We start from the raw sequence: 55,843 nt of genomic DNA on the forward strand, positions 1-55,843 counted from the left end.
CACCTGCTACGAGATCGGCCAGAACCTCGTACCAGACGAACAGCAGATAGAACAACAGTGAATACAGCTCCTCGCTGTCGAGCAGCTCGTTCTGTGTCAGCCGACCGAGCATCGACTCGCCACCTGATCGGCGACCGTACTCAACAGCCGAAGTGACGAGATCGAGCATCGTCGCTAGAGTGTCACGCGCGCGAAGCCCAGCATCGGGACGCAACGCGGATTCCGCCCACAACCGAAGGCCACCAGCGACCGCGGACGGCAGGCCCAGAAGATCTCCGAGTACCGTCGCTGGCAGCGGAACAGCCACCCCCCGAACGAAATCGAACTCGGACACCCCGTCCAACTGTTGGAGCAGACGTGCCGTCAGCCCGTCAGCACGATCCACCCACGCACCCAACCGACCCGGATGCAACTCCGCGGTCACAGCACTCCGCAGTCGCGCCAACCTATCGAAATCACTGCGCGCGAACGCATCCATCGATGACGGAACGGTGAAACCCCGGTAATCGTCGCCTTGTGCATGCCGAACATTCGTTGCCAACCGATCATCCCGCAAGCTCGCATGGATATCGCGATATCGCGTAACGAGCCAGGCCGGCTGACCATCCGGGCTAGCCACACGGTGCACTCCCCCAGCCTCGCTGCGCAAGTCACCAAGAACGGACCACGGACTCGTCGCGAAAGCCTCATCAAATATCTCCAGCACTGTTCCATCATCGCGGTGCGGCGGCCTGAGCGTCGGTGCCGCAGCACGCCTGTACCGCTTCGGCGTCTCCGGTGGCGAATTCCGGTGCGACACCGAAGTTCTCGGTGTCGGCGAGCACGGTGTACACCTCCCACCGCTCGGCATTCGGACCGGTGACCCAGACCTTGTCCTGGGTGGCGAAGCAACACGTGGTCGCGATCTGCTCCTCGGTGAACAATCCCGCCTGCGACAGGCGGGCGATCTCACCGTGAACCTGCTCGGAGGTCTCGACCTCGACCCCGAGATGGTTGATCGAGCCACCCCGACCGGCGTTCTCCAGCAGCACCAGCTTCAACGGCGGCTCGGCGATCGCGAAGTTGGCGTAGCCGGGCTTGCGCTTGGCTGGGGCGGTGTTGAACAGGGTGGAGTAAAAGGTGATCGCCTGCTCGAGGTCGTCGACATTGAGGGCGAGTTGGACGCGGGACATCAGAACCTCCATAGTGAGACATATGTCGAAGAAGTGGGCGAAACCGAGTCTGCCACCTTTTCGACATATGTCAATAATGCGGGTAGTGTGGGTGGCGTGCCGAAGACCTTGCCCGTGATCGATATGTCCGCGCCGGTGTGCTGCGCGCCGGTAGCCGCGGGCCCGGTCGACGACACCGCCGCCCTGGAAGTCGCGCTGCGCCTCAAAGCCCTCGCCGACCCCGTTCGGGTGAAGCTGATGTCCCTGCTGCTTGCCAGCCCTGAGACCGGCGAGAACGGCGGCGACCTGGCTGCTGCGGTCGGGCTGTCCGAATCCACGGTCAGTCACCACCTGAGCCAGCTGCGCAAAGCCGGGCTAGTGGACTCCGAACGCATCGGCATGAACGTGGTCCACCACGCCAAACGCGACGCGCTGTCCGCGCTTTGCATCGTGCTGGACCCCAACTGCTGTCGCTGACTTTCCAGGACCCGCTCAGCAGGGACCGAAGGTTTTCGCGTGCGTGCGGCGCCGCCGCCCGGCTTCGAGATCAGCGACCGGAGGCTTGGTCTCTGCCTCATTCTTCTCCAGCGTGAGTAGCTGGATCACCGAAGCGTAGAGCTGTAGCTAGACGGCTGAGGCGAGCACCGAGACCCGTCAAGCATCCGCTGCGCAGCCGTCGTCATCTCGGCGGTATCGCGAACCGGGCGATCGCCTTGAGACCTGGACAGTAGCCATCGGTGGTATCGACGGTGAGTGACGGCACATCGAGATCGACCGATTCAAAATGCTCAACCGAGTGACGGTCGTCGGCGATCTCCGCGAGGAGGTCTCCGTCGTTGTGGGCGCGGCGATGGGGGTTGGTCTCGGCGCGGCGGATTATCCGGTCGCGGATCACCGATGCTGACGCCGTGCAGTGGATGATCCGGATATCGGTCACTGGAGCAAGCGGTTCCAGATTCGGCACCCACAATCGCCGTTGGAAAGCAGCTTCGGCGACCACCGTGACCCCGGCCCGCACCAAGACACCGAGGACGTTGAAAAATGCGGTGAGCGTGGGCATGTTCAGCTCATCCCAGCCCTGCTCTGGTGTCTGACCAGCGGCCAGCACCATGCCCTGTTTGATCTCGTCGCGTATCACCGCAGGAACACCGAGCTGCTGGGATATTGCGTGCGCGAGAGTGGTCTTGCCGCTGCCCGGTGGGCCGCTCACCACTATGAGCGCTGGCGGGCAAGGGCTTCCGCTGCCCGGCCACGAGGCGCCTTCTGCCACAATATCGCCCTTCCCCGACGTCATCGGTGTCCGCGTCCGACATCCGATCGAAAGACCGGCCGCTGCCATGATTTCCTATGCAAGCTGGTTTCCCGAACCGTGCACGGACGCCCTGACCGGACATCCCACCTCTCTCAACTTCGGCGTATCTGCGCAGGTCACGTCATTGAACCACAACAGGAATCCGGCTATAGAACCAGAGTTTGTCCTGGAACGCGGCTTCGGCGACCGCGCTGACACCGCTGCGGGCGAGCAGGCTCAGCACGTCGAAAAGGTGTGCAGGACGGGGATGTTGAGGTCTTCGTACCCGGTGTTGCTGGTTGGTGCGGTGCCCGCGACCATGCCCTGCTTGATCTCGTCGCGAATGATCGCGGGGACGCCGATGTCGGTGGCAAGCGCGTGAGCCAGGGTCGACTTCCCTGAGCCTGGAGGGCCGGAAACGATGCCGATCACGGGATGCCGACGAGTGTTGACCATGTCGAATTCTGGCACGTCAGGCATCATCATCGTTCGCGCTCGACGGCGGCCAAGGCACTGGACCCCGACCCACAGGTCTACGGCGCGCAGTAGCGTTGAATCTGCGGCCGATGCGCGGTCGGCCCGAGATCGGGGCTGAGCCTGATCCACAGGGCCGTCATCGCCGCCGAAACCGCCGGATGAAACGCCACCTCGGCGGGGTCGCGGTAGGCGAGTTCGGTTGCCTTGTCAGGTTCTTGCAGCGCAGGCTGACCGGCGACGCACTGCGCCCGGTAGAAGTAACCGGTCCAAGAAACGCCGTCGAACTCGTATTCATCGTGATGGACTTCCTCGATCTCCACAATCGTCAGGCCCGTCTCCTCCCGTATCTCTCGGACAGCGGCTGCTGCGGGCATCTCACCTGGCTCGACTTTGCCGCCGGGTAGATTCCAGTACCCGAAGTGGTCACGGACCAGCAAAACCTGACCCACGGGGTTCACGACAAATACTCGGGCGAACGCGATCTGATGCGCACTCACAGCAGAACTCCTTCGTTGATCAGTCGCACGCGCTGCGCGGGTTCAGACGCCGTGGCCAGGGCGGCGGCCAACAGGTCCAGTACTGGCAGGGTGGCTTTCACTCGGCGGTGATCCAGTGGACCTCATGGATTACGCCGTTCTCGATCAGGTAGCGGTCCATCTCAAGGTCGAAGATCGTCTGCGGATCGTTGCGATCTACTCGGTACTCGCGTGCCTGCACGCGCCCGTCCTCGAGGGTCCGCACGTTCGTGTAGCGGCGGATCCCCAGCGGTGTTTCGAACTCCTGGTACATCTTCCACCCGGCCTCGGCGGTTTCGCCTCGCATCTCGGCTGCTCCGAGCTCGAACAGACGCTGTTTCTCACCCGGCTCGAGGTCGTCGAACGGGTCTGTCTCGTCCATGGTCGGATCCCTTCGATCTAATTTCTACTCAGCAGTTCCGGGGGGAGCGCTGGGACACAGGGGTTGTTTTGGGTTTCAGTGCGATCAGATGGGCGAAGCGGGCCGTTTCGAGGTAGGGGTGCCGGTCGGCGAGCAGGTTTTCCAACCGCAGCAGTTCGCCGAAAAACTGTGGGTCGTGTTCGGCCTCGTCGTCGCTGATCAGATCGCATACCGCGCGCACCCCGTAGCGGACCGGTCGGCCCAGGCCTGCGGTGATCATGTCGGCGGCCAGCTCGGTCGCGGTGATCGCGTCGACCTCGACGTTATAGGTGAGTGCGGGCCAGGTTGGGGCGTCCAGCAGCCGTATCGCCTCGGCGAGCTCCCCGCGCCGCACGGCGGCGATCAACGGGTCGCTGGCGGGGTTGGGCACGAGCACCGACAGCAAGCCCCCGGGCGCCAGGACCGACACCATCGCCGCGAGCACTTCGGCCCGGCCGGGCACGTATTGGAGCACGTTGTGGGCCAGGACCACATCGAACGATCCTTCTGCCGCGACGCCGGCCAGGGCTTCGATGTCGGCGAGGCGTGTCTCGAGCAGTTCCGCGCAACCGTTGCTTCCGGCCAGCGTTATGGCCTCGTCGAGCGATGCCTGGGAGGTGTCGACGATCGTGACGTGGTGGCCCAGGGCTGCCAGGTGCAGCGCGTCCAGGCCGTTGCCGCCGCCGACGTCGAGGACCCTCAGCGGCCGGTGCGGTAAGTGGCGAGCGAGGTTGGTCGCGACCTGCTCGTAACGCAATCGGCCCCACGGGGTCTCCTGGTAGCGACGGAAAGCATCCAAGTGCCGATCGAATTCCGAGACCATAAGGCCCTTTCTACGCGAAAGTCGCTGGTGGTGAACACGAATCGGCGGACCCGTCAACGGAGATCGGCAGCGCCGAGCACGTCGATCGTTTCCGACCAGGGCCGGGTGGGGGTGCGGGGATCGTCTCGGTGCAGGGTGGCTATCCAGCCATCGGAGAAGCCGCCGTCAGGGCGCAGGCATAGCCCGCGCACGCGGCCCTCGAATCGGAATCCGTTGCGCCACGCTGTTTTTGTCGAGGCCCAGTTGCCGACAGCGGCCTGCCAAGCCATCAGGTGCTGTCCGTCATGCTCGAAGGCATGGTCGAGGACTAGGCCCAGCGCGATCGACATGAGGCCGGCACCGCGAAAGGCGGGGTGTAACCCGTATCCGACTTCGGCGGTGCCGTGGCCGGTGGGCCGGTAGTCGATTGTCCCGGCGAACGCGTACTCGCCTTCCTCGCAGCGGGTGGTGATCGCCCAGAATCGCGGCGAAACGGCGCAGGGCTGGGCCCAGCTGCTGCGGGCGAGGTCGAGTAGCTGATGGGCGTGCTCGAGGTTGTAGGGGCGGGGGATACGAGTGTATTCGAGCATTGCCCGGTCGTGGCACTGCTCGACGATCGCCGGAATGTCCTCGGCTCGGTGACCACGCAGCACGACCATGCGATGCGCGTCGGTAAGGATCGGGGCCGCCGCGGGTGTACTGGCAGTCCAGGATGCGAGCGCGTCGGCGAGTTGGCCGGCGGCCTGCGGTGCGCTGATCGAGGTGGTGTCGATCACGAGATCGGCGGCGTAGGCGAGCCATTCGCGGCGGGCGTCGACGAAGGCGGGGATGTGCTGTCGACGCCACTCGGCCGCGGCGGGCAGGTCGCGGTCTGCGGTGATGCGCTCGTCCAACGCGTCGGGGTGGACGTCGAGCAGCACGTGGTGCAGCGAATACCCTTGTCCGCGAATGCTGTCGGCGATCTCGAGCCAGTACCGCTGGTTCAGTACGGTCTGGACGATCAGCAGAGGCTGGCCGGTCTCCTCGGCGAGCTCGTGGGCGACGATCGGCACAAGGCGCCGCCATGAGCGAAGATCCTGGAAGTCGGTGATCTCGCACTCGGGGAACTGCGGGGCGAGCATGAATCCGACGTACTCGGGATCGAAGATCCGCCATCGCTGATCTGTGGCGACCAGCGCTTTGGCCAGAGTCGACTTTCCGGAGCCGAAACTGCCGTTCAACCAGACAGCTACGCGCGAGCGTTCGGACAATGCGATACCCCAATAATGTTGGTGAACGGGAGAAACGGGTGTCTATGAGGCACCGTCAGGGCCGAAGGTGGAGGTAGAGACGGTGTCCGGTGGCGATCTGCTGCACGACCAGAGGCAGCAGCGTGTGCTCGGCGGCCAGCACACGGGCAGCGAGTGTGTCGACGGTGTCGTCGGCGAGGACCGGGACCTCGAGTTGGGCGATGACCTCGCCAGTGTCGTATTCGTCTTCGACCAGATGGACAGACGGGCCGCTGACCTTGGCGCCGGCATCGAGAACAGCCTGGTGAACGCGGGCGCCGAACATCTGAGTGCCGCCGAAAAGCGGTAAAGGTGCGGGGTGCACGTTGACGATTCGGGGTGCGAACTCCTCGAGGGTCCGCGGGCCGAGCTTCTTCATATAGCCGGCCGTGACGACCAAGTCGACCGAGTGCTCGACGAACATGGCGCGGACGGCGTCGTCGAGTTGGTCGGGATCGGATGGGGCTTGCCCGACAGATGGCGGGTCGGAATCTCGTTCTCGCGCGCATACGCCAGCCCGAGCGAGCCACTGTTGTTGCTGATCACAGCCACTATTTCGAACTGCGCGTCGATTTGCAGTGATACCAGGTGCAGCGCGCGCAGGTTGGAGCCGTTGTGCGAGACCAGGACACCGACGCGGAGCTTGGGCATGGACCGTTAGTCTTCCACAGCCGATTGTCGCCCGGGGTGGGTAACTTGGCCGGGCATGAACCAGCGAATCGTGATCATCGGATGTGGCGGCAGCGGCAAAACTCACCTCGCCAACCAGCTCGCCGCCCTCCACGGGCTCCCGCTGACCCACCTCGACGCCGTCTACTACGACCCCGACTGGAACCCGCTCCCGGCCGAAGAATTCCAGGCCATCCAGCAACGCCTCGTCGACGCACCCCGCTGGCTGATCGAGGGCAACTACGCCGGCACCATGGCGATCCGGCTCGCCGCTGCCGACACCGTCATCTTCCTCGACTTGCCCGCCCGCACCTGCATCACGGGAGTGCTGCAACGACGCTGGCGCTACCGCGGCGGCCAACACCACGACGGCGTTTACGACCGCATCACCTGGGGATTCCTGCGCTACATCTGGTGCTACCGCGCCCAGATACGCCCCCGCGTGCGCGACCTGATCGCCGAACGCGGCAAGCCTGGCGAGCTGGTCACGCTGACCAGCCGCCGCCAAGCCACGCGCTACCTCGCACGCCTGCGCGCGCAAGCCCGCACCACCAGCTGACACCGAAATTCCTACGAACAGCTTGGCGGCGAAGGCACGATCAGTCTTGGGCACCGACGATCGGAAGCCACGGGACAGCGTCGTGGCGAAAACTTTGCCGCCTGGGGATCAAATCCGTGCTGTCATCGAGGCTCATCATCGTCACGCCCACCAGTTCTGCGTCACCGTCGTCCTGGGCCGCGACAGAACTCCCGCAGATACCGCAGAAACCACGCTGAGAATCGGGAAAGGTGTTGTACCAGAACGGCTCTCCGTCTGGTCCGGTCCACTTGAACCCTTCGCGCGGGAAGTCGACCCACGACATTATTGGGCTACCGGACAATCTCTGACAGTGGGGGCAACTACAAAGTTCCCTGTCAAGGGTTTCTGTTCAAGTGGTCTTGTCGACCGAAATTATTGAGGGTAGGCCGATCAGCAGGGGCGATCCCCACACGGACAACGGGTCTGCACACCAGCCGCCGGGCCAGCGTCCTCGCGTGCGACCCGCACCTGGATGGCTCGTCTTCTATCAACTGCGCGGCGAGATGGCTTGACGGTTCGCCGGTTACCTGTGTCGAGTTGCTGCGAGGATGTGTTGTAGGGGCAGGGGCGGCCTGTCGGTACGAGGGAGTGGAATGAGTGCGTCTGTTGCGGTCCGTCGGGCTAGTCGCTGGCAGGATTCGGTGCGGTTGCTCCTGCTGATCGATGCGGCGGCGGTGTCACCGGCTGAGGGGGAAACGGTGCCGGCCTCGACGGTCGGAGTGGTTCACACCCAGGTGCGGCTACAGAAGCTCGACTTCTGGGTTCGTAATCCGGACTACCTGGCCTACGAACTCATGAACGAATACGAGGCCGCTCCAGATGTTCCGCGGTTGCTCGCGCTGGCTGCCGAGATTCTGGAGTCCGAGGAGCCGGACCTACGACGCTTCCCTATGCTGCGATATAAGTACGGGGCCTTCGAGGAGCTCGATGACGCGCTGGCCCCGTTGGTTGAGAGGGGTGTGTTACGGAAGACGCAGATCCTGGGCCAGGAGCGAATCGTGGAGCACATCTACTTCTTGCTTGAGCGAGGCCGAGAGGTAGCCCGCTCGATACTCGCCGAGGCGCCAGTATTGGCGTGGTATGTCGAGCGTACCCGCATGGTCGTGGAGTTGGTCGACGGTCTTGGCGGTACACAGCTGAAGGACCGACAGTATCTGCTCCGGGACTATGCCGATACCCCGTGGGGAAAGCACATCGTCCCCGTGACCGACCAGGCCCGGGCACGGCTGCTCGAACTGCAGGCAGCATCCGTTCTGGCAGTTGCGGATATCGATGACACGGAGGTTTCATGACTGTGCCAGGCTCGGACCTTTTCCCTGCTGAGCAGCCGAACGAAGTGCCCACCGCGAGCGAGATTCTGAAAGGGGTTGCGGCGAAACTGGAGCTGACGCCCGAGCAGGTCGAGCGAACTCTCGCCGAAGCGAACATCACCCTGAAGAGTCCGACTGCTGCCGACCGTCGACTGCGTGTCCTGCGGTTGCGGGCTAGGGGAGTGAAGTACTCAGGTGAGAGCTTCACCGTCGAGCAGGCGTTCACCTCCGGCGTATGGGCGATCGTGCACCCAGACAACAGCGCCGGAAAGACGAGTCTGCTGGAGTTCCTGGTCTGGCCGTTACGCGGAGAGCCGCGGGATCTGCCGCCAGATGTCCGATCCTGGCTGCGACACCTCAGCCTCGACATTGCGTTGGCTGGCCGCCCGATCCGCCTCGTTTTGGACAGCGAGGACTCTCAGCACACCTCGTTGCGGCTGCGGGTCCTGACCGCAAGCTCCACAGACGACCTTCTGGTCGCTGAGGATGCCGCATTGCGTCTGCTCGCGCGGGCATCCGGCAACGATGAGATCACCCGATGCGTCGGCGCCTTCTTCTTGGACGCGTTGCGCATGCAACACACGAACTTGTGGCAAGCCGGCGGCGGCGCCGCCGGCGAAGGCGTCCCTCAAATCCATGGTTGGGCCTCCTACTTCGGGGCCTGCTATCTCAACCCTGGCGGCGATGAGATCCTCATCGGGGATGTCAGCGCGGTAGGACTGTCAGCGCGGTTGATGGAATTGTTCGTCGACATCCCCTACAGCACAGCGCTGACCCAGCTCTCGGTCGCCAGGAAGCGCGAGAAGAAAACTACTACGCAGGAGCAGCGACGAGCAGAAAGCGACGCCGAAGCCCGTCTGCACGACCGCGAGACCTGGCAGAACGAACTCACCTCCGCGTCCGGGCAGATCGCGGCACTACGGACGGCGTCGACACAGGAGATCTCCCCGGCTATGCGCGCCGCCGATCAAGCGGCGACAGATCTCCGTGCGAAGCGTGCGCTTCAGGAGGAAGCCGAGCAGACTCTCACTCAGGTGTCCGCAGCACGAGTGCGCGCCGGTCAGACCCTCCTGGACGCGCGCGAGACCTGGCAGGCCCGGCGAGTCCTGGGACGTCTGGACCCGGTCTGTTGCCCGCGCTGTGAAGAACCACTGGATGGCCCACGCCGCAGCCGGGAACGTGAGCACGCGAACTGCGCGGTCTGCACGCGACCGCTACCCAAGGTCGACGAGGAGACTGCTGAAGTCCGGCTTGCAGAGCTGGAGCACGCTCTCTCAGCCGCGCAGCAGGCAGAGCAGGAGGCGGACCAACAGCACGCGACCGCGGTCGAGGCGGTCGAGCTCGCGCTGATCACTCATCACGACACAGCCGCGGATCTGGAGCAACTGCTCGCGACCTCACAGGTGCACAATCGGTTGCGAGCATTGGAGATTCGGGCAGCAGAGCTGCGTGGACGACTTGAGGCGACCGGATCCCCGTCGGCCGTCCCGCCTATGTCGTTATCCGCGCAGGTTCTGGCTGCCACCGAGGAAGCGGTCCGCGCGGCCGTCGATCGTTCGGCCGCGCAACTGTTCCCGGCGATGAACGATCAGATTGTCGAGCTCGCGACACGGTTCGGTGTACAGAATCTCGATAGTGTCAAGCTCGACCGCTCCGGCAAGGTCAACGCTGTCAAGGCCGGGGTGAGGACGCCGTTCAAGAAACTCAGTCGCGGCGATCGGCTCCGGATGAGAATCGCGACCGTCATCGCGCTCCTGCGTGTCGCTGCCAACCGGGGAGTCACCACGCATCCCGGACTACTTCTCATCGATTCCGTGGCCGCCGAGGAGGTTACCGAAGTCCCGGCTCGTACTTTGATCGCCGAGCTGCAAGCGGTCGCCGCTGAACTGCCCGATCTGCAGGTTATTCTCACCACCGCTCAGCCCGAGCTCGTTGCCGCGCTCCCGGAGGACTATCTCATCACCTCGGGCGGTGAGCACCTGTTCTGAACTGCATGCTTTCGAATCGTCCAGTGCTCAGGAGAGGTCCGTGACCTCGAATGTGGATCAGGCGCTGCAGATCTGGGCCAGCAGCGCCACCGACAGCGAACTGGAGGCTGGGCCCTGTCTGGCGGACCTCGGCGGGCTCGAGGCGGTCCTGGCGGAGGCCGATCATCTCGCAACGGGCCCCCTCTTCCCGTACCTGCTCATGGCTGTGGGCGCAGATCTCGACAGTGTGGATAGCGAACAGTCACGGCAACTGCTCGATGCTGCGGCCAAGGGTCTGCGGGAGCCTCAGGCGGCCTGGATTCTAGCCGACGCGGTCGATGCTCTCTGCGCCCGACCGGCTCTGGCGACTCGTCTCGGTAGCCGGGTGGTGCGGGACCTGGCGGCGCACGCAGAAGCCGCGCTCGCCGGCGATGTCGATGCCGCGTTCGCTCATCCGGCTATCGCCGGGCTTCTCCGTTTGGCTCTCGCCGAAACGGCAAGCCCCCACCGCGTGCTTGCCATACTCGCAGAGATAACCGGCGACGAACCCTCTGAGGCACTCGAACGCGTGCCAATCCTCGTCGGCGTCGCTCACGACCACTTCGGGGACGAGGCGCTGCTCGATGTGCTCAACACACTAGAGAATCAGCCCGACCTTTCCGGCGCCACTCGCGCTGATGCCAGCTTCGAGTTGGCCGTCGCGGATATGCGCGCGGCGCTGGAAGCATCCGAACGCCCGGCCGTCGAAGAAAATCTGCGGCGAGCGCACATGCGATTCAAGGAACTCGACAGAACCCAAGAAGCACGCCTGGACGCCCGCGCTCACGCCGCAGCCCTCGAAGCGATCCTCGCCTTCGGCGAGTGCGAACAATCTCCCCAGAGAACATCGGCCGCGTTGCGCCTGGCCGAGGCAACCGACCAACTCGCAGCTGCGACTATGCAACTGGCGGCGTGGACCTACGGAATGCACCGACTGGACTGGCTCAGCGCCCGCGGTCTCTCCCAAGCGGCGTGGTCCAAACTCGTCACCTCGCTCCACACCGTTCACGCCCACTTGGACCTTCCCAGCTGGTACGACCCTGCCGGAACCCTGAGCGACCTGCTCGACGTCTACGTGGCCAGCCGAAGTATCCACATCGGCACTCCCACCGAAACCGGTCTCACGGCACTGATCAGCCCACCGATCGAAGCGGCATTCATCCGCCGCGAAGGACTACTCCACCAGCTGGAGCAGGCACTGGCAACCGACCCCCAGTTCACCGACTCACCTGACGCGCAAGCACTACACACCGTAGTCCGCGCTCGACGAGAGGCAGCTGCATCGGCGGAGCAGGTGGTGCCGGGAAAAGCCTTCGCGGCCCATCCCAGCCTCGCCGCCCTCCTCAACACTGACGGTCCTGCACTGCTCGACGACCTTGACCCCCACCTACTAGACAAGATCGAGCAACTGCTCCAGCAAAGGGAACGAGGTTTCACCCCGACCGGAAACTCACACTTCGATGACCATATGGAATCGCTATTGGAGGTGCTGGTCACGTCACCAGCCCGGCCTGGAAGCCGCGCGACAGCCACTACTTCTCCACCCTCCTTGAGCAGTTCTTGCGGTTCCTCTATGACCGCTTCGACGCCCAAGCCGACTACTACGGCACACGCACCGAATATCTCGGCCCTGCACCGAAGAAAAATGACGGGACCACTGATTACTGGGACGAGAAGCGCGTCCAAGACGACCTCCACCAGCACCTCGCCGGCATACTCACCCCCGCGACCATTCAACGCGAACTCATCGATGTCGCCAGCGGCAGAACCGATGTTACCTACACCCCCGAGCCGGGCAGCCGATTCGTTGCCGAGGTCAAACGCCGAACCACCAAGTGGACCCGGGACAGCATCGAGAAGAGCTACCTCGCGCAAGCCGCGAACTACACCGCCACCGGGCCACCCTTCGGCTTGCTGCTCGTCGGTGACCACAGCAGCCACGCTGCCGGTTACCCCAGCGTGCAGGACAACGTCTGGATCATCCGCCATGCACGCAGCGCAACCGAAATCCCCCGGCTCATCGTTGCCGGGATCCTGCCCATCGGTCGGCCGACACCATCTGCGCTACGCATACCCCGCCCGTGAGACGCGTCTCTTGATCACCGGCTTCGTGTTGAGTTGCGCTGTAGCGGCAGCACGGCGCTCGCCGAAAAAGTCCAGCGAGCGCCGTCAATCGCCGCAGGAGTCGCACAGGCCCGATCGAACCAGCCGATCGTTGCACGCTTTAGGTGAATCAATGGCCGGACTGCGACAGCTTGCGGGCACACTCAATCCTGCGCGCCAACGATCGGAAGCCACGGGACGGCGTTTGGGCGGAAACTCTGTCGCTCGGGCACCAAGCTGCTGTGGTCATCGAGGCTCATCATGGTGACCCCGACCAGTTCGGCGGCGCCGTCATCCTGAGCACCCACTGAGCTTCCGCATGCTCCGCAGAATCCTCGCTGGGAGTCTGGGAAAGTGTTGTACCAGGTCGGTTCTCCTCCGGGTCCTGTCCATTCGAACCCTTCACGAGGGAAATCGACCCACGACATGACCGGGCTACCGGACAGCTTCTGACAGTCGCGACATGAACAAAGGTGAGGGAATGACAGTTTCCCTGACGCCTGATATCTGATGTTTCCGCACAGGCATCCGCCAGTGTGCATGGCAATCATATCCTTTCATTTGATTGTTCGCTGGGTAGATAGAGCACAGGGTTTGCCAATAGCATTCACCTGGCCGCAATCCGGGAGCATTGGCGGCGGTACATCTGTCGCCAATCATCATCTGCCCGCCATCCGGTCGTAACGACCGTGCCGACGGGCACGTTCGACCGCCCACGCGCGCTCGGACTCGCAGTACGCGCCGACCTGACGCAGCGCGTCGGCCGACACATAAAACGTCCTGTCCCGCTTCGACCGCGACAACGCCCGCGCCACCTGGCCGTGGCAGTACCGGCCGAACCACAAAGGCTGGGACGGGATCTCGAACGTCAGCATCGCGCCGGCTTCCTGGCGCCGCAGCCCCGAGCTGAGCATCAGGCCGACGAATGCGGTGTTCCGCAGCTCGGTGCGCGCATCCCAGCCCAGCATCGGCGCTGACGCTCGGTCGAGCCCGCGCAGTCCGAGGTCCTGCCACAGTCCCCAGGCCCGTGGCGTCAACCAGGTGACACGTGCACTCCGCGCGTGCGCTGCCCGGTCCTCCCGGCGCCCCACATCGACAGGCAGCGGGAGAACCCCAGCCCACCTGTACAACCGCGTGAACGCCGCGGCCTCGCGGTCCCACTTCGCTCCGCCGATCCGATGCGGGTTCTTCGGTGAATCGCATCGGAATTCGCGATACGCCCTCAAATCAGATCGGGTCGCTTGCCGCCACGGAATACCTCGCCGCCACAGCCACGACAACAGCACTCGGATATCGGTCGCGTAATTCCGGCGCTTCTCACGCTTGAGACCGCGAAACGCATCCGACAGAACGAATTTCAGCAGATCTGAATCGACAACGAAGTCGGGCCGCACGAACACCGGATCACCGGGACGAAGCCCAACCCGGTCCACAGCGGCGGGGAGATCCTGTATGCCCAGCACCCCATCCGGCGGGAGCTGCCCCCACCGGTCGGCGTCGGGAACGAAAACGAGCCACCACTCGTCCACCCTGCTCCTTCGTGAGTTGTTGAACTCACTCAATCATCAGGGAAGCACAAGTGCGGCCAGTTCGCCTCACCGTCAGCCCGGAACCGGATCTGCCCACACAGGCAGCCACCCTCATACATCGGCGTTCCCTTTCGAATCGAATTGTGTTGCAAACATTGTGATTTGGCGGGCACCCCAGGTTGCAGCCAGGCACCGGACCGGGCCAGCGTAGAGCATCGTGAGCCGCCGATCCGGGATGTGCGGGGTTGCGCCGCTTGCCCTGGGTCAGAAGACCGCGGACTGCTGGAACAGGCTGATGTCATTGCCGCCGGTGGCGGCCATGCAGAGCCGTTCGATCCCGATGCCGAGGCCGACGCTGTGTGCCGGAACGGCACCGGCGAGGATCGCCTTCTGCACCAGTGACTGTTCGGGGTTGTAGAGGCCGATCGCGCTGGCGCGGCGGATGAATGCTTCGGCGTCGGTTTCGTCTTCGTAGCCGTGGACGACTTCGGCACCGTCGATGAAGACTTCGAACCGGTTCAGGATCGCCGCGGTGCCTTCGCGCAGTTTGGCGCAGGGTTCGTTGCCTCCGAGGGGCATATCGACCAGGAACATCGCGGTCTCGGCGCTGCGTGGTTCGAGTTCGGTGGCAATGTAGGACTCGAGCAGGTCGTACAGCGGTGTGTCCGACGGCAAGTCGAGGTGGTCGGCTAGGGCAGCAGTGTGCCGGTCCAAGGTCTCACGTGTCAGGTCGACCCCGAGGGTAGCCCCGAGGTGTTCTGCAACTGAGATCCGCTGCGAAGTGCCTGGGTGTGCGAGGCTAACCAGTTTCTCGGCGAGGTCGATCAGGTAGTCGTAGCTGGCCTGCGCGGCATACAGGTCCAGCATGCTGAATTCGGGAATGTGGGTGGCGTCGGAGGTCTCGTTGCGGAAGCAGGGGCCGATCTCGAACACCCGTGGGGTGTGGGCGAGCTGGTAGCGCAGTGCGGGGCCGATCATGCTGCGTAGCCACCCGTTGTGGCCGCCCACGGCGGCGCGGGCGCGTTTGCCGGTCAGATCGTCGGCCTGCCGAAAGGTGGGTGTGGTGACCTCGGCGAACCCTTGCTCACGCAGCAGAGCCCGGATCTTGTACAGCAGATCGGATTTGACCTCGATGGCCTCGCGCGGGGTCAACGTCACCTCGGCTGCGGCGGGGCTCATGCGAAGTAGTCCTCGCACATGCCGGCGCGCACGGTGTCGAGGGTGAAGCAGTGGAATCCGCCGCCGAACAGGCGGCGGTGGCGGTGCTGGACGGGGATGACGGTCAGGCCCTTTTTCTCCAGGGTGCGCATGAGATCCGGGCACAGGCTGTTGACCACGACGGTGTCTTCGTCGACGGAGAGCACGTTGATGTCGATGTAGCGGGAGGCCAGGTTGAACCCGAAGTCAGAGTAGTCCGGGAAGGCGTCCTCGTTCTGTTCGGGCGGAACGACGACGTCCCAGCCGTGCAATGGCTCGGGCAACGCGTCGAGGTAGTCGGTGGAGCGCAGCATCAGCAGGCCAGGGCGCAGCGGCACCACGATGGAGTCGATGTGACTGTCGGCGATGGCGTCGAGCCTGTGGAATCGCAGTTCGGGGAAGGTGCGTCGGAGCCAGGACAGGCCGAGTTCGTGGTTGGTGTTGGCGACGTTGACCAGGACATCGCGGCCCAGGCGGATGCATTGGGCGCCGTCGAAGATCAGTTCGTACCCCAATCCGGGCAGCACGCGGGTGTCGGCATCGCCGATAACCCCGGACAAGTCAAACGGCTGGCCGTCGAAGAAGCTCGGGTCCAGCGACTGGCGCGCGAGCGCCGGCCGTGGCATTGACAACCATCCCGATCCGGCGTTGAGGTATCGGTAGAAATGGGGTTTGAGGTAGTCGTTCTCGAATACCCTGCCTCGTATGTGCGGGGCGGTCTCCACGATGGTGTCACCGAAAATGATGGTCTGGTCGCGCACGTTCAACGGCGGCGTTTCCCGGGCCGACCACCACGGCGAGCAGACCACGGCGCGCTCGGTGACCGGCTCGGGACGCAGCACCTGCACCCCGGCTTCGGTGAGCGCGGCGCAGAGCCCTTCCACGTCTTCTTCGAGTTCATCGACCAGCTTCGGCGGGATCGCCAGTTCCCGGCCGCCGTCTGCGGCGGTCGGGGTGACGTTGTCGAGGTAGAACAGCCGGAAGCTGGCATCGAGATCGTGGGAGGTGTAGCCGTTGGGGTCGCCGACGATCACTTCGCGCAGTGTCGTGAATTCGTCGAAACTGTTGACCGACAGAGACATTCGGATCCTGTTCAAGTTGTGCCGCGACTGGGCCCCGGCGGGGATCAGGTGTGGGGCTGGTGTTCGGTGAGCTGGAAGTGGAGTGTGGCCACGATGTCGTCGAGCACCGAAGGGACGTCTGGGGTGCAGCGGCGGCGGAAGAAGTAGCCGGAGCACCAGGGAACCTCGTCCCAGCGCGGGTAGTGTTCGCGCAGGATGGCGGCGGCTTCGGGCAGCTCGCGCCAGCCGATGCCCGGAAACCAGTGGTGGACCGGGTGGAACATGTCGTCGTTGTGGCCGCCCATCAGGTGACGAGTAACAGCGTGAGAGGTCCAACCGCGGGTCTGATGGATGACGTCGGTGTTGTGGATCAGGCCGGCGTGGTTACCCAGGTCGGTCAGCCAGGTGACTATGGGGCGGACCACGATCAGCGGCAACGCCCAGTAGAGCACGAAGTCGAAACCGTGGCCGAGCGACGCCGCAGCGACGGCAGTCGCGGCCCAGACCGCCCACCGTGTTGTGGCGGCCTTCCAGCTCTCGTCACCAGCTTTGCCGGCCAAGGTGAGGAACCCATACGCGGGAAGCTTCCACACCGCGTTGGCGATGATCACGTGGATGACGAACGCTCTCTTGTCCGGCCACGGCGCATGCGCGCGGCGTGAGATGTAGGAGTGCAGCATTGGATCCTCGGGGCTGCCGAGCTTCGCGTGATGAATGCGGTGGCTGCGCCGATAAGGGGTGAACGGCTCGCCGAGGGCCACACAATTGAGATGCCCGAGGATGGTGTTCGCGCGGCGAGAGCGTGTGAGCTTGGTGTGGATCGCCTCGTGGGTCAGATTCGACAGGTGCCGTTGCCGGATCCCGATGTAGAGCATGCACGCTACGGTCAGGATCGGCTGGCCGACGGCGATGCCGACCGCGGCGGTAGCGGCGGCAGCGAGGTAGTCGCGGGACAGGTCGAGGAAGCCTTCAACGCGGCCGCGGACACACAGTGCGTCCATCCGCGCAATCAGATCGGCGCCGAAGGCGCGGCGAACCGGTCCGGATGCTCCTGCCGAGGGGCGCCGTCGGGTGGACTCGCGCGCCGCGATGGTCATGCTCACTCTCCACGCTAGGTTCGGGATGAGCACCAGCACGGGCCTGCGCAGTGGCGCGGCCGGGCGCTCGGTGCCCTCGATCGGAGTCGGGTCAGGGGTGTGCGCGGGACCACGAGACAAGTCGAGTCGAATCATGGTCCCGCACAGGGTGTTTGCTCTGCGGCGTCAGACGCCGTCGGGCCGCACGCCGGCCTTGAGAGCGTCAGGCCGGACACCGACCTTGAGCCCGGCGTCGGGCCGGACACCGGCCTTCAGCGCGGCGTCGGGCCGCACGCCGGCCTTGAGCGCATCGGGCCGGACACTGCTCTTGAGCATCTGCGACATAGTGATTTTCTCCTTCTTCTTCGGTGGGTTACTGCGGGAATCAAGGGAGGGTGGCGGCGCGGGTGGCCAGTTGCGACCACCAGGCACTCATGCCCTCGAGGATTTGGAGCCAGCCGTCGACGATCTGCGGCAGATCCAGGCCGAACAGCTCGTACTCGCGGATGAACCGCGCAATGCCTTCGATGTGGGCGGCCTCGACGCTCAGACCCTCCACGGCCGCAGCCTCGTGGCCCTCGTCGAGATGCAGCGAGTAGTAGTAGTCCAGGTGCGGCAGCTCGGTGTCTGCGCCGACGGTGAGCGCGGCGTAGCGGTCGGTGATGGCGCGCAGCAACACAGTCTCATCGATCGCCACGCCCTCGGTCGCGTAGTAGCCACCGCAGATCCGGCCCACCGATGACCCGATGACCAACCAGTCGTGCAGCGATACCAGGGTGAGAGTTCTCCGGTGCCGGCAGATGCCCGTTGACCAGCAACCCGAGATCGGCCAGCAGAGCACCGGAGTAAAGGGTGTAGTGCGCGGGCACCTTGCCCCGCTCCCCGCCCTCCTCAAGATGGTTGCGCCGCAACTCATGCGCCAGCTCCATGCATCCGCCCTGCACGGTGTCGGCGGCTTGGCGCAAAAAATCGGAGTTGTAGCGGGCGAATACGCTCAGCTCCCGGATGTACAGGGCGGCTTGGCCTTTGGTCAGGGTCACTGGTGAGACCTCGGCGGTGATCTGCTCGAACAAGGCGGCGACCATCGGCACCATGTGCTTGTCGACCAGATCGTTTCCGCTGACCTCGGGCTTGTTGAGCAAGACGCTGGTGATCGCGGCCTTGGTCGCGGGGTTCTCATCGAGGTAGCGCTGAACCTTCGAGGCAGTCATGCCACCACCTCCGCATCGGGTTCGGTAAGCACCTGGATGCCGCCAGTTTCGAGCAGCAGCGCCAACGTGTCCCCTCCGAGCTCGTCGGTGATGCGCACGGTCTGCCCGTCAGCAAGAGCCGCCAGAGCCGCACCCCAGGCCGAGGATTCAGGCACGCTGAGCACCTGGCCGCGGACGGTGACACCGATGTTCAGGCTGTCGTCGATATCCGGATCGGGGTGCAGTGTGTACGGCGCCGCGACTCGCAGATGGGTGCCCCCGGCGGCGTGGGTCACCACTGCCTCGCGAGCTGCGTCGCTACGGGCGAGGTCATGCTCGGTGGCCTCCCAACCACCGTTGCTGAGCAGGGTGCGCCACCGTGCGTCGACCAGCTCACCTATCTTGTCCTCCAACTGCGCCGAAGCCGCAGCGAACATGTCGGCGGCCGCAGTGGTCAAGCCCGCAGCGATCGGACCGATGCCCGCGCCCAGGGAATGCATCGATGAGGGCTTCTCGTCGGCGACGTCGCTCGGCACAACGGACTCGAGGACCGCGGGCAGCACCGACAGCGCCAGCATGCGCGTATCGGAGTAGGTGTAGAGCGGGACAGCCACCGAGACAGAGAATTCATCCTGCACGCCGACGTGGAACACCCGCCGAGGCAGGTACAGCACGTCGCCGGGTTCCAGATCGAATCGCTCGCCACGATCGAGAAGGGCGGTGTAATCACCGAAAGTCGGTGCGCGGCCCCCGGTCAGCTCCCGATACAGCTCACCCGACCAGCAGTAGAAGTGTTTGGTACCCGGGCCGAGGTGGACCAGGAAGGCATCCTCGTAGCCCTCGTGCACCCCGAACGCCGTGCCAGCGTAGTTCCCGGCGAAGGCGACCTGCTCGCTGCCACCGATCGGCACGCCCCATCCAGCGTGCGCAGACCCGATCAGCTCACCCAACACCCCCGCCAACTTCGGCGAGGTGGTCTCAAGGTTGTTGATCACCAGCGAGAACCGCTCAGCGAAGGTGAGATTCTGCATCCAGGCGACGAAGTCCTCATCGGACCACGGGGCCATCAGCACACGGTCGATAGCCTCGTCGTGGCGTTCCTCGCCGACGTAGACGCGGATGCGGGCGCTGGCGGGTTCACCGTAGGCGGCCGCGAAACGCAGCCTGCGCAGCCCATCGATGACATCGTTCGGGCCGAGGCGATCGGCCGGGACGATGCCCTTGAACAGATGCGGCGCTACTGCGCCGGCGGTCTTCTCAAGGAACTGAGTCGACCAGAACTCCGGCGACGGTGGCCAGGCGATCACAGGATCCGCAGCGGTGGTCATGACATCGCCTCCGTCGCGGGTGAGGACATGCTGATGATCAAGGTCTCTCCTCTCCTGCTGCGCAGCCCGCGATCAGCGGCTAGCCGCCTGCGGTGCGGGGCCTGCGACAGACGAACGTCTCGGTGCCCGTCACGCGGAAAGCTCCTTCCGCCGCGACGTACGAGAAGTGTTGGCGCTCAAGGGGTCTAGCCGCATCGCAAAAGCGGTCCGATTCCGTCCAGTTCTGTCCTATTCCGTCCACTGGACTACCGATCTGGATAGGATCGTGCGCTAGCTCGACACCTGAAAAAGGGGACGTGATTGGGGACCGTGCTCAAGATGCTGCTGGTCGAGCGGCATCTCAGTCATAAGGACTTCTGCGCCGAATACCGCAAGCACGCAGCTGCCCGAGAGGAACCCCCGGCACGAGCGACCTTCTACACCTGGATGTCGGGCGAGATGAAGGGTCTGCCGCAAAACCACCACCGCCGAGTGTTGGCACGGATGTTTCCCGGCTGGTCGATCCACACGCTGTTCTCTATGGCCAACGCTGCGACCGCGAGCCCGCAGCCGGTTGGGGACGATGCGGTGGACGAGGGGCCGGCGGCCTTCCTGGGCACGGAGATGGTTGATCGCGGCGCCACGCTGGTCGTGCCCACTTTCGAACTGGCCACCAGCTCGATCAAAGCGCTCGCGTCAGCCGGAATCCCCCGCCAGCACATATTCAGCAAGCAGGCGAGTGTGTTCAACGCCGCCCATCGCATCGACGTACCGGTGGCGCTGGCGGAAAACGACGTCCGCGCCATGCTGTATGTGATGTCGATGATTCAGCAGCACGACGGGATTACGGTCGATATCCAGAGCGATCGCGAGGTGGTATTGGCCTGCGACCGGCCCTATATCAGTTTCGGGCTCAGCTCCAACGACTGCACCCACATGTATCTGGAAAGCACCAGTGATCCGCTGTTCACCGTCCGCGACAACCCGCCGCCGGGGCAGGGTTACCTGGAACATCTCGAACTCGCTGACGGCCAGTGCTACAGCTCCGATGACAACCGCAACATCGGCATCATCGCTCGTGTCCGACCGGCTCCGCAGCTGCACCCAGACCGCTATTGGTTCTTCTGCGCAGGTCTCGGTTCCCGTGGCACGACCGGTGCGGGTTGGTATATGGCCAAACACTGGAACGCACTTCAAGAACGCGCCGCAGACCAGGAGTTCGTGGCTGTTGTCAGCGTGCGGACCTACTCCGATCAGACCGCCACCCTCGAACACCTGCTGACCCGCTGACCCGCTGACCCGCTGCCCCTGAAGGAGAACGGTGCCCGAAGCCCTGTTCGTGGGATTGTCCACCCTCGACATCGCCAACGCCGTCGACCACTACCCAGCCGAAGACACCAAAGCCCAAGCGCTGGATCAGTTCCTGGGGGCCGGTGGCCCTGCCGCCAATGCGGCGGTGGCATGCGCGATCGTTTCCGGGCGGCCTGCAACGTTGATCACCGCGCTCGGCACTCACCCGCTCGCCGATCTCGTCCGCCACGATTTGACCAGCTGGCACGTCACCGTGGTCGACACGACACCCGACCAGACCGACAAGCCACCGGTGTCGTCGATCGTGGTCGCGCTCGAAGCAGGCTCGCGCACGATCGTCGGTCTCGACGGGGCGCGGATCCAGGCGGCATACACGGCAGAAATCGGTCGGTATGTCGATGATGCCACGGTGGTGCTTGTGGACGGCCACCATCCTGAGCTGGCGTTGAGCATCGCTCGCCGCGCCAGCGAGACAGGGGTGCCGGTCGTTCTCGACGCTGGGCGCTGGAAGCCGGTCCACGATCGACTCCTGCCGCTGACCGATGTCGCGATCTGCTCGGCAGCGATTTCCCAGCCCGGCGTCGAGGGCGGCGGCATGGCGCTCCTGAAGCACCTTCGTGCGGCCGGACCCAAGCACGTCGCCGTGACGCGCGGGCCAGAACCGATCCTGTTCGACGAAGACGGCCGGCACGGCACTATCGACGTCACACCGGTCACCGATGCAGCCGACACGCTCGGCGCCGGCGATATCCTGCACGGCGCCTTCTGCGCCTACTACAGCGAGGGCCGCAGCTTCGTCGACTCGCTCACCGCTGCGTCTGAGGTATCGACACTGTCGTGCCGCACGTTCGGCACCCGCAACTGGGCCTCAAAACTCACCGAACTTCGCAAATGACGTAGCTACCTGCGGTTTCGCGCAACACCGTATCCGCACGGCCGCGGGTATCCGCGATCAGCCGGGCATTGGGCATATCACTATCGCTGATCTTGGTGTGCGCTTGCTCAGCAGTCTTGCCCCCGCCCAGGTGGCGTTCGGTCAGCCGGAGCTCGATGACGCGGTCTTCGGCGTCGAGGTACCACACCTCATCCAATTGGCTGGCGACCTCGACCCAACCGGGCCGCTCAAGCAACAAGTAGTTGCCCTCGACGACTGCGATCCGCTGATCGGAGAAGCTGATCGCGTCCGGCACCGGGTCGTGCAAGTCCCTGTCGTAGACCGGCCAGGGCACGCGATACCCGAAAGGGCTTTCACGCAGCAGTTTCAGCCGCTCGACGAATGCACCAACCTCGAAGGTGTCGGGTTGGCCTTTGCGTTGACGCGCGCCGACCGCGTCCAGCTCCGCGGAGGTCCGGTGGAAGCCGTCCATCGGGGCGATCTCCGCCGAGATGCCATGTTCTGCGGTCACAGCCGCGGCCAGAAGCTGCGAAAGCGTCGATTTCCCTGCGGCTGGCGGCCCGGTGATCCCGAGCAGGTAGCGACGGCGAGCTGGAACGCGGGAAGCAACCCATGCCGCAAGCTCGGCCACAACAACTTCACTGCCTGCACGCATACTGAAATCCTTTGTCCGTGAACCAGTTCGGAGCGCCCAAACCGTACCAACCTCCCTTGCGCGCAACGAGCGCTGTGGGGACAAACTCAGCGGCAATGTCCGAACGCGATCGTGCCCATGCGAAGCGCCTTGTCGGACTACTCCAGCATGTATAGGACTGCCCCGGCGAGTATTCAACATCGGCACCAGGAGTTGTTGCGCGCGATAGCCAATTCTTCATCGGTCGGAGACGGATGAGCGCGTGCCGCGCGCACGCAAAGTGTGCACGGACACGCCTGTGCCGGGTAATAAACGGTGCACTCTACGCGCGGCCGTCGCGACACTACCGCCACGCCAGCGAGAGAGCGGATCACGCCGCGCACACCCAACGCGTGAGCGGGCCGATGATGCGCGTGGTGGCGGCTTGTGTGGCATTGAGGAATGTGGTCCTGGTCTGGTGCGCTCGATGGAGCAGTGGCCCAGACTTCGGAGGCGATCCGGTTCACGCACCGGCAGGCCGAATCCCAGTCGCGGCGCAGCGTGCCATCAATTTCGGTGCCGTACCGGTGGTTAAGCGCCGGCCGCCCGCTGGCGGCGGGCGACTGCGATCGGATATCGGTCAGGGAGTAGCCGCGCCGAACGGTGGCAGAGGGCTCAGCCTGGCGCGCGGCGAACCAATCCAGGCGTCCATCGGCGCGCGCCAGCCGCCGTTGCCGCTGTGCTGTTGAGGACGATTGCGCACCGCGCTCGGTATCGGTGTGTTGAGCCGGATTTCCGCGCGCAGTCGTGCGCGATCGCCGCGCTCTCCCACAGCGTGGAAGCTTCCGATCCGGTGGCGTGCGCAGCGCGCGGTGTGTGCATGGTGATCGCGCACGCTGTGCACCGGCCCGGTGCATGGTGGTCGGGCCGGTGGTCAGGGGGTGCGGGGCGGCGCATCCCGAACAGCCTGGACAGGCGCCGAAAGAACCTCGCGCCGGGGCGACAAGGTTCGCTCGGCATTGACGGCGCGGTGCCAGCCTTTCACCAGCGGCGACACGCCGACACCCACGATCTCAGGCTGGAGTCTAGGCTCCCGGCATGAGCACGGCCCAAACCGAGAAAAGCCGACCGGGGAACCGACGATACCGGTCACTGCTTCGCAGGCATCTTCTGCTCGTCTGCACCATCGTGGCCTGCCTTGGGATACTCGTCTCGGCGAGCAAGCCGGCCAGCGCCGAGCTGATGTCGTTGTCGCCGTTGCTGATCCTCGGGGGGACATTCATGGTGGTTGTGGTGTTGTGCGTGGTCATCGTCTACCCGATCCTGGCAGTCCGATCCCGGCGGCTTCGGGTACCTGAGCTCGGCCCCCTGGCTGCTCCCGCACTGATAGTCGCGCTCACGGCCATTCTATGGAGCGCAGACCTGCCAATGGCTGTGCGCTGGCACTTATCGGCGCACGCCTTCGACGATGCGGCACAGCAGGTGAGTGCCGGGATCGATCCACGGACGTTCGAAGGTGACCGCCTCGGCCTTTATCGCATTCGCGGTGTGGAACCCAGCGGCGATCGCGGCGTGGAACGCCGCAACGACGGCATCTACTTCAGGACTGGCCCTATGGCGGCCCATTGCTCGATGGGAAGTGGCTTTGCCAATCTTTCTGACCACCGGCCCGCGACAGGCGCATCCCATCACCTCAGCGGCGACTGGTATTGGTTCTGTTTCAACAGCGCGACGGTTGTAGTGCCCGACCACCCCATCGGCGGAGTGTACTAGCCGGTGACGAAACCGCTAGCCTGAAGCGACGAAGGCCAACAGGCCTGAGACGGTCGACAGTTGCGCACGAAGGTGATTCGATAGGCTAACCTGCCTCCCCAGACCAACACGCCAATCTGACCCGAGCAGGTCCGCATCACCACCTGGTTCCAGGTGTCGAGATAAATGGTGATCGCGCACGCTATGCACCGACCCGGTGCATGGTGGTCGGGCCGGTGGTCAGGGGTGCGGGGCGGCGCATCCCGAACAGCCTGGACAGGCGCCGAAAGAACCGCGCGCCGGAGCGACGGTGAGTGCGTAGAGCGCGTCAGCGGTCGTGCTGCTGCCGGAGCCCGTCCCCGCGTAGTCCAGCAGAACTGACGGCGCAGCCTCCCCAGATGCTGTGGGAGGCTGCGCCGATAGATCGACCGTCTGCCTGGTTGTCAGGCCGCGTTCGGCAGGGTTCTGGCCGCCGGCATGGGAGTTGCCAAAGCCGATCGACAACCGCATGGCTCCAGTTTGGAATGCGGTCATACTGCCATTGCCCGCGGTCGCTCGTCCGAGCTTCCCTCGCGCCAACCAGGGTCGGCCATGCCTCGGTGGATTGTCAGCGGGGCAGTCAGGAGGATCTGTGCGTCGCTGGTCGCAGGGTCGCCGGCACTGAGTCTGACGGCGGCCGCCGTGATGTCCTCGCGGTGGGACAGCCAGGTGAACCAGGCCGTTCGCGTGGTCTCGGGGAGGGTGCGCAGCAGTGCCTGGCGCTGCGTGCGTCGCTGGGCCTGCTGTTCTGGGCTCAGGGATGTCCACCAGGTGCGTTGGAACCACAGTGAACGCAGCAGCTTTGAGGCGGGGGAGCGGCTGGTGGCGAGGCGCTCGCCGGGGGCGAGGCTAGCGAGGGCGTCGTTGCGGAGGGACCAGAGCCGCCGGGCTTTGCGGTGGGTGGATTGGAGGCTGGTGAGGGAGGCTGAGCCGTGGGGGGCGGGGGTGGTACACCTAGTGGTCTGAGAAACAACGCGAGCTGCGGAAACGAGGTCCAGCGCGGCTGGTCCGAGACCGTAGGCGTCGCAGTCGGTGGCACCTCCGGCGTAGTGGTGGGTCACTGTGAGAACGGCTCGAGAGACCGCGGTGCGTAGTGCGGCGAGTGTGGTGGATCGGGCGAGTCGGGCACGTTCGGAGATGCTGCGTGTGGCGATCGACCCGTTGCGGGTCACGATGGCGTAGGCGACTGCGTGAACGGCGGCGTGCAGACTGTGGCGGCGGCGCGGGTCGATGCCGGTGAGTTCGTCGACGGCCGCGCGCAGGCCGCGCCGGTGCGCGTCGAGTTCGGCGGCAACCTCTGGTGTCAGCGCCGCCTCATCCGCGTCGGGGTCGTCGCCGATCCGGTAGCGGCGGGGCCGGTCGATCGTCGCTTCTGTTTGGGCGCGCAGCCACCAATATCGCCAGAAGTCGCGGCCGCGCGCGCGGACCGACGGGCACGCCTGTTGCGCCAACTCCCAGGCCGTATCCTCGTTCAGGCCGTTCTCGGCTGCGACGGTGGTGACTGCGGGCAACCAGAGGTACCGGTGGAACCAGTCCTTGCCCAGTTGTGAGGCTTTGCCTGCGGAGGCGGAGATATCGGTCCATGCCTGCGCCGCTGTGGCACCGCGGCGCGCGAGCGCGCACGCGTGCCCGTACTCCAGCGCTGAACGGCTCGAGTCACCCACGACGCTCGTGCGCGCCGCACGGCGGGCGCGTCGAGTTGTGGCGGCGGATTTGCCGATATGCCGGGCGATAGCGTCCATCACGGCACCCGCAGTGATGGTGCATGCGATCACCGGAGAGGCAAGCCCGACGCGGTGAGGTGCGGTCAGCAGCCGCAGTACCTTCCCGGTCCGGTCGTCGACCACCACCCGGTACAGCCGGTACAGGCGACGGCATAGTTTTGCCCACTCCCGGTGCGGCACCGCGTGATCGGTGATGACGGCGACGATGTGGCGGCCACCGGGTCTGCCGCTGTCACGCAGCATGTAGGGCAGCCTATGTTTGTCGCACCACGCCAGGAGGGCTTCGGCGCACGCGTCCCCGACCAGCGGGTCCTCGGCGTCGATATCAGCGGCGAGCAGTCCCTCGACCAACCGGCCTGCGACCGAAGCGGCAGATCCGTCCGTGAGGGCCGCACGCGCGGCATCCAGAGTTCTCACCGTGCCGGAACCGGTGTTATCAGCCGCGATCTTGATAAACCAACGGTGATACATCACCCGCTCGAGCGAGCGCAGGTAGCCGGGGTCGCGGAACGAGAAATCGGGCGATCGTGGGGACCTCTCTGACAGCTCGCGGCTTTGGCAGGCCGGGAGCAGACTGGACCGCTGTTGGGCGGGCAGTCTCAGCACGGGCGCCAGCGCGGTGGACACCGTCTGCGCTTGCATGTCAGTGCCACCGGAAGTGGCTGGGGGACAAGGGAATAAGGGCTGTCCGGGTGGCTCTGGAGCGACTGCGTGCGCCGATGCGTGACCCAAGTAGGAGGGCCGTTGCAGGCGCATGCGGGCGTGAGCTAACCTGGGGCGTGCTAAGCCTCATTAGCGCGACCTTCGGGTTGTCGAGCGGGCCCTCAGTTCCAGCTGGGGGCCTTCGCTGTGTCTGGAGTTGTCGTCAGAGGTGGCGGTAGCGGGCGAATCTTGGTGTGTTGCAGGTGATTCACCCGTTCGCTCGCCGGGTCAGGCTGTTCGGATCGGAAGCCTCACCTCCTGCGGCTGGTGGGTCGGCAATCCGAGAGACTGCGCACGGCTCACGATCCGATCGATGGTGGATCGGCTGAAGCGTTCGCCGGTTTCGGCGGCCATCTCGTTCGCGATGAGGTGAGGGTTCAGGCCTTGCGCCGCTTTCTCGAGCACCGAAACCAGATGCGGCTCGGGCATCGGGGTCTGCCTGGTGGTCCTCATGTGCCGCGCGACGTGAACAAAGATGTCTGCATCGTTCTCGATCCCGTCGTCGACGGCGGTCACCGCTTGTACCCGCTCGGGCGTCGGAGGTGAGACCGCCTCGGCAGAGGTGGCTCCCAGTACGGTCGAGGTCGGGTGCAGCAGGTCGGGCGAATTGTGTATCGGGACAGGAGTGATCGGCGCCGCTGCGGCGACCGGCTCGGCTCGAGGTGTCGTACGCATATACGACCAGGTTGTCGCTCTCGGCCTCGTTCGTCGGCGACCCATTGCCCGCGCTCGACTTTGAATACGCGCCGCCGGGATGGCCCGTTTGCGGGGTTGGCGCCTGAGCTGCGCCACGGTGCCGACTTCATTGGTGGGCAGCGTTTCGTGGTGCTCCGGGCAGTTGTTGCTCGGCACGGGCGGCGGGTTGTGCTGTGCGGCATCGGTTTGCTGGCGCGGCAGCGGAGCGCTGTCCATGATCCCGTCGGCGGCGTGAGATTCGGGTTGGTCCGTGGTGACCGCGTCGATCAGCTTGGCGTAGCGAGAAGCGATCGAGGCGTGCCGCCACATCAGGACCACGACCATCACCGGCGCGACCGCGTATTCGGCCGCGCGTCCCAGATCGCCAACGGCCACATGCGGACCTGCGTTGAGCCCGACGGTGGCGAACAACAGGGCCGCCTCGAAGGCCACGTCTTTCTTGGTGCGTTCAATCGTTTTACCGAGCCGGGATGCGGTGGCGGCCTGCGCCATACCTTCCAAAATCGGCACAGAAATCATGGCCTCGATCCCAAAGCTGAACCCCCACAACAGCCACCATGTCAGCCCGCCAGGCCCCGCGGGAGCGAGATTGCGGCCGACGTTGATAGCCGACCACAACAGCCCGACACACATGACTGCGCGTAGTCGCCACGATGAGCGGGTGGCGCGGCGGTGGAGCATGCCTTCCAACGCGTCCGGGCTGGTTTCGCGGCGTCGGTGTGCTCGGGCGTGGCGGTGCCAGCGGCGTTCGGTGTCATCCTCGCGCTGGATGCGGGCCGCGTGTTTGCGGTCACGGTTTTGTGTAGCGAGCTGCTCACGGAATGCGCGGCGTCGCTGGCGTCGCTGCCGGGCGCGGATCCATCGCCTGTCGGACTTCTCGTCCTCAATCTCCTTGCCAGACATCACCTCATAGAGTTCGCGGCGATTCTGCAACGGCAGGCTGGCGTGGGCGAGGGCGACCTGATGGGCAAGTTCCGCCACCGGCATCGGCCGGTGTCGGTGAGTCGGCCACGATCGATGCCGGGGGGTGCGGCTCGGATCGCCGGCGAACCCGGGAGCGGGCTCGGATCTGAATTCGCCAGCGTGGGTGGGTTGTTCACCCATCGTGGGGGTTGTCATGAGTTGATCTCTCTCGATTGGTTCGGGCCGACTTGATGCCAGCGCGCATCGGCGGGATTCTCGGCGGCGATTGCTCTAGCGAGCGGATGTGGTTCGCTGGTGAGTTCGGCCAGGGCGATGGCGACTTCGTCAAGGCCCGCCCGGGTGTAGATGGCGATCGCGCCTGCGCTGCCGGGCAATGCATGTCCGGCGTAGGCGCGCGCGACGGCTTGGCCGAAGTTGCGTTCCACCCACCGCAGTACGGTGTGGCGCAACCAGTGAGTGCTGATGCCGTGGCTGGCTACCCAGGGAAGTTCTTTGCCGATGCGTGTCCACAGATAGTCGTAACGGCGTCGACCCACCGGGCGTCCGTTGCGGTAGCGCAGCAATGTCTCATTGACTTCGGCGCCGCGCTCGATTCCGTGACGGCACAGCGCTGACATCAGTGTCGGGGAAACCGGTTGCCAGCGTTGGGTTCCACCTTTTTCCCGTAAATAGATCAGGCATTGGGTCGGGTCGAGATCACAGGGCCGCAATCCCAGGGCTCCGCCACGGCGACATGCGGTTTCGATGTGTAGCCGAAGCAGCAGAATGTCCAGATCGGGGTCGTTACCGGTGGAACCGGCGACGCGAAAGATTTCCGCCAGAAGGTCTTCGTGTAGAGCGTGCCGGTTAGATGGCAGGGCGCGCGGTTTGTCGAGCCTGGCTGCCGCGTTGTCGGTCGGTCCGATCAACTGATCGGCTTCGGCGTGGTTGTACAGGCACCGCAAAGCATCGATGACGTGACGGGCGACGTCGCGGCCGTCGCGGGCGTTGCGGCGAATGACACGTCCTTGTTTGATCGTCTCGATCAGATTCTTCAGTTGGGTGACGGTGGGCTCGTCGAGTCGGCGGTGCGCCCACCCTGATTGGGCAAGGATCTTGTTCCAGTAGGTTTGGTAGTGATCGCGATGCGAGGTCGCCGGCATCGCCGCGTACACGATGGGGATGTACTCGGCGAAGGTCGGCGCGGGCGGGCGGGCAGGCGGGGCGGAGAGCACATTCGGTGGCAGGTCGCGAAGACGTTGCAGCAGTTCCAGAGCGACCGCGACATCCTCAGGCGAGGCCGAGGGGCCGGTCATGACTGGGCTCCGGCGGCAACACGGGCGAAGCGAGCGGCGGCCATCTCGTCGATGGTGGCGGGGCCGAAGACCACGAGCAGCTCATGAGTCTTGTCGGCGGCCAGCAGCACGCGGTCACCGACGCACAGTCGGGCACCGTGGCGAAACCGTGCGGGAATGCTGATGTGGCCGTACGCGGTGATGCCGACGCGGCCGTAGCCGGGACGCGAGACCAGGACCAGCCCGTCGCGCACGCGCCAATGCAGCTGGTCGCCTGGTGCCCAGTCCAGTGCTTTCAGGATGGCGCTGTCGTTCACGCGCCCGTTGCTGTCGATGCGGCGAATCGCGTACACCGCGCTCGGTTGGCGTGTTTCCGGGATCGGTGGCAGCGGCAGACCAATCGGCCCGCGTGGCGGTACCACCGCGTGCAAGCGCCCTGCTGCGGCGAGTGTGGCGCTGCCCGGAACGACCGGCGAGAGTGTGGTATCAGTCACAACTCACGCCCTTGAACGGCGCAAAAGCGCTGGTCATGAAGGGAGGGAGAGGATTGAGTGTCAGGGTGCTGTCTTGACACCTTGAAGGGGATACATGTGCCCCAGATTTGTGTCCGGAGGGGGACTTGAACCCCCACGCCCGATAAAGGGCACTAGCACCTCAAGCTAGCGCGTCTGCCATTCCGCCACCCGGACCGGTGTGCTCAGCAAGGCTATCGGATGTGGCGGCGTTGACCAAATCGCCGGTTTAGCTGCTGATTCTCGGTGTCGTGCGCTCGCCTTGCCCGCACCCTGGGCGAGTACCTACTATTCGAGCCAGTACTTACCAATCCTTCTGCGGAACAGGTAGTGATGGGCGGCAAGAGATCCGGACCGTACTTCTGCGGCATCGACGCGGCAATGGATGTGGTGGGCGGCAAATGGAAGGCCCTCATCCTGTGGGAGCTGGCGAATCACGGCGTGCGCCGCTTCGGCGAACTGCGTCGCGGCCTGCCGGGCGTATCGGAGAAGATGCTGATTCAACAGCTGCGGGAGCTGGAGGAGGACGGCATTGTGGATCGCGAGATCTACCGCGAGGTGCCGCCGAAGGTCGAGTACCGGCTGACCGAATTGGGCAGCGCCCTCAATGCGGCGCTGGAACCGCTGGGCGCATGGGGCCGCAATCGCATCAACCGGATCGGGGCGGGGCGAGTCCACCCACCCACATGAGGGCGTATCCGAGGATCGGCAGCGTCCGATCCAGGCCCCAGCAGCCGGGCAAGCCAATTGTGAGCATGTGGGTGTTGTGCTGGGTGCCGTAGGCCACGAACAGCACGTGTTCATCCCAGGATCGGTCATCCGTGATTGCGATCAGCGTGAACCGACCCCGACCCGCGCGCGATTACGCACCTCGTGACGGCCTCGGGTGCCGCGCGGGACCGCTGTGGCGCCGTCCGGGCGGTGTCGAGGTGGTAGGAAAGGGTACGTGTCTGCAACTGGCGAAGTATCCGGTCCGAACACCACATCTCGAGCCGTGTCCGAGGTGGTCGAATTGGTCAGTACGCTGATCCGGTTCGACACTTCCAACACTGGGGATCCGGCCACCACCAAGGGCGAGCGCGAATGTGCGCAGTGGGTGGCCGATCAGCTGCACCAGGCGGGATATACGACCGAGTACGTGGAGTCGGGCGCCCCGGGGCGCGGGAATGTGTTCGCGCGGCTGATGGGGGCCGATTCCAGCCGCGGTGCGTTGCTGATCCACGGACATCTGGATGTGGTTCCGGCCGAGGCCGCGGACTGGAGTGTGCATCCGTTCTCCGGGGCGGTGCGCGAGGGCTATGTGTGGGGGCGCGGCGCGATCGATATGAAGGATATGGTCGGCATGATGCTGGCCGTCGCGCGCCAGTTCAAGATCGAGGGGACGGTGCCGCCGCGGGATATCGTCTTCGCCTTCCTCGCCGATGAGGAGAACGGCGGCAAGTGGGGTTCGCAGTGGCTGGTGCAGAATCGGCCCGATCTGTTCGAGGGGGTCACCGAGGCGGTGGGGGAGGTCGGCGGCTTCTCGCTGACCGTGCCGCGCCCGGATGGCACCGACCGCCGGTTGTATCTGGTGGAGACGGCTGAGAAGGGGCTCGGCTGGATGCGGTTGCGCGCCAAGGCCCGTGCCGGTCACGGCTCGTTCCTACACGAGGACAATGCCGTCACAATTCTGGCCGCGGCGGTGGCGCGCCTCGGTAAACACACCTTCCCCCTGGTGCTTTCGGATTCGGTCGCGGAATTCCTGGCCGCGGTCGCCGAGGAGACGGGTCTGGAGTTCGACCCGTCGAGTCCCGATATCGAGGGTCAGCTCGCGAAGTTGGGCACCATCTCCCGCATTATCGGCGCGACCCTGCGCGATACCGCGAATCCGACCATGCTGCAGGCGGGTTACAAGGCGAATGTGATCCCGCAAACCGCCGAAGCGGTCGTCGACTGCCGTGTGGTGCCGGGGCGGCAGGCCGCGTTCGAGCGTGAGGTGGATGAGCTGATCGGCCCGGATGTCGAACGCGAGTGGATCACCAAACTCGATTCCTACGAAACGACATTCGACGGACATCTCGTCGACGCGATGAACGACGCCATTCTCGCGCACGACCCGCAGGGCCGCACCGTGCCCTATATGCTTTCCGGCGGGACCGACGCGAAGGCCTTCGCCCGCTTGGGTATTCGCTGCTTCGGCTTCGCACCGCTACAGCTGCCACCGGAATTGGACTTCACGGCACTGTTCCACGGTGTCGACGAGCGGGTTCCGGTACAAGCACTCGAATTCGGCACCCGGGTGCTGGAACACTTCCTGTTGCACAGCTGACGATCGAAAGGACCCACCGTGCCCGACTACTCCTACAATCCGTACGACGCGCTGCCCCAGGTGCCTAGCTTCACGGTGACGTCGGAGGATGTCGCCGATGGTCAGAGCTTCGGCAACGACCAGGTCAGCGGTGTCTTCGGCGCGGGCGGCAAGGATATCTCGCCGCAGCTGTCCTGGTCCGGATTCCCTGCGGAGACAAAGAGTTTCGCGGTCACCGTCTACGATCCGGACGCGCCGACCGCGGCCGGTTTCTGGCATTGGGCGGTGGCCGATATTCCGGTGAGCACCACCTCACTGCCGCGCGGAGCGGGTAGTGCGGGCGGCGTACTGCCCGAGGGGGCGGTCACGTTGCGCAATGACGGCGCGTTCCCGGGATATGTCGGTGCGGCGCCGCCGGCCGGACACGGGTACCATCGCTACTTCATCGTCGTGCACGCGGTGGATGTGGAGCGGTTGGGGATCGACGAGAACGGCACGCCCGCCTTTCTCGGCTTCAACCTGTTCTCGCACAGTCTCGCCCGCGCCACCATCGTCGCCAGGTATGAGGTCGCATAGTCACAAAACGACAGTGGCCCTGAGCTTTTGCTCAGGGCACCATTCGTTACGAGAGGTTCACCACCGATTCCGGCAGCGGCGTGGTGTACAGCGAGGCGATCTCCTCGGCGTACTTCACCGCGATCGGGTTGCGCTTGAGCTTCATGGTCGGGGTCAGCTCGTCACCGCCCGGCTCCCATGGGTTGCCGAGCACGGTGAACCGCTTGATCTGCTCGACGCGCGACAGTTTGCGGTTGCCCGCGACAACCGCGGCCAGCACCTCGTCGAGAATCTCCTTGCGGGTGGCCAGCGCGGCCAGATCATCTGCGGGCGTATCGATTTCCTTGGCCCGGATGGCGGCGGTGTCCGGATCCAGCACGATGAGCGCGGAGATGTACGGTTTGGCCTCACCGATCGCCACCACCTGACCGACCAGCGAGGAGGCCGCCTTGACCGCGTTCTCGATATTGGTCGGGGAAATGTTCTTACCCGACTCGTTGATGATCAGTTCCTTCTTGCGGTCCACGATGCGCACATAGCCGTCGGCATCGATGGTGGCGACGTCGCCGGTGGCCAGCCAGCCTTCGGCATCGAGCGCTTCCTTGCTCTTATCGGGCTGTTTGCGGTAGCCCGGCGTGACGATCGCGCCGCGCACCAGCAGTTCGCCGTCCTCGCCGAGCCGCAGCTCGAGGCCCTCGACGGCCCGGCCGACCGAACCCGGGCGGGGCTTGGCCAGTTCGGTGTAGGTGGCCACGCCGGTGGTCTCCGACATGCCCCACACCTCGGAGACGGTGAGTCCGAGTCCGAGGAAGTATTCGAGGGTTTCGGCCGGGATCGCGGCGGCGCCGGAAGCCGCGACCTTGAGGTTGTCCAGCCCGAGCGCGGCCCGCAGCTTCGACAGCACCAGCGCGTCGGCGACCTTGTACTGCGCGGCGAGCACCGGGCTGCGGCCGTTACCCGCCAGATCGGCGCGCGCGGCGGCGATGCCGGTGTTGATGGCCCAGTTCGCCAGCGCCTTCTTCACCGGGCTGGCTTCGGTGGCGAGCTTGCCGTCGATACCGGCCTTGATCTTCTGCCACACCCGCGGCACGCCGAAGAAGGTGGTGGGGCGCGCGTCGGGCAGTGCGGCGGCGATCTCACGCGGATCCGGCACACAGGTGATCAGGATGCCGGTGAGCAGGCTGATGGCATGTCCGGAGATGCGGTCGGCGACGTGCGCGGCCGGCAGGTAGGAGATGGCGCGGTCGTCGAAGCCGACCTGCAGCGGGCCGTTGACCAGCGCGATGATCTGGGCCAGCACATTGCGGTGGGTGATCTCCACGCCCTTGGACGGACCGGTGGTGCCCGAGGTGTAGATCAGCGTGGCGAGAGCGTCGGGGGTGATGGCCTGCCAGGCGGCGTCGAAATCGAAGTCGGCGGCCGGATTCGCCTCGAGGTCGGCCAGGCTTACCGTATCGGCGGCTGGGCCGTCGACCACCACGATGTGCTCGAGTTCGACGCCCGCCGCCTTGATCACGTCGAGGAAGGCGCGTTCGGTGATCACCACCTTGTTCTCTGCATTGGTGAACAGATGCGTGATCTGCTCGGGGGAGCTGGTGTTGTAGATCGAGAACGGGGTGGCGCCCAGATGCAGTGCGGCCGTATCGATCAGATTGAACTCGGGCCGATTGGTGAGCATGATGCCGACGGTGTCGCCGTGGCCGACTCCGAGTCCGGCGAGTCCGGCCGCGAGCGTGCGCACCCGCTCGCTGTATTCGCGCCAGCTGATCTCCGTGGTGCCGCCGACCGTCCGCAATGCGATCTGATCCGGCCGTAACTTCACGGTCTCCTGGAATGCTTCCGGCACGGTGTACACCGTCTTGCCGGACTCGTGCACGAAACCGATTTCTGTTGTCGTCATCTTCCCGTTTCCCGATATCTCTGGCGTGCACCGCGCCCGGCGCGACCGCATGGATTACACACGGTTCGAGACCCGCTGCTTTTGATAAAAAGCAGGCGACTCTATCGCATCGTGTCACGCAGTGGGGTAGCACCATGTGGCGCGGCTCACTCATGGTAGCCAGATCGGGGTAATTATGTCCGTTTCTTGGACGCGGGGAGTACACGGCGACGGCGGGCCTGACCGCGCATCGTCCAGAATCGCCAGATACGGCTCTTGCGTTTGAATACCGGCTGCAGCTCGGGCGCCCATGGCACATCGCTCACCGGAATCATGTGACCGCGGCGTCGCCGTTTGGCATCGAGATAGGCGGTGGCCCGCGCGCTGAGCATCGGGATGAGCAGCGGCACCGCGGTGACCGTCAGACCGACCGATCGCAGCTCGGCGACCTTGTCCGGATTGTTGGTCAGCAACTGGATCCTGGTCAGTCCGAGTTCCTGCAGACTCTTCGCCGCATGCAGGTAGTGGCGACTATCCGCCGGAAATCCCAGCCGCTCATAGCTGGTGAACGTGTCGACGCCCGAGCGTTGACTCTCCCGGTAGCCGAGCGCCTTGGCGACGAGCCCGACGCCGCGACCCTCTTGCTCCAGGTAGACGAGGACGCCACCACCCGCCTCCCAGAACAGATCGAGGGCCTTGTCGAGTTCAGGCCCACAGTCGCAGTCGTCGGAGCCGAGCACCTCACCGTATAGACACCGCGAGTGCACTCGCACCAGACAGTTGTCGGCAATATCGCCGAAGACGAGCACATGCCCGCACTCGGCGCCGCCGACCACCTCAATCACACGAACCTGCAGATCCTGCCCCTTGCGGGTGAGCCGATGGGCGGTCTCACCGCGCGTCGGCACAGCTGTGGTCAATGCTCCTCCGAAGACGACGGGATAGTGGTTTTGCCGACGCTTGCGGCATGAGAATACCCGGGCTGCCCTGCGAATAACGCACACTCCAAGCGATCACTGATGTCGGCGCGGTAGACCGCGCCGCCGAGGCTGTCAAGCACCCGCCGGCCGCTCCCCGGCGAGCTGGATGATGCGATCGATATCCCGAATCGATGGCATCGCGTTGGGAATGTCGCCGAACGACTGGGTCGCGACCATGGCCGCGGTCGCCCACCGGAATGCCGGTTCATCGGCCGGTCGACGCGCGGTGACGAGCTGATACGCCAGCGCCGCCGAAAACGCCGCGGCAGCGCCCGGCGAATCCTCCAGCGCGACCGGGAAATCCGAAATATCAGCATTGACATCCGCGGATCGAACGGTGCACCGGAACCCGTCGGTCAGACAAACCGCTCGCACCCCGAGACTGAGCAGCCGCTGGGCATCGTCAGGTCCCGCGGCGGAGCCGACGGGCATCATCCTGTGCAATTCCCACGGCGTACCGACGAGATAGTCGACGGCATCGAGATATTCATACAGGTATTGCGGCGATTCGACCGGTGGCGACGGATGCACCACCAGAGCGGGCGGGTGTGTCATGCCGCGAACCGCGGCAAGTACGCGCCGGATCGCGTCGGCGGGCTGTTCGAAGGTCAGCAGGATCGCGTCGGAGGATTCGAGCTCGTCGCGGAGTCTCGGGTCCCGCATATCATGTGCACCTTGCCAGAGCCGGTCGTCCTCGCAACCGATTTTGCTGGACACACCGGTACTGGTGATCATGACCGCCGTCACGTTGGTTTGTGCCTCGGGTACCACCGTGACCAGATCCGTATCAATATTCTCGGCGGCCAGGTAGTTGAGGATATGTCGGCCCGCGTCATCGTCACCGACGGCCGAGACCAAGCGCACGCGCAGTCCGAGGCGAGCGGCGGCGACCGCGCGGTTCAGCCCTTTACCGCCGGCGTGCACCTCGAAATTGCCGGGCGTGGATTTACCCGCCGACGGGATGTTGTGGACGCGGTAGATATGGTCGATCACCGCGGATCCGATGACCGTGACCACCCCTGGGTGCGATGGCGAGTCGGGCAGTGCGATACGGACTTTCGGCTCGGGTGTGAATCGGTAGTTCGACAGCGAGTACGTCGATGCGGCGGCGAGTCGACCGGCCAGCGCGGTGAACGCACGGCGTTCAGGTGTTGCTCGCAGCGACCGCACCGACGGCGCGTCGGGGATGGATTCGGCTCCGATCGCCTCATGCAACGACCGCCACTGCGCGGTCAGGTATTCGCGTCGCTCACCGAGGTCCGCGGCATACAGACGGGCGAGATCGATTCCGGCCGGGTGCTTTTCACGGAGCAGCCCGAGTGACAGTTCCGCGTCGGCTATCAAGCGGTTGGTGGGATCCAACTGCCGCGCCAGCTCGGTGACAACCGGCAGCACCGCCTCCTGCGGCGATTTACCATCCTGTTGCGCGCGCTCCTGTATGACCGGTAGATCCAACAGCGGGGCGACGTCGATCTCCGTGGTGCGCAACCGATCCGCACTCAAGCCCGAGCGCTTGCTGAGCCTGGTGAGGATGTTGCGGATGGCAACCGTGCGTGAGTCCTGCTGGACCATAGGTGAGTCTGTCCTCCCTGTCGCTGCCATCGTTCCCCGTGCCGCTCTCACGATATGCCCAATCGTCCGGGGTTTAGCCGCCGAGTGAACCGGCAATTACCAACTTACAACGGCAATTGACCGTAGTGAACGGCAAATGCCACACTGAGTTACGGCGACCAAGCGTCGTCCGCCAGATGACTCGGGAGGGCCTGGTGATGAAAGTGATTCTGCTGATGCGGCACGCACGGCGGCGCGGGGAGCCAAGGGCCGGCGGCACCGAAACCGAACTCGATCCGAACCACACCACCGCCTAGGTGAACGAATCGAGTTCGCCGGGACGACATTACGGCTGCTGACGCGGGAACAGGCCTTGGCGGGGATGGATCTCGCTGAGATCTGCAACACCCAGGATTTCCGGCACGACTCGACGGCTCGAGCACGGGCCTGCTATTGCGCCGGTCAGATCGGAATACCCCTCGAGCTCATCGGGCTCGAATTGCTCCACCGGAGGCACCCATGACCGTCGACACCACCGACTGGACCATGATCAGCGATATCACCCCTGAGTCGGCATACCGCGAGACCGGGTCGGGGGCCGCGGTCTGGCGACTGAGCTGGCTGCCGGATCAGCTGCTGACCCGTGAACAGGCGCTCGCTGGCATGGAACTCGACGAGATCCTCAGCGATCCGAACATCGTGCACGATCGGCATGCCCACGCAGACGCGGCCATTCTGGCCGGGCGGGTCGGCATCATCTGGGAGCAGGCGGTGATCCTGCTGTCGAAGCGGATCCTGGCCCGACTGCACCAGCGTCCCCATGGGATTCCGGACGATCCGGTGCAGGACGATCCGGTGCAGGACGGTACGACCGCGGGACGCTCGGTCTCCGATCACCGGATGTCGCTGCATGCCGGCCGGACACCGTGGGTGTTCCGATAACGCGCGGCACCGCGACGCATCGGCCGCCGGGAGGGGAGGCGTCCGTGCGGTCCATGTGATCGATAACCGCGTCACCGGTGACGGTGAGCATGCCGCGCGATTGCCACGGTTCGGCGTCGGTGACTATGCGCCACCCCCTGTGATGCTCTCGACTTGCCGCACACCAGCTCAGGCCGCACACATGCGAAATAGCATGTCCCGCAACACTGCATCGGCCGCACGAAACGACCGGTCGGGATCAGGTGTGCGCCACGTGTTCCGCGCCGATCGCTTCGGCGATCGAGTGGTAGCCGCCGTCGCGCAGGCGCTGGGCGATGCCGTGGTGGATGTGGCGCATCCAGAACGGTCCGCCGTAGATGAAACCGGTGTAACCCTGTAGCAGGCTGGCACCGGCGAGGATGCGCTCCCAGGCCTGGTCGGCGGTTTCGATGCCACCGACCGAGATCAGCACCAGACGGTCGCCGACGCGGCAGTAGAGGCGGCGCAGCACTTCCAGAGACCGTTCGGCGACCGGGGGCCCGGACAGCCCACCAGCGCCCATGGCCTCGACCTCGGCGGCGGCGCTACGCAGGCCGTCACGGCGGATGGTGGTGTTGGTGGCGACGATCCCGGCCAGGCCGAGTTCGACCGCGAGGTCGGCAACGGCGTCGACATCGTCGTCGGACAGGTCGGGGGCGATTTTCACCAGCACCGGGACCTCGACACTGTCGAGGACGGCCTGTAGGACTGGGCGCAGGGATTCGACGGCCTGCAGATCCCGCAGGCCGGGGGTGTTGGGGGAGCTGACATTGACGACGACGAAGTCGGCCAACGACCCGAGCAGGGATGCGCTCACCGCGTAGTCGGCTGCTGCGTCGGCGGGTTCGACGATTTTCGTCTTGCCGATGTTCGCACCGATCGGGATTCCAGCACGGCGGGTGCGCAGATGTTCGGCCGCGGCGGCGGCGCCGTGATTGTTGAAGCCCATCCGGTTGATCAGGCCGTGGTCGGCGGGCAGCCGGAAAAGCCGCGGCGCGGGATTGCCCGGCTGCGCCTGTGCGGTGACGGTGCCGATTTCGGCGAATCCGAATCCCATTGGCGCCCAGGCGTTCACACCGTCGGCATTCTTGTCGAATCCGGCGGCCAGTCCGAGCGGGGCGGGGAAGTCGACGCCGAAGACCTGGTTGCGCAGGATCGGATCGTCGGTGGTGAGCACCTTGGTCATCGCCCAACGCGACGGCGCGAGCCGAGCGGCCAGCCGCATGGCCGTGAACGCCAGATGATGTATGCGTTCCGTCGGCAGCAGGAACATCAGGCGCAGCAACAGTGAATACATGGCCTCACATTCCCGGTTCGGGCTGGGGTAGTAGTGCGGATTTTCGACGCCGCAACAGCACCCGCCTGCTGCCGTCGGTGTAGGCCCGCACCCGCGACAGTTCCCAGCCGCCGAATTCGGCTTGGATGGCCAGCCGCATCGACGCCGTCACTCGGGTCACCTCCGGTGGGAGCCGCAGTGGCACGTATTCGTAGTCGTCACTGGTGGTTTCCCAGCTCGCCGGTAGCGTTGTGCGTGATTGTGGCGCCATCACTGCCCTTTCTTCCGCTGGTCCGCGCGGATCCGTTGCAGACCGTCTCCGGTTGCGGAACCGACGAACAGGTCACCGGTGCGCTCGTCGATGGTCGCCGAGTTCGGCTGGCGAACCGTCGGATAACGACCCACCTCTTTCGGTATACCCGACGAAAGGTCGAATCCGACGACTTCATTGCTCTGCGTACACGTCACCCACACGGTGTCGGACCGCTGATCGTAGGCAAGCGCATAAGGCGACGATCCTACCGGGAATCGCTGTCGCAGGACGAGCGGTCCGGCGGTGTAGACCAACAGTTCATTACCCGCGGTGTCGGTGACGGTGATGCGGCCGAACGGATCGGTGATCAGGTTGGTTGCGCCGTCGCCTGCGCGAAGTGACAGGCCGAGACGGTCTTTGCCGAGGTTGAGCTGGGTGAGCGAGGTCTGGCGGCGGTCCAGCACCGAGACGTGGTCGCCGGTGAGGGCAAGGGCGTCGGCGGAGACGAGCCCGGAAATCGTGTCGGTAACCTTGCCCTCGGGGGACAGCTCGCGCACCTTGCCGTCCGCGGTGCCGACGAACATCGTGCCGTCGTCACGGTAGCGCACCGATCGGGCATCCCCGTCGACGGGCACCTCGGTGGTGACGCCTGAGGTGATGTCGACACGCATGATTCGGCCGTCGGCGGGGATCAGCAGTTCACCCGGCTTGCCCTGAGCCAAGCCGAAACCGTGGGCGGGCAGCAGGACGGTACGCATCTCCGGATCCGGCACGCCGGTGGGATCGACGCGGGTGAACGTCGCGGGGTCGATAACGAACAACATTCTGCTCGTGTCGTGGCTCGCCTCCAGCGCAACCAGTTGTCCGGTGCCCGCCTCGACGAACAGTGCGCCGACCGGGTTGTCGAGCCCCCATACATCCCCGGCAGGTTGCGCACTCCGCTCGGGCGCGACCGCCGCGGTCGCCGCGGGTCGCGTTTGCAGCTTGTCGCTATCGGAGTCGGAAGAGCATCCGGCAAGCAGCGCTAACACCGCCACACCTGCGAGCGCTGCGGACAGCGAACCATGTGGGCCCATCCACCGAACTCCTTACTGGGACGAATCATCCGCTACCGCACCATCTGACCATGATGGTGCACCTGTCCGGCCTACCGGGGGTGGTCGCTGACCGAGAATGCCGGTGATCGGGGTTACGGTTGGTTTGAAACAGTGTCCAGTTCAGGAGATCCGGTTGAAAGCCGACCATCCATCGGGATTTGCCATCGATGACATAACCGTTGGTCCGTTTGCTCACGGATTCGGCACCACGGCCGACGGCAGGCCCTACGCCTTCCGCACCGTGCGCTCCACCGTGCAGCTGGAGATCTACCGCGCCGACCTCGACAGTGCTGTGCCCGGACCGGAGGATGTGGTCGCCGTCGCGCAGGCCCGGGTTACCGATATCGACCTCGACGACGAACGCAGCGTCGTGGCGCTGGTGCGCGACATGATTCCGGATGCGCAACCGGTTGAGACTGCCCCGGATCGTGACATGACAACCGTGCGGGCCCTGCTGGGCCGGATCAGTTCGGTTATTGATGGTATGTAGATGGGGATGGCAACCACACGATTCGTCTGTTCCGCGCTCACCGCGGCCGCCCTGGTCGCGGTGGCGGCGGCATGCAGCACCGGACCGGACGAGGCCTCGGTCGATGCCGCCCGTTCCTCGGCCAATACTTCGCTGTCGTCCTCGATCGCGGCCTCCTCGAGCGCCGCGCACCGGCCGCTGCCGACGGCCGCCGAATTGGACGCGCAGATCAAACGCGCCCTGGATCCGGCACTGCCCGACTCCGAACGCACCGACCTCATCGAGGACGGTGCGGCATTCCGCGGCGCCATCCCCGATATGTACAAGGCGCTGCGGGACAATCCGCACGCCATCTACGGGGTCACCGATCCGGTCTTCGACAACCGCGACGGCACACTGACCGCGACCATGCGCCTGGACAAGGACGGCACTGGCACCGCGGTCCGAACCACCGTCGTGCACTTCGTGCTGCTCGACGGCAAGTGGAAGATCTCACGCACCGATCTGTGCGGCATCCTGCGCTCGGCCGACTACCGCACCCCGGCCTGCGGCTAGATGATCGAATCCGGTTCGCTGCGGTGGGGACGTCTCATCCACCGTCACCGCTATCTGGTGTTGGGAATCGCCATTGTCGCGGTGTTGCTCTCAGGCTGGTACGGCCGGGACTCGGCGGGCCGGCTGACCCAAGAGGGCTGGTTCGACGAGAACAGTGAATCGGTGGCCGCCGCCAAGATCGCCGATGCCACCTTCGGCCGCGATACCGACAGCGACATCATCCTGCTCTACACCACGCCCGAGGGCATGACCGTCGACGACCCGACCGTGCGTGCGGCAGTGACCAGTTCACTGAAGCAACTATTGCTCGATCACCCCGACCGGATCCAGAAGATCGATAGCTATTGGGACAGCCCCTTCGCTGCGCGGGCCACCGATCCCTCGCACACCCACGCCTTCGCCAGCGTCGGATTGCGCGGAGAGGGCACGACGACGGTCGAGAACTACACGGCGATCAAGGGTGAGCTGGGTGCGGGGCACGCGGGCGGTGGACCCGGTGGCACCACGGTGCAGTTGGCCGGGCTACAGCCGATTGTCGAGGGCATCAATCAGGGCATGCAGGACGATATTCGCCGGGCCGAGATCATCGCGCTGCCGATCGTGGCGATCCTGCTGTATTTCGTTTTCGGCGGCCTGGTCGGGGCGTTGCTGCCGGTGCTGATCGGCGGGATGACGGTGCTCGGCACCCAGGGCACCATCCGGATGCTCACCGATCACATCGAGGTCAACGTTTTCGCCAGTGCGGTCGTCACTTTGGTGAGTTTGGGGCTGGCGATCGACTACGGGCTGTTCACCGTGACCCGGTTCCGGGAGGAGTTGGCCGCCGGGCACAGCGTCGAGGATGCGGCGGCGCGCACGGTCGCCACGGCCGGGCGCACCGTGCTGTTCTCGGCCGCAATCATCGCGATCAGCCTGGCGGCATTGTTCATCTTCCCGAACGGGGTGCTGCGGTCGGTGCCCTATGGCGGCATCAGTTCAGTGCTGCTCGCGGCACTGCTGTCGGTGACGGCGCTGCCCGCGGTGCTGAGCATCGTCGGGCGGCGGATCGACCTGTGGGGTTGGCAGCGCTTCTCGCGCACCAAGACCGAAGCACAAATCGCCGCCGGATTCTTCGCGCGGTTGGCGACGCGGGCGATGCGTCGGCCGTGGGCGGTGGTGGTGCCGATCGTGCTCGGGCTGCTCGCGTTGATCATCCCGATTCGCAATATCGAGTTCGGCGGGATCAGCGAGCGGTATCTGTCCGAGGACAATCCGGCGCGGGTCGCGCAGGAACGGTTCGACACGTTGTTCCCGAATTTTCGCACCGAGCCGCTCAAACTGGTGGTGGTGGGCGCGAATCCGCAACAGCTCAGCGATATTCGCTACGAGGCGAGCCGGATTCCCGGTCTGACGGGTCGTTTCGAACCCGGTGCGTCGACCAAGGACGGGATCAATGTGCTCACCGCCGGTCTCGCCGACAAACGCAATGCGGATGCGGTGATCGATGCGGTGCGGGCGATTCCGGAGCCCGACGGGGTGGACATCATGGTGACCGGGGTGCCCGCGCTCGAGCGCGACAGCATCAATGGATTGCTCGTGCGACTGCCGTTGCTGGTCGGTCTGCTGGCGGGCGCGGCGTTGGTGATGCTGTATCTGGCATTTCGATCGATGGTGTTAGCGCTCAAGGCCGTTGTGATGAGCGCATTGAGTCTGGCCTCGACCCTGGGCGTGCTCACCTGGGTGTTCGTTGAGGGGCACGGGGCCGGAATCTTCGACTTCACGCCCGGACCGCTGATGTTCGCGGTGCTGGCGCTCATCGTGACGGTCGTGTTCGGGCTGTCCACCGACTACGAGGTGTTCCTGCTGTCGCGGATGGCCGAGGCACGCGCGGACGGCGCGTCGCCACCGGAGGCCATCCGATACGGTATCGCCCACACCGGCGGCGTAATCACTTCTGCCGCCGCGATTCTCATCGTGGTGACCGGCGCGTTCGGCTTCTCCGATCTGGTGTTGATGAAATACATCGCCTACGGCATGATCGCGGCGCTGGTCCTGGACGCGTCCGTGGTCCGCATGCTGTTGACGCCCGCGGCGTTGAAGCTGGTCTGGCGTTGAGTGGACCGCTGTGTGGGCGAGAGGATCGAGAATGATCGTGCTCAGGGGCACGAATTCGGCCCTGATGTGTCTGCTGGAGCTCGGGATGCTCGCCGGCGCGGCTATCCGGGGCTCTACCCTCGACGCGAAACCTTCGGTGCGCAAAGCTCAGCGGCGAACGGGCAGGACCAGTTGGGCGCCGGTTACCGGGTGGTCGAGGACTTCGACGGGGTGTTGGTAGACGCGGCTGAGGAGTTCGGTGGTGAGGACTTTGCGGGGTGGGCCGGCGGCCGCGATGCGGCCGGATTCCAGGACGGCGACGCGGTCGGCGTAGGCGGCGGCTATGCCGAGGTCGTGCAGGACGACGACAACGGCGGTACCCGCGGCGGCCCGGGCGGTGGCCAGGCGCAGCACCGCTTCCTGGTGGCCGAGGTCGAGGGCGGCGGTGGGTTCGTCCAATAGCAGGGTTCCGGTGTCCTGGGCGAGGACACGGGCCAGGGCAACGCGCGCGCGTTCACCACCGGACAGCGTCGGAAATGCCCGGGCGGCAAGGTGTTCCACATCGGCGGCGGACATGGCTGCGGCGATCTGTTCGTCATCAGAGTTCCGCCGCTCGGTGCGCACCCACGGGGCACGACCCATCGCGACCACCTCGCGAGCGGTGAACGGAAATCCGACGGTATGGCTCTGCGGCAATACCGCCCGGCGTCGCGCCATATCAACATGCGACCAGTGGCCCAGTGCCCGCCCATCGAGTTCGATCGTGCCCTCGCTCAGCTCCAGCTCACCCGCGAGCGCCGCAAGCAACGTCGACTTACCCGCCCCGTTCGGCCCCACCAATGCCACGATCTCGCCCGCGACAACATCGAAGTCGACCGCTTCGAGCACCCGGCGGGTACGTGCCCCCGCAGCACCACGCCGGTCGACGCTCACACCACTGGCCCGAAGCGTCACCGCACCCCGCTTCGGCGGCACCGGCAACTCGTGCGTCCGCATGAACACCGAACTCAAACCCTCCAGCACCCCACTCACACCTCCGCCCTACCCGCGGGCTCTGTCGTCCCCGCCCAGCGGTGGGTGGCGTTGAACTCTGTGATCAACGGCGCAGCCACCAACCCGCTGACGGCCCCCGCGGCTCGGCGACACCGGTTGGCCGTCACGTCACCGCAACAGCCGAACTCCTTCTGTTGGTTCGCATTTATTGTGGGCGCCGACAAGCGCTGTGAATTCCGAGAAGCCGCGCGAATGCTCCGGGGGGTACGACAAGCAGCGCGACGCCACCTTCGGAGCACGTGCGGATCGGTGGTGTACCAGGTGTTTTCACGGCTCATGCCCAACCTCCGGCGCGGGCGCGGGTGCGGCGCAGAAGCCAGAAGAAGAAGGGGCCGCCGATGAGGGAGGTGAGCATGCCGAGGGGAAGGTCGGCATTGTGAACCAGGGAGCGGGCGGCGACGTCGGCGGCGAGGAGCACGACCGCACCGACGATGGCGCTCAACGGGACCAGAATGCGGTGGGCGGGTCCGACCAGCATGCGGACGACATGCGGCACGATCAGGCCGACGAACAGCACGATGCCGGTGAAGGCGACGCCCGCGGTGGCGAGGACGGCGACCACCACGATGACGTTGCGCCGCAAGCGCTCGACATCGACACCCAGGTGCCGCGCGGCGGATTCACCGAGGGCGAGCAGGTCCAGGCGCGGCGCGATGAGCACAGCGGCGAGAATGCCGAGAGCTGCGAGCGGAGCGACAACGCGCACCGCATCCCAGGTGGCTCCGTTGAGACTGCCCAGCTGCCAGAACACGATCTGATCGCGGGCTGCTGGGGTCGCGATGAACAGCAGGAAAGCGATCAGCCCACCCGCGAAGGCGTTGATCGCGACACCGGTCAGTACCAGCGTGACCACCTCGGTGCGCCCGTTCGAGCGCGACAGCAGATACACCAGCAGTGTGGTCAACAGCCCGGCCGCGAATGCGGCCGCCGCCACCGACCACGCCGCGACGAACGCGCCACCCACCACGATCACCGTGCCCGCACCGACCGCCGCCCCCGCCGACACTCCGATCACGCCCGGCTCGGCGAGCGGATTCGCGAACACCCCCTGCAACAATGCACCGGCTGTCGCCAATGCCGCCCCGACCAGGATCGCGAGCACAACGCGCGGGAACCGCACCTCCCACAGCGTCACCTCACCCGCCGGATGCGCGGGCATCGGCCCCCAGTCCAACCCGATCCGATGCAACACGCTGCCCGCCACCTCGGCGGGCGTGGTCGGCACCTGCCCGATCGCCGCCGACGCCAACGCCAACACCACCAGCGCGGCCACCGCGACCCCGAACACGATCGCGGTCCGCGACCACCCGCGCGACCTGGGCGCAATCGGATGCGGACTGTGCGGCATCGCAGAGTCCGTCGCGGTCGTACCGGTAGCCCCTTCGCTCACGTCAGCACCTGCCCGATCACTGCCTGCACACAATCGCGGTGCCCCCGGGCCTCCGCGACCTCGGCTCGACCGGATAGCGACCGCACGGCATCGCCGAGTCCGTTGGCGTCGTCCTCATTGCCGGCGGTTATGACCCGATCGCTGCGATCTGCCACGCACCATGACGTACTGCTCATGCGGGCTCGGTGCCGTAGACGGCCTCGCTGAGGGCGGCGATCACCCGCCCGGTGTTCGGGCCGAAACTCAACACCACCGAGTCGGCCATATCGACAACGCGCTTGTTGCGCCCGGCGGGTGTCTGCGCGATGCCGGGCACCTTTTCCAGCCCGTCGACACCGCCAACCGATTTCAGCCCGTCCGACATCACCAGCAGTACGTCCGGCGCGGCCGCGATCATGGCCTCACTGGTCGTCGCGACGAACGGCTCGGTCAACCCGGCCGCGGTGCCCGCATCACGTGCGCCGAGTGCGGCGATGAGCGCGTCCGCGCCGGAGCCGGGTCCGGCGAGCATGGTGATGGCGGTGCTGCGCAGGTAGAGGAAGGCGATGGTGAGGGGTTTGTCCTGCTTGGGCACCGCGGCGCTGGCAGCGGCGATTTCGTCGCGGGTGCGCTGTGCCAGGGCCTGGCCGCGCTCGGGCACGCCGAGTGCGGCGGCGACCGCTTCGATCTGCGGCACCACCCCGTCCATGGTGCGCTGCGGATCGAAGTAGACGACCGTCACCCCAGCCGCGCGTAGCTGCTCGCGGACCTGAGGGGCGGCGCTGGTGCTGTCGGTGAGAAAGACCGAAGGACGCAGTGCCAGTACGGATTCCACGTTCAGGGAACCGCTGCCACCGGTCACGATGGGCAGATTCGCCACCGCGGGAAACCCGGCCGCGGTGCTGCGACCGACCAGTTTGGCACCCATGCCCAATGCCCAGACCGTCTGCGCGAGTGTGCCGAAGCGGTCCGCTGCGATGATGCGGCCGGCATCGGTGACCGTCACCTCGGTCCCGTCGAAGGATCGGACGGTCGCGGGCAGCGTGGGCGTGGGTTCGGGCCCGATCGGCACCGGATCGAGGTTCTCCAGTTTCGCGGTGATCGGCCCGCGGCCGCTATTACTCGTGGAATCGCTGCCGGTGCCGCAGGCCGAACCGACCAACAGGGTCAGTGCCAGCACGGCCAGGAGGGAACACACCCCGCCGGATCGGACACGGTCGAGAAACCTCATGCAGGTAAGGCTAGCCTCCCTCATCGACTCACCCCGCGGTGCGTGCGCTGACATCGTCGAGCGCGGCCGCGATGGCACGCGGAAGTTCCAGCGTCTCGGCGGCCAGCACTCCGGTGAGCTGCCCGATATCGCGCGCACCCACGATCATGCTCGCGATGCCCGGACGGTCCCGGATCCAGGCCAGGGCAACGGCCAACGGTGAGGTGGCCAATCCGTCCGCAGCGGTGACCAGCGCCTCGACCACCCGGGTCGCGTGGTCGTCGAGCCGGTGTCGGATCTCGGCCGCGGTCGCCTCATCCGCGCCGCGCGAATCGGCGGGCACCCCGTCGCGGTATTTGCCGGTGAGAATGCCCCCCGCCAGCGGCGCGGTGGCGATCAGCCCCACGCCGTGATGCTGCGCGGCCGGAATGAAATCGGTTTCGGTGTCGCGGGTCAGCAGTGAGTACGGGGTCTGCGCGACAGTGATGGGCGCGACCGCGGCGAGGCTGGCGACCTGCCAGGCATTGAACCCGCGCGCACCCGCATAGCGGACGCGTCCGGAGCGCACCGCGAATTCGAGGGTGGCGGCTACCTCATCGAGCGGGGTCGCCGGATCCCAGGCGGCGACATGCCAGATATCCAGATAGTCGGTGCCCAGTTCGAGCAGCGTCCGATCGAGCTGACGCAGCAGCGCGCGCCGCGAGGTGTCCACCGACGGACGCACCGGCTCCAGCTCGGGCACGGTCGGTCCGACCGGTGCGGGCATGCTGCGCGGCGCGACACCCGCGCAGCCGCTGAGTACCAGATCGTCGCGGGAGACCAGATCGCCGAGCAGTTCGGCCAGAATCCGTTGTGCCGCACCGCCGGCGTAGGCGGGGGAGGTATCGACCAGCGTTCCGCCCGCCTCGGCGAATGCCACCAGCTGCACCGCTGCATCGTCGGTATCGGTATGCGCACCCCAGGTGTGGGTGGCAAGTCCTATCCGGGACACCCGTAGGCCGCTGCGGCCCACCGTCCGCTGTTCCATCACCGTGTCCGCACAATCGTCACGGCGCCAAGCCTAGAGTGTGGATACGCAACTCGACGTCCACCAGCAGCGTGGGTCGCACGGTCGAGCCGGGCATGCTGCCGCCATCTCGACACTGTACTGTCGCTGCGTGATTGCGGCGGTGGTCACAGTGATGCGATCGATCGCCGGACCAATTGCCTAGTAGGAACACATATTTCGGGCGGAAGTGGAGGGTTCGTGGTCGGCGAGTCGATGACCTGGGTGCAGGCCTTGATTCTTGGTCTGGTGCAGGGTCTCACGGAGTTTCTGCCGATCTCTTCCTCGGCGCATCTGCGCATCGTGTCGTCGGTGTTCTTCGGCGATGACGCGGGCGCCTCGTTCACCGCGGTCACCCAGTTGGGCACCGAGGCGGCGGTGCTGGTGTTCTTCGCCAAGGACATCTGGCGGATCATCGTCGCGTGGTTCGCCGGGCTGCGCGATCGGCTGACCACACGTGGCGAGCCGGAGCTGCCGCTGCACGATCAGCCCACCATGCGCCTCCCGGTCATCACCGCCGATCGCAAGCGCGTGCTGGACGAGCAGGCGCAACGTGAACTCGACTACCGCATCGGCTGGTATGTGATCATCGCGACGATCCCGATCGGTGTGCTGGGGTTCCTGTTCAAGGATCAGATCCGCACCGGTGCCCGCAATCTGTGGCTGGTCTCGTTCATGCTGGTCGCGTTTGCGCTGGTCATCGCGGCAGGTGAGTACTACGGACGCAAGATCCGCCCGATCGAGCAGTTGACCACCCGCGACGGTCTGATCATGGGCTTCGCGCAATGTCTGGCCTTGATCCCGGGTGTGTCGCGTTCCGGCGCGACTGCGACGGCGGGTCTGTTCCTCGGGCTGGAGCGCGAAGCGGCCGTGCGGTTCTCGTTTCTGCTGGCCATTCCCGCGGTGACCGCATCGGGTCTGTTCAGCCTGCCCGACGCGTTCGAACCGGCGGGTGAGGGTCTCAATGCCAGCGGTGCGCAGCTGCTGGTCGCGACGATTCTGGCGTTCGTCGTCGGGTACGCCTCGGTGGCGTGGCTGTTGAAGTTCGTCGGCAATCATTCCCTGGGCTGGTTCGTCGGCTATCGCATCGTGCTCGGGCTGACGGTTATGGGCCTGCTCGCCGGCGGAGTGGTGTCGGCGACATGATCGTTAGGCTGGTGCCATGACGGTGATCCTGCTGCGGCACGGTGTTTCGACCTCGAACACCGCCCGCACCCTCGCCGGGCGCAGTGCGGGCGTCGATCTCACCGAGCACGGCAATACCCAGGCCCGCACCGTCGCCGAACGGCTCGCCGCGCTGCCGATCGAGCACATCGTGCATTCGCCGCTGCTGCGCTGTCAGCGCACGATCGCCCCGCTCGCGGAAAAACTCGGTCTGGAACCGGAATCCGACGATCGCTTGATCGAGGTCGACTATGGCGACTGGACCGGTAAGGCGATCGCGGATCTGCTCAGCGAACCGCTGTGGAAGGTGGTGCAGCGGCACGCCTCCGGCGCGGTCTTCCCCAGCGGCGAAGGTTTGGCGCAGGTGCAGATCCGTGCGGTGGCCGCGGTGCGCGAGCACGATCGACGGTTCGCCGAAAAGGCCGGTCACGATGTGTTGTGGGTGGCGTGCACGCACGGTGACGTGATCAAATCCGTGCTCGCCGACGCGCTCGGCCTGCATCTCGACGGTTTCCAGCGCATCGTGGTGGAACCCGCCTCGATCAGCATTGTGCGCTATACCCCGACCTCGCCGTTCGTGGTTCGGCTCAACGACACGGGGGCGGATCTGTCCGGTTCGGCAAAACCGCAACGGCCCGCCTCCGCTTCCGCGACTTCCACCGCCCCCGAGGCCGGTCCGGTTCCCGGTGGCGAGCTGGGGGGTACCCCGAGTGCGGATAATGGGAATGCGGAGCTTCGAGATTCCTTGTAAACGAGTAGGTGGCGTGTTGCGGAGTCCAGCGCCACGGGTAGTCGATCAGGGTCACGTATCAGGAGGTGCAGATGTCTCGCGCAATCCACGTATTTCGCACCCCCGATCGTTTTGTCGCCGGGACCGTCGGTGAGCCGGGCGATCGCGCGTTCTATCTGCAGGCCGTGCAGGAACCACGGGTGGTCAGCGTGTTGCTGGAGAAGCAGCAGGTAAAGGTGCTCGCCGATCGGATGGGGCTGCTGCTGGACGAGGTCGCACGTCGCTTCGGCGCCGAGGTGCCGCCACAGGCCGAGGACATCTCCGACAGCGACCCGTTGGTGACCCCGATCGACGCGGAGTTCCGGGTCGGCACCATGGGCCTGGGTTGGGACGCCGATGCGGGTGCGGTGGTGGTAGAGCTGCTGGCGATCACCGAAACCGAGGTCGACGAATCGGTGGTGCTCGATGACACCGAGGAGGGTCCCGATGCGGTGCGGGTGTTCCTGACCCCGATCCAGGCGCGCGAGTTCGCGTTGCGCTCCACCCGGGTGATCGCGGCGGGTCGGCCGCCCTGCCCGCTGTGTGGGGAGCCGCTCTCGGCGCGCGGGCATATGTGTGTGCGAACCAATGGATACAAGCGCGGGGATATTTTCGGCGCGGCCGAGCTAGAGGAGTAGTTCGTGGCCGAGCCTCGGTGGCACACCGCGGAACTGACGGTGATCGGGCGGGTGACGACCGCGAGCAATGTCACCCTCGTCTGCGATTCGGAGGGCTCCGACGGCGTTCGCATGGTCTACAAGCCGGTGCGCGGGGAGCGACCGCTGTGGGATTTCCCGGACGGCACCCTGGCCGGGCGCGAGGTGGCCTCGTATCAGGTGTCGGATGCGCTCGGCTGGGGTGTGATTCCGGAGACGATCCTGCGCGATGGCCCGTACGGGCCGGGCATGGTGCAGCGCTGGGTGGAGTCGGTGGACAACCACACCGATCAGGGCAACCGGCTCGATCTCGTCGATCTGGTGCCGTTGGGCGCGGTGCCGGACGGGTTCTGCGAGGTGCTGCGCGCCCAGGATCCGGCGGGCAACGAGGTGTCGCTGATCCACGCCGACGATCCACGGCTACAGCGGATGGCGGTGCTCGATGTGCTGCTCAACAATGCCGACCGCAAGGGCGGGCACGCGTTGGAAGGTGTCGATGGGCAGGTCTACGGCGTCGACCACGGTATCTGCCTGCACAGTGAGCACAAATTGCGCACGGTGCTGTGGGGGTGGGCGGGTAAACCCATCTGCGACGGGCTGATGGCCGATATCGCCGCCTTCACCAAAGCGCTGCCGGGCGCGGTCGCCGATGGTCTCGCACCACATATCACCGATGCCGAGATCGATGCGCTCGCCGACCGTGCGCAGGAGCTGCTGGACAATCCGGTGATGCCGATGCCGAGGACCTCACGGCCGATTCCCTGGCCCGCGTTCTGAGTTGAGTCGACCAGCGTACGGTGCCACGTTGCACCGTACGCCGAACTGCACGAGATGCTTGGTTGTCCGGTGGCCACACTTGCCGCGTCTTCACCGATCCCCAGGTCTCGCCGCGGGCGGGCAGGCTCCCCCTGCTGAGCTCGGATCCCTCGAACTCGATACGCATTTCCTCGGTTCCACACACGCTCCGGCGACCGGAAGCATCCTGCGGCTCGAACCGAGCTCAGCTCACCAGCGGGCGGACCTCGGTTCCGACGAAGCGAACGAATTCGATCAGATCCGGATCGTCGTCGGTCGGTTCGAGGACTACGGTGTCGGCGCCCGCCTCGGCGTAGCGCCGAACGGTGGCGGCGATGGTGTGTGCGTCGCCCGCGACGCCTGCTGCGGGCGAGTGCTCGCCGGAGTTGCGTTGCTGGGCAGCTGTGAGGCGTTCGGCGGCATCCGGGCCGGTAGCCGTGAGCAAGTAGACGATGAGCCGATGTGGTTCGGTGCGTGCGGCTTTCGCTCGGCCTTCCTCGATGCGCGCACGGGCGGTGCGGACGCCGTCAGGGGTGGTTCGTGAGGTGAGGATGGTGGCGTCGGCGAGTTCACCGGAGAGTCGCAGCGTCTGCGGGCCGGTCGCGGCGGCGGTGATCGGTGGGGGTGTGGTGGGTGGCCAGTCCAGGGCGACATCGTCGAGGCGCACGTATCGGCCTGCGGTTCTGACCTTCTCACCGTTCAACAGGCCGCGCAGCGCACCCAGCTGTTCCCGCAGCAGCGTCATCGGCGATTCGACCCGCGCGCCGACCTGTCCCATCCAGTCCTGCACACCGTGCCCGAAACCCGGAATCACCCGCCCCGGATGCAGCCGCAGCAGGGTCGCCACCTCCATGGCGGTGAGCGCGACATTCCGCAGCGGCACCGGCATCACCCCGATCCCGACGCGCACCCGCTCGGTTCGCGCCAACACCGTTGCGGCCGTTGCGATCCCACCGGCCCAGAAACAGTCCTCCCACAACCACAGTTCTTCCAGACCGCTGTCCTCGGCCGCGGCCGCCACCGCGAGTAAGCGTTCGGGGGAAACATGGGGCATCGACACGGCACCGAGAACAGTCACCCGACCAATCTAGCGTGATCCCACTCGCCCCCTGCCGAATTCGCGCGCTCGGCGCTCACGACGAACTCGGCGATAGTGACCTGCGCCACTCGCGGTGATTCGATCTGCCGGACGGCAATCATTGACATCCGGCTTCGACGACATCGGGGCAGGTCAGATCATCGGTGGTTGCCGGACAACCTACCGTTGGGAGCAGGGTGCGGCGCAATGGCCGCCACCGCACCTCTACCCTCGAATCATGCAGTCCTGGTCCGATACCGCCCTACCGACCATTCCCGGAGCAGGGCCACCGTTGCGGTTGTACGACACCGCCGACCGGCAGGTTCGCCCGGTGACCCCGGGCCCTACGGCCACCATGTACGTCTGTGGGATCACCCCCTATGACGCCACCCATCTCGGGCATGCCGCCACTTACCTGACCTTCGACCTGGTCAACCGGCTGTGGCGCGATGCGGGCCATGAGGTGCACTACGTGCAGAACGTCACCGATGTCGACGACCCACTGTTCGAGCGCGCCGACCGCGACGGTATGGACTGGCGCGAGCTGGGCACCCGCGAGATCAATCTGTTTCGCGAGGACATGTCCGCTCTGCGCATCGTGCCGCCGCGCGACTACATCGGTGCCGTGGAGTCCGTCGACGAGGTCGTCGAATTCGTGGAGAAGCTGCTGGCCTCCGGCGCGGCGTACACGGTCGACGATGCCGAGTATCCGGACATCTACTTCCGCGCCGATGCCACCGAACAGTTCGGCTACGAATCCGGCTACGACCGCGCAACCATGGAGCGCCTGTTCGCCGAGCGCGGCGGCGATCCGGACCGTCCAGGTAAGCGCGACACCATCGACGCGCTGCTGTGGCGCGCCGCGCGGCCCGATGAGCCGTTCTGGCCGGCGCCATTCGGTGCGGGCCGACCCGGCTGGCATATCGAGTGTGCGGCGATCGCGCTCAACCGCGTCGGCCCCGAATTCGATATCCAGGGCGGCGGCAGCGACCTGATCTATCCACATCACGAGTACTCCGCCGCACACGCGGAGGCTTTGATCGCGGGCCGCCGCTTCGCCCGCCACTATGTGCACGCCGGTCTCATCGGCCTGGACGGCGAGAAGATGTCCAAATCGCGCGGCAATTTGGTGCTCGTATCCAAGCTGCGTGCTGCGGGCGTCGACCCCGCCGCCATCCGCCTCGGTCTGCTCGCCGGTCACTACCGTCAAGACCGCATGTGGACCGACGCCGTCCTCGCCGACGCCACTGCCCGCCTGGACCTGTGGCGCCGAGCCGCCGCCTGCACCTGCGGCCCAGCCGCCGAAGACACTGTCGCCCGCCTCCGCCAACACCTCGCCGACGACCTCGACACCCCGAAAGCCCTTGCTGCCGTGGATAACTGGGCCAACCAGACCCTGAACTACGGCGGCCAGGACCCCGCGGCCCCGACCTTGATCGCGACTGCCGTAGACGGCCTGCTGGGCATAGCGCTGTAATCCCGCGGCTGCTCTGCGCGGCAGCGGTGTTCCGCGCAGATGAGATCGTGGGCCGGTGCTATTTCGGATTCTCGTCGCGTCGGGCGTACTCGCCATGGCGCCTGGTCGGACATGGCCGTTGTGACGAGGCGCGTGGTGGCGTCCAGCTGGTACGACGGACACTGAACCAGCAGAGGCGTCGGTCGGATGCTTCGGCCGGACCCGCCGCCGAGATCAGCTTGCAACCTCGAGGAGTTCTCGTTGCTGGGACGGCGTTCGGGTGGTCAAGCGCCACAGCGAGGTCACTTCCGCGGCTCGGGCTGCGTGCAGCGGGTCTGTGGTGTCGCGGGGTCTGGAGTGGCGGGGCCTGGTATCGATCCGGTCGACGATGTGCAGGCCTGCCGAGTCGATGGCGGTGAGAAGTTCTGTGCGGGTGCGCAAGCCGAAACGTTCGGCCAGATCGGACAGGACCAGCCAGGCCTCACCGCCGGGTTCGAGGTGCGCCGGGAGGCCGTTCAGGAAGGCGCTGAGCATGGCGTTGTCCGGGTCGTAGACACCTTGGTCGATGGCGGAGTTCGGACGGGCCGGCAGCCAGGGCGGATTGCAGACGATCAGGTCTGCGCGGCCGTCGGGGTACAGGCCGTGGCCCTGGATAGCGATGCGGTTCGTAAGACCGAGCCGGTCGATATTGTCGCGGGCACACACGAGTGCGCGCGGATTGATATCGGTGACGACGATGTGGTCGAGGCCGCGGCGGGCCAGCACTGCCGCGAGCACGCCGGTTCCGGTTCCGAGGTCGAATGCCGTGTGGTGCTCGACCGGTAACGGCGCCTGGGCGACCAGATCGACGTATTCGCCGCGCACGGGGGAGAACACCCCGTAGTGCGGGTGGATCCGCGCGCCGAGAGCCGGTACCACGACACCGGTTTCACGCCACTG

The 55,843-nt window shown here is 65.7% G+C and carries 58 protein-coding genes, 1 tRNA gene and 2 pseudogenes (1 of these 61 cut by a window edge); 21 read left to right on the forward strand and 40 right to left on the reverse strand.

The features are described 5' to 3' along the window. Nucleotides 1–713: 713 nt before the first annotated feature. Nucleotides 714–1,172: an ArsI/CadI family heavy metal resistance metalloenzyme gene (locus AB0J29_RS04220; RefSeq protein ID WP_364779000.1), complete on the reverse strand. Its 459-nt coding sequence runs from the start codon at nucleotides 1,170–1,172 to the stop codon at nucleotides 714–716. Nucleotides 1,173–1,268: 96 nt separating this feature from the next. Between AB0J29_RS04220 and AB0J29_RS04225 the strand changes: the two genes are divergently transcribed. Further along, nucleotides 1,269–1,628: an Rv2640c family ArsR-like transcriptional regulator gene (locus tag AB0J29_RS04225; protein WP_364779003.1), complete on the forward strand. Its 360-nt coding sequence runs from the start codon at nucleotides 1,269–1,271 to the stop codon at nucleotides 1,626–1,628. A gap of 202 nt (nucleotides 1,629–1,830) precedes the next feature. Here AB0J29_RS04225 and AB0J29_RS04230 read toward each other — a convergent pair whose 3' ends face one another. From AB0J29_RS04230 to AB0J29_RS04265, 8 genes and pseudogenes are all read right to left on the reverse strand, one after another. Continuing rightward, complete coding sequence (locus tag AB0J29_RS04230; protein WP_364779006.1) at nucleotides 1,831–2,361, reverse strand: AAA family ATPase; 531 nt, start codon at nucleotides 2,359–2,361, stop codon at nucleotides 1,831–1,833. Nucleotides 2,362–2,679: 318 nt separating this feature from the next. After that, nucleotides 2,680–2,913, reverse strand: coding sequence for a zeta toxin family protein (locus tag AB0J29_RS04235; protein ID WP_364779009.1), 234 nt, complete (start codon nucleotides 2,911–2,913; stop codon nucleotides 2,680–2,682). A gap of 62 nt (nucleotides 2,914–2,975) precedes the next feature. Next, entirely contained in the window at nucleotides 2,976–3,416 is a 441-nt protein-coding gene (locus AB0J29_RS04240; protein ID WP_364779011.1) for an NUDIX hydrolase, read from the reverse strand. A gap of 97 nt (nucleotides 3,417–3,513) precedes the next feature. Further along, nucleotides 3,514–3,816, reverse strand: a complete 303-nt coding sequence (locus AB0J29_RS04245; RefSeq protein ID WP_364779013.1) for a hypothetical protein — start codon at nucleotides 3,814–3,816, stop codon at nucleotides 3,514–3,516. A gap of 28 nt (nucleotides 3,817–3,844) precedes the next feature. Continuing rightward, nucleotides 3,845–4,657: a methyltransferase domain-containing protein gene (locus AB0J29_RS04250; protein WP_364779016.1), complete on the reverse strand. Its 813-nt coding sequence runs from the start codon at nucleotides 4,655–4,657 to the stop codon at nucleotides 3,845–3,847. A gap of 53 nt (nucleotides 4,658–4,710) precedes the next feature. Beyond that, complete coding sequence (locus AB0J29_RS04255) at nucleotides 4,711–5,886, reverse strand: GNAT family N-acetyltransferase (RefSeq protein ID WP_364779019.1); 1,176 nt, start codon at nucleotides 5,884–5,886, stop codon at nucleotides 4,711–4,713. Between the two features lie 55 nt (nucleotides 5,887–5,941). Next, nucleotides 5,942–6,343, reverse strand: a pseudogene (locus AB0J29_RS04260) (formyltransferase family protein); the annotation flags it as partial. Beyond that, complete coding sequence (locus AB0J29_RS04265) at nucleotides 6,280–6,555, reverse strand: formyltransferase family protein (RefSeq protein ID WP_364779022.1); 276 nt, start codon at nucleotides 6,553–6,555, stop codon at nucleotides 6,280–6,282. The pseudogene AB0J29_RS04260 and the gene AB0J29_RS04265, both read right to left, overlap by 64 nt. A 55-nt stretch (nucleotides 6,556–6,610) precedes the next feature. Here AB0J29_RS04265 and AB0J29_RS04270 point away from each other — a divergent pair, with 55 nt between their 5' ends. Then, complete coding sequence (locus AB0J29_RS04270) at nucleotides 6,611–7,132, forward strand: hypothetical protein (protein ID WP_364779025.1); 522 nt, start codon at nucleotides 6,611–6,613, stop codon at nucleotides 7,130–7,132. Between the two features lie 40 nt (nucleotides 7,133–7,172). Here AB0J29_RS04270 and AB0J29_RS04275 read toward each other — a convergent pair. Continuing rightward, a pseudogene (locus AB0J29_RS04275) lies at nucleotides 7,173–7,469 on the reverse strand (GFA family protein); the annotation flags it as partial. A 277-nt stretch (nucleotides 7,470–7,746) separates the two neighbouring features. On the opposite strand from AB0J29_RS04275, the gene AB0J29_RS04280 reads away from it, so the two are divergent. Continuing rightward, complete coding sequence (locus AB0J29_RS04280; protein ID WP_364779028.1) at nucleotides 7,747–8,445, forward strand: hypothetical protein; 699 nt, start codon at nucleotides 7,747–7,749, stop codon at nucleotides 8,443–8,445. Next, the gene (locus tag AB0J29_RS04285) at nucleotides 8,442–10,451 is read left to right on the forward strand and encodes a hypothetical protein (RefSeq protein WP_364779031.1); all 2,010 of its coding nucleotides are present in this window, start codon (nucleotides 8,442–8,444) and stop codon (nucleotides 10,449–10,451) included. The genes AB0J29_RS04280 and AB0J29_RS04285 overlap by 4 nt, the downstream gene beginning before the upstream one ends. A 301-nt stretch (nucleotides 10,452–10,752) precedes the next feature. Here AB0J29_RS04285 and AB0J29_RS04290 read toward each other — a convergent pair whose 3' ends face one another. Then, a complete protein-coding gene (locus AB0J29_RS04290; RefSeq protein WP_364779034.1) occupies nucleotides 10,753–11,025 on the reverse strand; it encodes a hypothetical protein in 273 nt (90 codons plus the stop codon). Between the two features lie 42 nt (nucleotides 11,026–11,067). Further along, a complete protein-coding gene (locus tag AB0J29_RS04295; protein WP_364779037.1) occupies nucleotides 11,068–11,301 on the reverse strand; it encodes a hypothetical protein in 234 nt (77 codons plus the stop codon). A 728-nt stretch (nucleotides 11,302–12,029) separates the two neighbouring features. Between AB0J29_RS04295 and AB0J29_RS04300 the strand changes: the two genes are divergently transcribed. Continuing rightward, complete coding sequence (locus AB0J29_RS04300) at nucleotides 12,030–12,554, forward strand: hypothetical protein (RefSeq protein WP_364779040.1); 525 nt, start codon at nucleotides 12,030–12,032, stop codon at nucleotides 12,552–12,554. Between the two features lie 182 nt (nucleotides 12,555–12,736). Here AB0J29_RS04300 and AB0J29_RS04305 read toward each other — a convergent pair whose 3' ends face one another. The 9 genes from AB0J29_RS04305 to AB0J29_RS04345 all read right to left on the reverse strand — a co-directional run bounded on the left by AB0J29_RS04305 (nucleotide 12,737) and on the right by AB0J29_RS04345 (nucleotide 19,953). Then, the gene (locus AB0J29_RS04305; RefSeq protein ID WP_364779043.1) at nucleotides 12,737–13,123 is read right to left on the reverse strand and encodes a GFA family protein; all 387 of its coding nucleotides are present in this window, start codon (nucleotides 13,121–13,123) and stop codon (nucleotides 12,737–12,739) included. Between the two features lie 108 nt (nucleotides 13,124–13,231). Further along, nucleotides 13,232–14,101, reverse strand: coding sequence for a hypothetical protein (locus AB0J29_RS04310; RefSeq protein WP_364779046.1), 870 nt, complete (start codon nucleotides 14,099–14,101; stop codon nucleotides 13,232–13,234). Between the two features lie 264 nt (nucleotides 14,102–14,365). Continuing rightward, nucleotides 14,366–15,280, reverse strand: coding sequence for an amino acid--tRNA ligase-related protein (locus tag AB0J29_RS04315; protein WP_364779049.1), 915 nt, complete (start codon nucleotides 15,278–15,280; stop codon nucleotides 14,366–14,368). Further along, nucleotides 15,277–16,332, reverse strand: coding sequence for an inosamine-phosphate amidinotransferase 1 (locus AB0J29_RS04320; RefSeq protein ID WP_364779052.1), 1,056 nt, complete (start codon nucleotides 16,330–16,332; stop codon nucleotides 15,277–15,279). Before AB0J29_RS04320 ends, AB0J29_RS04315 begins: the two co-directional genes overlap by 4 nt. 92 nt (nucleotides 16,333–16,424) lie before the next feature. Then, on the reverse strand, nucleotides 16,425–17,456 hold the full coding sequence (locus AB0J29_RS04325) for a fatty acid desaturase (protein ID WP_364779055.1): 1,032 nt from the start codon (nucleotides 17,454–17,456) through the stop codon (nucleotides 16,425–16,427). Between the two features lie 165 nt (nucleotides 17,457–17,621). After that, nucleotides 17,622–17,780: a hypothetical protein gene (locus tag AB0J29_RS04330; protein WP_364779058.1), complete on the reverse strand. Its 159-nt coding sequence runs from the start codon at nucleotides 17,778–17,780 to the stop codon at nucleotides 17,622–17,624. A gap of 40 nt (nucleotides 17,781–17,820) precedes the next feature. Next, nucleotides 17,821–18,132 carry a hypothetical protein gene (locus tag AB0J29_RS04335; protein ID WP_364779061.1) on the reverse strand — a complete coding sequence of 104 codons (312 nt, stop codon included), beginning with the start codon at nucleotides 18,130–18,132 and terminating at the stop codon, nucleotides 17,821–17,823. Then, nucleotides 18,119–18,646 (reverse strand): hypothetical protein, encoded by a 528-nt coding sequence (locus AB0J29_RS04340; RefSeq protein ID WP_364779064.1) that lies wholly within the window; start codon nucleotides 18,644–18,646, stop codon nucleotides 18,119–18,121. The genes AB0J29_RS04335 and AB0J29_RS04340 overlap by 14 nt, the downstream gene beginning before the upstream one ends. Continuing rightward, nucleotides 18,643–19,953 (reverse strand): cupin domain-containing protein, encoded by a 1,311-nt coding sequence (locus AB0J29_RS04345; protein ID WP_364779067.1) that lies wholly within the window; start codon nucleotides 19,951–19,953, stop codon nucleotides 18,643–18,645. The genes AB0J29_RS04340 and AB0J29_RS04345 overlap by 4 nt, the downstream gene beginning before the upstream one ends. Nucleotides 19,954–20,253: 300 nt before the next feature. Here AB0J29_RS04345 and AB0J29_RS04350 point away from each other — a divergent pair, with 300 nt between their 5' ends. Further along, complete coding sequence (locus AB0J29_RS04350; protein ID WP_364779070.1) at nucleotides 20,254–21,222, forward strand: hypothetical protein; 969 nt, start codon at nucleotides 20,254–20,256, stop codon at nucleotides 21,220–21,222. A gap of 49 nt (nucleotides 21,223–21,271) precedes the next feature. Continuing rightward, entirely contained in the window at nucleotides 21,272–22,138 is an 867-nt protein-coding gene (locus AB0J29_RS04355; protein WP_364779952.1) for a PfkB family carbohydrate kinase, read from the forward strand. Here AB0J29_RS04355 and AB0J29_RS04360 read toward each other — a convergent pair. Then, nucleotides 22,119–22,793, reverse strand: coding sequence for a nucleoside/nucleotide kinase family protein (locus AB0J29_RS04360; RefSeq protein WP_364779073.1), 675 nt, complete (start codon nucleotides 22,791–22,793; stop codon nucleotides 22,119–22,121). The two genes, AB0J29_RS04355 and AB0J29_RS04360, sit on opposite strands and share 20 nt — an antisense overlap. A 1,056-nt stretch (nucleotides 22,794–23,849) precedes the next feature. Between AB0J29_RS04360 and AB0J29_RS04365 the strand changes: the two genes are divergently transcribed. Beyond that, nucleotides 23,850–24,524 (forward strand): hypothetical protein, encoded by a 675-nt coding sequence (locus AB0J29_RS04365; protein ID WP_364779076.1) that lies wholly within the window; start codon nucleotides 23,850–23,852, stop codon nucleotides 24,522–24,524. Between the two features lie 509 nt (nucleotides 24,525–25,033). On the opposite strand, the gene AB0J29_RS04370 is transcribed toward AB0J29_RS04365, so the two are convergent. Together AB0J29_RS04370 and AB0J29_RS04375 are read right to left on the reverse strand one after the other, a co-directional pair. Continuing rightward, a complete protein-coding gene (locus AB0J29_RS04370; protein WP_364779079.1) occupies nucleotides 25,034–26,683 on the reverse strand; it encodes a hypothetical protein in 1,650 nt (549 codons plus the stop codon). A gap of 513 nt (nucleotides 26,684–27,196) precedes the next feature. Further along, entirely contained in the window at nucleotides 27,197–28,183 is a 987-nt protein-coding gene (locus AB0J29_RS04375; protein WP_364779082.1) for a hypothetical protein, read from the reverse strand. Nucleotides 28,184–28,393: 210 nt separating this feature from the next. Between AB0J29_RS04375 and AB0J29_RS04380 the strand changes: the two genes are divergently transcribed. Further along, nucleotides 28,394–28,819: a hypothetical protein gene (locus AB0J29_RS04380; protein ID WP_364779085.1), complete on the forward strand. Its 426-nt coding sequence runs from the start codon at nucleotides 28,394–28,396 to the stop codon at nucleotides 28,817–28,819. Here AB0J29_RS04380 and AB0J29_RS04385 read toward each other — a convergent pair. The 3 genes from AB0J29_RS04385 to AB0J29_RS04395 form a co-directional block, all read right to left on the reverse strand. Further along, nucleotides 28,780–29,883, reverse strand: a complete 1,104-nt coding sequence (locus AB0J29_RS04385) for a site-specific integrase (protein ID WP_364779088.1) — start codon at nucleotides 29,881–29,883, stop codon at nucleotides 28,780–28,782. The two genes, AB0J29_RS04380 and AB0J29_RS04385, sit on opposite strands and share 40 nt — an antisense overlap. Beyond that, nucleotides 29,880–30,356 carry a hypothetical protein gene (locus AB0J29_RS04390; RefSeq protein WP_364779091.1) on the reverse strand — a complete coding sequence of 159 codons (477 nt, stop codon included), beginning with the start codon at nucleotides 30,354–30,356 and terminating at the stop codon, nucleotides 29,880–29,882. Before AB0J29_RS04390 ends, AB0J29_RS04385 begins: the two co-directional genes overlap by 4 nt. A 110-nt stretch (nucleotides 30,357–30,466) precedes the next feature. Next, nucleotides 30,467–30,551, reverse strand: a tRNA-Leu gene (locus AB0J29_RS04395). A gap of 156 nt (nucleotides 30,552–30,707) precedes the next feature. Between AB0J29_RS04395 and AB0J29_RS04400 the strand changes: the two genes are divergently transcribed. From AB0J29_RS04400 to AB0J29_RS04410, 3 genes are all read left to right on the forward strand, one after another. Next, nucleotides 30,708–31,064 (forward strand): helix-turn-helix domain-containing protein, encoded by a 357-nt coding sequence (locus AB0J29_RS04400; RefSeq protein WP_364779094.1) that lies wholly within the window; start codon nucleotides 30,708–30,710, stop codon nucleotides 31,062–31,064. 256 nt (nucleotides 31,065–31,320) lie between these two features. Then, complete coding sequence (locus AB0J29_RS04405; protein WP_364779097.1) at nucleotides 31,321–32,682, forward strand: M20/M25/M40 family metallo-hydrolase; 1,362 nt, start codon at nucleotides 31,321–31,323, stop codon at nucleotides 32,680–32,682. Nucleotides 32,683–32,700: 18 nt separating this feature from the next. Then, on the forward strand, nucleotides 32,701–33,237 hold the full coding sequence (locus AB0J29_RS04410) for a YbhB/YbcL family Raf kinase inhibitor-like protein (protein WP_364779100.1): 537 nt from the start codon (nucleotides 32,701–32,703) through the stop codon (nucleotides 33,235–33,237). 46 nt (nucleotides 33,238–33,283) lie between these two features. Here the strand turns inward: AB0J29_RS04410 and AB0J29_RS04415 are convergent, their stop codons facing one another. From AB0J29_RS04415 to AB0J29_RS04425, 3 genes are all read right to left on the reverse strand, one after another. Further along, nucleotides 33,284–35,116: a long-chain fatty acid--CoA ligase gene (locus AB0J29_RS04415; protein ID WP_364779103.1), complete on the reverse strand. Its 1,833-nt coding sequence runs from the start codon at nucleotides 35,114–35,116 to the stop codon at nucleotides 33,284–33,286. Between the two features lie 173 nt (nucleotides 35,117–35,289). Beyond that, on the reverse strand, nucleotides 35,290–36,015 hold the full coding sequence (locus AB0J29_RS04420) for a GTP cyclohydrolase II (RefSeq protein WP_364779106.1): 726 nt from the start codon (nucleotides 36,013–36,015) through the stop codon (nucleotides 35,290–35,292). A 132-nt stretch (nucleotides 36,016–36,147) separates the two neighbouring features. Continuing rightward, nucleotides 36,148–37,647, reverse strand: coding sequence for a PfkB family carbohydrate kinase (locus tag AB0J29_RS04425; protein ID WP_364779109.1), 1,500 nt, complete (start codon nucleotides 37,645–37,647; stop codon nucleotides 36,148–36,150). Nucleotides 37,648–38,145: 498 nt separating this feature from the next. On the opposite strand from AB0J29_RS04425, the gene AB0J29_RS04430 reads away from it, so the two are divergent. Further along, entirely contained in the window at nucleotides 38,146–38,568 is a 423-nt protein-coding gene (locus tag AB0J29_RS04430; RefSeq protein WP_364779112.1) for a hypothetical protein, read from the forward strand. A 238-nt stretch (nucleotides 38,569–38,806) separates the two neighbouring features. Here AB0J29_RS04430 and AB0J29_RS04435 read toward each other — a convergent pair whose 3' ends face one another. From AB0J29_RS04435 to AB0J29_RS04445, 3 genes are read right to left on the reverse strand one after another with little or no spacing between them, the layout of a single operon-like run. Further along, the gene (locus AB0J29_RS04435) at nucleotides 38,807–39,883 is read right to left on the reverse strand and encodes a quinone-dependent dihydroorotate dehydrogenase (RefSeq protein WP_364779115.1); all 1,077 of its coding nucleotides are present in this window, start codon (nucleotides 39,881–39,883) and stop codon (nucleotides 38,807–38,809) included. Between the two features lie 4 nt (nucleotides 39,884–39,887). After that, nucleotides 39,888–40,133 (reverse strand): DUF5703 family protein, encoded by a 246-nt coding sequence (locus tag AB0J29_RS04440; protein ID WP_364495564.1) that lies wholly within the window; start codon nucleotides 40,131–40,133, stop codon nucleotides 39,888–39,890. After that, nucleotides 40,133–41,191: a hypothetical protein gene (locus AB0J29_RS04445; protein ID WP_364779118.1), complete on the reverse strand. Its 1,059-nt coding sequence runs from the start codon at nucleotides 41,189–41,191 to the stop codon at nucleotides 40,133–40,135. The genes AB0J29_RS04440 and AB0J29_RS04445 overlap by 1 nt, the downstream gene beginning before the upstream one ends. A 154-nt stretch (nucleotides 41,192–41,345) precedes the next feature. Between AB0J29_RS04445 and AB0J29_RS04450 the strand changes: the two genes are divergently transcribed. Genes AB0J29_RS04450 through AB0J29_RS04460 form a run of 3 tightly spaced genes read left to right on the forward strand, consistent with a single transcriptional unit; the run spans nucleotide 41,346 to nucleotide 44,330 of the window. After that, nucleotides 41,346–41,702 (forward strand): hypothetical protein, encoded by a 357-nt coding sequence (locus tag AB0J29_RS04450; protein ID WP_364779120.1) that lies wholly within the window; start codon nucleotides 41,346–41,348, stop codon nucleotides 41,700–41,702. 6 nt (nucleotides 41,703–41,708) lie between these two features. Beyond that, nucleotides 41,709–42,236 (forward strand): hypothetical protein, encoded by a 528-nt coding sequence (locus tag AB0J29_RS04455; RefSeq protein ID WP_364779122.1) that lies wholly within the window; start codon nucleotides 41,709–41,711, stop codon nucleotides 42,234–42,236. Then, complete coding sequence (locus AB0J29_RS04460; protein WP_364779124.1) at nucleotides 42,237–44,330, forward strand: MMPL family transporter; 2,094 nt, start codon at nucleotides 42,237–42,239, stop codon at nucleotides 44,328–44,330. Between the two features lie 147 nt (nucleotides 44,331–44,477). Here AB0J29_RS04460 and AB0J29_RS04465 read toward each other — a convergent pair whose 3' ends face one another. The 5 genes from AB0J29_RS04465 to AB0J29_RS04485 form a co-directional block, all read right to left on the reverse strand. Next, the gene (locus AB0J29_RS04465) at nucleotides 44,478–45,305 is read right to left on the reverse strand and encodes a heme ABC transporter ATP-binding protein (protein WP_364779955.1); all 828 of its coding nucleotides are present in this window, start codon (nucleotides 45,303–45,305) and stop codon (nucleotides 44,478–44,480) included. A 331-nt stretch (nucleotides 45,306–45,636) separates the two neighbouring features. Beyond that, on the reverse strand, nucleotides 45,637–46,710 hold the full coding sequence (locus AB0J29_RS04470) for an iron ABC transporter permease (protein ID WP_364779959.1): 1,074 nt from the start codon (nucleotides 46,708–46,710) through the stop codon (nucleotides 45,637–45,639). 38 nt (nucleotides 46,711–46,748) lie between these two features. Further along, complete coding sequence (locus AB0J29_RS04475) at nucleotides 46,749–46,907, reverse strand: hypothetical protein (RefSeq protein WP_364779126.1); 159 nt, start codon at nucleotides 46,905–46,907, stop codon at nucleotides 46,749–46,751. Between the two features lie 17 nt (nucleotides 46,908–46,924). Further along, the gene (locus AB0J29_RS04480) at nucleotides 46,925–47,962 is read right to left on the reverse strand and encodes an ABC transporter substrate-binding protein (RefSeq protein WP_364779128.1); all 1,038 of its coding nucleotides are present in this window, start codon (nucleotides 47,960–47,962) and stop codon (nucleotides 46,925–46,927) included. Between the two features lie 28 nt (nucleotides 47,963–47,990). Next, complete coding sequence (locus AB0J29_RS04485; protein WP_364779130.1) at nucleotides 47,991–48,968, reverse strand: aldo/keto reductase; 978 nt, start codon at nucleotides 48,966–48,968, stop codon at nucleotides 47,991–47,993. Between the two features lie 234 nt (nucleotides 48,969–49,202). On the opposite strand from AB0J29_RS04485, the gene AB0J29_RS04490 reads away from it, so the two are divergent. The 4 genes from AB0J29_RS04490 (at nucleotide 49,203) to AB0J29_RS04505 (ending at nucleotide 52,352) form a co-directional block, all read left to right on the forward strand. Next, a complete protein-coding gene (locus AB0J29_RS04490; RefSeq protein ID WP_364779962.1) occupies nucleotides 49,203–50,132 on the forward strand; it encodes an undecaprenyl-diphosphate phosphatase in 930 nt (309 codons plus the stop codon). Nucleotides 50,133–50,148: 16 nt separating this feature from the next. Then, nucleotides 50,149–50,901, forward strand: coding sequence for a histidine phosphatase family protein (locus tag AB0J29_RS04495; protein WP_364779136.1), 753 nt, complete (start codon nucleotides 50,149–50,151; stop codon nucleotides 50,899–50,901). 71 nt (nucleotides 50,902–50,972) lie between these two features. Then, nucleotides 50,973–51,557 carry a DUF3090 domain-containing protein gene (locus AB0J29_RS04500; RefSeq protein ID WP_062993133.1) on the forward strand — a complete coding sequence of 195 codons (585 nt, stop codon included), beginning with the start codon at nucleotides 50,973–50,975 and terminating at the stop codon, nucleotides 51,555–51,557. Between the two features lie 3 nt (nucleotides 51,558–51,560). Further along, nucleotides 51,561–52,352, forward strand: coding sequence for an SCO1664 family protein (locus AB0J29_RS04505; protein ID WP_364779139.1), 792 nt, complete (start codon nucleotides 51,561–51,563; stop codon nucleotides 52,350–52,352). Between the two features lie 223 nt (nucleotides 52,353–52,575). Here the strand turns inward: AB0J29_RS04505 and AB0J29_RS04510 are convergent, their stop codons facing one another. Beyond that, nucleotides 52,576–53,424 carry an LLM class flavin-dependent oxidoreductase gene (locus tag AB0J29_RS04510; protein ID WP_364779965.1) on the reverse strand — a complete coding sequence of 283 codons (849 nt, stop codon included), beginning with the start codon at nucleotides 53,422–53,424 and terminating at the stop codon, nucleotides 52,576–52,578. A gap of 262 nt (nucleotides 53,425–53,686) precedes the next feature. Here AB0J29_RS04510 and mshC point away from each other — a divergent pair, with 262 nt between their 5' ends. Next, nucleotides 53,687–54,925, forward strand: a complete 1,239-nt coding sequence (mshC, locus tag AB0J29_RS04515; protein ID WP_364779142.1) for a cysteine--1-D-myo-inosityl 2-amino-2-deoxy-alpha-D-glucopyranoside ligase — start codon at nucleotides 53,687–53,689, stop codon at nucleotides 54,923–54,925. Nucleotides 54,926–55,138: 213 nt separating this feature from the next. Here the strand turns inward: mshC and AB0J29_RS04520 are convergent, their stop codons facing one another. Beyond that, nucleotides 55,139–55,843 carry the 3' portion of a class I SAM-dependent methyltransferase gene (locus tag AB0J29_RS04520; protein WP_364779146.1) on the reverse strand. It continues 450 nt past the right edge of the window, so only the last 705 of its 1,155 coding nucleotides appear in the window; its start codon lies off the right edge, out of view — the gene reads right to left on this strand; its stop codon occupies nucleotides 55,139–55,141.

The organism is Nocardia sp. NPDC049707 (assembly GCF_040674855.1).
GTDB lineage: Bacteria > Actinomycetota > Actinomycetes > Mycobacteriales > Mycobacteriaceae > Nocardia.

Bases quoted from the DNA above. Each gene is read 5' to 3' on its own strand.
- AB0J29_RS04485 (WP_364779130.1), bottom strand. From the start codon at position 48,968: ATGGAACAGCGGACGGTGGGCCGCAGCGGCCTACGGGTGTCCCGGATA.
- AB0J29_RS04500 (WP_062993133.1), top strand. From the start codon at position 50,973: ATGTCTCGCGCAATCCACGTATTTCGCACCCCCGATCGTTTTGTCGCC.
- AB0J29_RS04340 (WP_364779064.1), bottom strand. From the start codon at position 18,646: ATGACTGCCTCGAAGGTTCAGCGCTACCTCGATGAGAACCCCGCGACC.
- AB0J29_RS04285 (WP_364779031.1), top strand. From the start codon at position 8,442: ATGACTGTGCCAGGCTCGGACCTTTTCCCTGCTGAGCAGCCGAACGAA.
- AB0J29_RS04400 (WP_364779094.1), top strand. From the start codon at position 30,708: ATGGGCGGCAAGAGATCCGGACCGTACTTCTGCGGCATCGACGCGGCA.
- AB0J29_RS04325 (WP_364779055.1), bottom strand. From the start codon at position 17,456: ATGACCATCGCGGCGCGCGAGTCCACCCGACGGCGCCCCTCGGCAGGA.
- AB0J29_RS04495 (WP_364779136.1), top strand. From the start codon at position 50,149: ATGACGGTGATCCTGCTGCGGCACGGTGTTTCGACCTCGAACACCGCC.
- AB0J29_RS04435 (WP_364779115.1), bottom strand. From the start codon at position 39,883: ATGTATTCACTGTTGCTGCGCCTGATGTTCCTGCTGCCGACGGAACGC.
- AB0J29_RS04330 (WP_364779058.1), bottom strand. From the start codon at position 17,780: ATGTCGCAGATGCTCAAGAGCAGTGTCCGGCCCGATGCGCTCAAGGCC.
- AB0J29_RS04280 (WP_364779028.1), top strand. From the start codon at position 7,747: ATGAGTGCGTCTGTTGCGGTCCGTCGGGCTAGTCGCTGGCAGGATTCG.
- AB0J29_RS04345 (WP_364779067.1), bottom strand. From the start codon at position 19,953: ATGACCACCGCTGCGGATCCTGTGATCGCCTGGCCACCGTCGCCGGAG.
- AB0J29_RS04385 (WP_364779088.1), bottom strand. From the start codon at position 29,883: ATGACCGGCCCCTCGGCCTCGCCTGAGGATGTCGCGGTCGCTCTGGAA.
- AB0J29_RS04480 (WP_364779128.1), bottom strand. From the start codon at position 47,962: ATGAGGTTTCTCGACCGTGTCCGATCCGGCGGGGTGTGTTCCCTCCTG.
- AB0J29_RS04360 (WP_364779073.1), bottom strand. From the start codon at position 22,793: ATGCGTGCAGGCAGTGAAGTTGTTGTGGCCGAGCTTGCGGCATGGGTT.
- AB0J29_RS04415 (WP_364779103.1), bottom strand. From the start codon at position 35,116: ATGACGACAACAGAAATCGGTTTCGTGCACGAGTCCGGCAAGACGGTG.
- AB0J29_RS04460 (WP_364779124.1), top strand. From the start codon at position 42,237: ATGATCGAATCCGGTTCGCTGCGGTGGGGACGTCTCATCCACCGTCAC.
- AB0J29_RS04510 (WP_364779965.1), bottom strand. From the start codon at position 53,424: ATGCCCCATGTTTCCCCCGAACGCTTACTCGCGGTGGCGGCCGCGGCC.
- AB0J29_RS04470 (WP_364779959.1), bottom strand. From the start codon at position 46,710: ATGCCGCACAGTCCGCATCCGATTGCGCCCAGGTCGCGCGGGTGGTCG.
- mshC (WP_364779142.1), top strand. From the start codon at position 53,687: ATGCAGTCCTGGTCCGATACCGCCCTACCGACCATTCCCGGAGCAGGG.
- AB0J29_RS04440 (WP_364495564.1), bottom strand. From the start codon at position 40,133: ATGGCGCCACAATCACGCACAACGCTACCGGCGAGCTGGGAAACCACC.
- AB0J29_RS04220 (WP_364779000.1), bottom strand. From the start codon at position 1,172: ATGTCCCGCGTCCAACTCGCCCTCAATGTCGACGACCTCGAGCAGGCG.
- AB0J29_RS04315 (WP_364779049.1), bottom strand. From the start codon at position 15,280: ATGAGCCCCGCCGCAGCCGAGGTGACGTTGACCCCGCGCGAGGCCATC.
- AB0J29_RS04375 (WP_364779082.1), bottom strand. From the start codon at position 28,183: ATGATTTCTGTGCCGATTTTGGAAGGTATGGCGCAGGCCGCCACCGCA.
- AB0J29_RS04425 (WP_364779109.1), bottom strand. From the start codon at position 37,647: ATGGTCCAGCAGGACTCACGCACGGTTGCCATCCGCAACATCCTCACC.
- AB0J29_RS04430 (WP_364779112.1), top strand. From the start codon at position 38,146: ATGACCGTCGACACCACCGACTGGACCATGATCAGCGATATCACCCCT.
- AB0J29_RS04305 (WP_364779043.1), bottom strand. From the start codon at position 13,123: ATGATTGCCATGCACACTGGCGGATGCCTGTGCGGAAACATCAGATAT.
- AB0J29_RS04250 (WP_364779016.1), bottom strand. From the start codon at position 4,657: ATGGTCTCGGAATTCGATCGGCACTTGGATGCTTTCCGTCGCTACCAG.
- AB0J29_RS04245 (WP_364779013.1), bottom strand. From the start codon at position 3,816: ATGGACGAGACAGACCCGTTCGACGACCTCGAGCCGGGTGAGAAACAG.
- AB0J29_RS04465 (WP_364779955.1), bottom strand. From the start codon at position 45,305: ATGCGGACGCACGAGTTGCCGGTGCCGCCGAAGCGGGGTGCGGTGACG.
- AB0J29_RS04490 (WP_364779962.1), top strand. From the start codon at position 49,203: ATGACCTGGGTGCAGGCCTTGATTCTTGGTCTGGTGCAGGGTCTCACG.
- AB0J29_RS04445 (WP_364779118.1), bottom strand. From the start codon at position 41,191: ATGGGCCCACATGGTTCGCTGTCCGCAGCGCTCGCAGGTGTGGCGGTG.
- AB0J29_RS04365 (WP_364779076.1), top strand. From the start codon at position 23,850: ATGAGCACGGCCCAAACCGAGAAAAGCCGACCGGGGAACCGACGATAC.
- AB0J29_RS04455 (WP_364779122.1), top strand. From the start codon at position 41,709: ATGGCAACCACACGATTCGTCTGTTCCGCGCTCACCGCGGCCGCCCTG.
- AB0J29_RS04265 (WP_364779022.1), bottom strand. From the start codon at position 6,555: ATGCCCAAGCTCCGCGTCGGTGTCCTGGTCTCGCACAACGGCTCCAAC.
- AB0J29_RS04270 (WP_364779025.1), top strand. From the start codon at position 6,611: ATGAACCAGCGAATCGTGATCATCGGATGTGGCGGCAGCGGCAAAACT.